The 55,404-nt window shown below is 69.5% G+C and carries 57 protein-coding genes and 2 riboswitches (1 of these 59 only partly in view); of the genes, 26 read left to right on the forward strand and 31 right to left on the reverse strand.

Annotation, left to right across the window (positions count from 1 at the left end; genetic code table 11):
- Positions 1-277 precede the first annotated feature (277 nt).
- Positions 278-1,234 carry a 2,3,4,5-tetrahydropyridine-2,6-dicarboxylate N-succinyltransferase gene (gene dapD / locus WYM_RS12340; protein ID WP_019181151.1) on the forward strand — a complete coding sequence of 319 codons (957 nt, stop codon included), beginning with the start codon at positions 278-280 and terminating at the stop codon, positions 1,232-1,234.
- 64 nt (positions 1,235-1,298) lie between these two features.
- Here the strand turns inward: dapD and WYM_RS12345 are convergent, their stop codons facing one another.
- The 8 genes from WYM_RS12345 to WYM_RS12380 form a co-directional block, all read right to left on the reverse strand.
- Entirely contained in the window at positions 1,299-2,597 is a 1,299-nt protein-coding gene (locus WYM_RS12345) for a citrate synthase (RefSeq protein WP_019181152.1), read from the reverse strand.
- A 185-nt stretch (positions 2,598-2,782) separates the two neighbouring features.
- Complete coding sequence (gene dapC, locus WYM_RS12350; RefSeq protein WP_019181153.1) at positions 2,783-3,904, reverse strand: succinyldiaminopimelate transaminase; 1,122 nt, start codon at positions 3,902-3,904, stop codon at positions 2,783-2,785.
- 1 nt (position 3,905) lies between these two features.
- On the reverse strand, positions 3,906-4,226 hold the full coding sequence (gene fdxA, locus WYM_RS12355) for a ferredoxin (RefSeq protein ID WP_019181154.1): 321 nt from the start codon (positions 4,224-4,226) through the stop codon (positions 3,906-3,908).
- Between the two features lie 81 nt (positions 4,227-4,307).
- Positions 4,308-4,673 carry a DUF6113 family protein gene (locus WYM_RS12360; RefSeq protein WP_019181155.1) on the reverse strand — a complete coding sequence of 122 codons (366 nt, stop codon included), beginning with the start codon at positions 4,671-4,673 and terminating at the stop codon, positions 4,308-4,310.
- A 43-nt stretch (positions 4,674-4,716) separates the two neighbouring features.
- Positions 4,717-5,031 (reverse strand): AzlD domain-containing protein, encoded by a 315-nt coding sequence (locus tag WYM_RS12365; RefSeq protein WP_019181156.1) that lies wholly within the window; start codon positions 5,029-5,031, stop codon positions 4,717-4,719.
- Positions 5,028-5,801 carry an AzlC family ABC transporter permease gene (locus WYM_RS12370; protein WP_083866225.1) on the reverse strand — a complete coding sequence of 258 codons (774 nt, stop codon included), beginning with the start codon at positions 5,799-5,801 and terminating at the stop codon, positions 5,028-5,030. Before WYM_RS12370 ends, WYM_RS12365 begins: the two co-directional genes overlap by 4 nt.
- A 249-nt stretch (positions 5,802-6,050) precedes the next feature.
- Positions 6,051-7,964, reverse strand: coding sequence for a translational GTPase TypA (gene typA / locus WYM_RS12375; RefSeq protein ID WP_019181158.1), 1,914 nt, complete (start codon positions 7,962-7,964; stop codon positions 6,051-6,053).
- A 71-nt stretch (positions 7,965-8,035) separates the two neighbouring features.
- Positions 8,036-9,838 carry a dipeptide ABC transporter ATP-binding protein gene (locus WYM_RS12380; protein WP_019181159.1) on the reverse strand — a complete coding sequence of 601 codons (1,803 nt, stop codon included), beginning with the start codon at positions 9,836-9,838 and terminating at the stop codon, positions 8,036-8,038.
- Between the two features lie 31 nt (positions 9,839-9,869).
- On the opposite strand from WYM_RS12380, the gene WYM_RS12385 reads away from it, so the two are divergent.
- Entirely contained in the window at positions 9,870-10,478 is a 609-nt protein-coding gene (locus WYM_RS12385) for a PH domain-containing protein (protein ID WP_019181160.1), read from the forward strand.
- A 10-nt stretch (positions 10,479-10,488) separates the two neighbouring features.
- On the opposite strand, the gene WYM_RS12390 is transcribed toward WYM_RS12385, so the two are convergent.
- From WYM_RS12390 to WYM_RS12400, 3 genes are all read right to left on the reverse strand, one after another.
- A complete protein-coding gene (locus WYM_RS12390) occupies positions 10,489-11,679 on the reverse strand; it encodes an ABC transporter permease (RefSeq protein WP_019181161.1) in 1,191 nt (396 codons plus the stop codon).
- 1 nt (position 11,680) lies between these two features.
- A complete protein-coding gene (locus WYM_RS12395; protein WP_019181162.1) occupies positions 11,681-13,198 on the reverse strand; it encodes an ABC transporter permease in 1,518 nt (505 codons plus the stop codon).
- Positions 13,199-13,365: 167 nt separating this feature from the next.
- Positions 13,366-15,201, reverse strand: a complete 1,836-nt coding sequence (locus WYM_RS12400; protein WP_019181163.1) for an ABC transporter family substrate-binding protein — start codon at positions 15,199-15,201, stop codon at positions 13,366-13,368.
- 164 nt (positions 15,202-15,365) lie between these two features.
- Between WYM_RS12400 and WYM_RS12405 the strand changes: the two genes are divergently transcribed.
- Entirely contained in the window at positions 15,366-16,217 is an 852-nt protein-coding gene (locus WYM_RS12405; RefSeq protein ID WP_083866226.1) for a CPBP family intramembrane glutamic endopeptidase, read from the forward strand.
- Between the two features lie 40 nt (positions 16,218-16,257).
- Here WYM_RS12405 and gcvP read toward each other — a convergent pair whose 3' ends face one another.
- The 4 genes from gcvP to WYM_RS12425 form a co-directional block, all read right to left on the reverse strand.
- Entirely contained in the window at positions 16,258-19,110 is a 2,853-nt protein-coding gene (gene gcvP, locus WYM_RS12410) for an aminomethyl-transferring glycine dehydrogenase (RefSeq protein WP_237739412.1), read from the reverse strand.
- Between the two features lie 53 nt (positions 19,111-19,163).
- On the reverse strand, positions 19,164-19,547 hold the full coding sequence (gene gcvH, locus WYM_RS12415; RefSeq protein ID WP_019181166.1) for a glycine cleavage system protein GcvH: 384 nt from the start codon (positions 19,545-19,547) through the stop codon (positions 19,164-19,166).
- Complete coding sequence (gene gcvT, locus WYM_RS12420; protein WP_019181167.1) at positions 19,544-20,680, reverse strand: glycine cleavage system aminomethyltransferase GcvT; 1,137 nt, start codon at positions 20,678-20,680, stop codon at positions 19,544-19,546. Before gcvT ends, gcvH begins: the two co-directional genes overlap by 4 nt.
- A 44-nt stretch (positions 20,681-20,724) precedes the next feature.
- A riboswitch (glycine riboswitch) is annotated at positions 20,725-20,823 on the reverse strand.
- Position 20,824: 1 nt separating this feature from the next.
- Positions 20,825-20,921, reverse strand: a riboswitch (glycine riboswitch).
- Between the two features lie 43 nt (positions 20,922-20,964).
- Positions 20,965-22,137 carry a MarP family serine protease gene (locus WYM_RS12425; protein ID WP_019181168.1) on the reverse strand — a complete coding sequence of 391 codons (1,173 nt, stop codon included), beginning with the start codon at positions 22,135-22,137 and terminating at the stop codon, positions 20,965-20,967.
- Positions 22,138-22,265: 128 nt separating this feature from the next.
- Here WYM_RS12425 and WYM_RS12430 point away from each other — a divergent pair, with 128 nt between their 5' ends.
- From WYM_RS12430 to WYM_RS12455, 6 genes are read left to right on the forward strand one after another with little or no spacing between them, the layout of a single operon-like run.
- Positions 22,266-22,976 carry an NUDIX hydrolase gene (locus WYM_RS12430; protein ID WP_051008126.1) on the forward strand — a complete coding sequence of 237 codons (711 nt, stop codon included), beginning with the start codon at positions 22,266-22,268 and terminating at the stop codon, positions 22,974-22,976.
- A 21-nt stretch (positions 22,977-22,997) separates the two neighbouring features.
- The gene (gene nadA / locus WYM_RS12435) at positions 22,998-24,380 is read left to right on the forward strand and encodes a quinolinate synthase NadA (protein ID WP_019181170.1); all 1,383 of its coding nucleotides are present in this window, start codon (positions 22,998-23,000) and stop codon (positions 24,378-24,380) included.
- Entirely contained in the window at positions 24,377-26,068 is a 1,692-nt protein-coding gene (nadB, locus tag WYM_RS12440; RefSeq protein WP_019181171.1) for an L-aspartate oxidase, read from the forward strand. The genes nadA and nadB overlap by 4 nt, the downstream gene beginning before the upstream one ends.
- Positions 26,062-26,928: a carboxylating nicotinate-nucleotide diphosphorylase gene (gene nadC / locus WYM_RS12445; protein WP_019181172.1), complete on the forward strand. Its 867-nt coding sequence runs from the start codon at positions 26,062-26,064 to the stop codon at positions 26,926-26,928. Before nadB ends, nadC begins: the two co-directional genes overlap by 7 nt.
- A gap of 21 nt (positions 26,929-26,949) precedes the next feature.
- Positions 26,950-28,095, forward strand: coding sequence for a cysteine desulfurase family protein (locus tag WYM_RS12450; RefSeq protein ID WP_026059782.1), 1,146 nt, complete (start codon positions 26,950-26,952; stop codon positions 28,093-28,095).
- Positions 28,092-29,096: a glycosyltransferase family 2 protein gene (locus WYM_RS12455; protein WP_051008127.1), complete on the forward strand. Its 1,005-nt coding sequence runs from the start codon at positions 28,092-28,094 to the stop codon at positions 29,094-29,096. The genes WYM_RS12450 and WYM_RS12455 overlap by 4 nt, the downstream gene beginning before the upstream one ends.
- Positions 29,097-29,121: 25 nt before the next feature.
- On the opposite strand, the gene WYM_RS12460 is transcribed toward WYM_RS12455, so the two are convergent.
- Positions 29,122-31,131 carry an ABC transporter ATP-binding protein gene (locus WYM_RS12460; RefSeq protein ID WP_157525181.1) on the reverse strand — a complete coding sequence of 670 codons (2,010 nt, stop codon included), beginning with the start codon at positions 31,129-31,131 and terminating at the stop codon, positions 29,122-29,124.
- 42 nt (positions 31,132-31,173) lie between these two features.
- On the opposite strand from WYM_RS12460, the gene WYM_RS12465 reads away from it, so the two are divergent.
- Both WYM_RS12465 and WYM_RS12470 read left to right on the forward strand, forming a co-directional pair.
- Positions 31,174-31,401, forward strand: coding sequence for a hypothetical protein (locus tag WYM_RS12465; protein WP_019181176.1), 228 nt, complete (start codon positions 31,174-31,176; stop codon positions 31,399-31,401).
- A 124-nt stretch (positions 31,402-31,525) separates the two neighbouring features.
- Positions 31,526-33,055 carry a DHA2 family efflux MFS transporter permease subunit gene (locus tag WYM_RS12470; protein ID WP_019181177.1) on the forward strand — a complete coding sequence of 510 codons (1,530 nt, stop codon included), beginning with the start codon at positions 31,526-31,528 and terminating at the stop codon, positions 33,053-33,055.
- A 95-nt stretch (positions 33,056-33,150) separates the two neighbouring features.
- On the opposite strand, the gene WYM_RS12475 is transcribed toward WYM_RS12470, so the two are convergent.
- From WYM_RS12475 to WYM_RS12495, 5 genes are read right to left on the reverse strand one after another with little or no spacing between them, the layout of a single operon-like run.
- Positions 33,151-33,660, reverse strand: a complete 510-nt coding sequence (locus WYM_RS12475) for a hypothetical protein (RefSeq protein WP_019181178.1) — start codon at positions 33,658-33,660, stop codon at positions 33,151-33,153.
- A gap of 34 nt (positions 33,661-33,694) precedes the next feature.
- Positions 33,695-33,817: a hypothetical protein gene (locus tag WYM_RS22380; protein ID WP_272943145.1), complete on the reverse strand. Its 123-nt coding sequence runs from the start codon at positions 33,815-33,817 to the stop codon at positions 33,695-33,697.
- A gap of 47 nt (positions 33,818-33,864) precedes the next feature.
- On the reverse strand, positions 33,865-34,713 hold the full coding sequence (locus tag WYM_RS12485) for an Fpg/Nei family DNA glycosylase (RefSeq protein ID WP_019181180.1): 849 nt from the start codon (positions 34,711-34,713) through the stop codon (positions 33,865-33,867).
- A 45-nt stretch (positions 34,714-34,758) separates the two neighbouring features.
- A complete protein-coding gene (locus WYM_RS12490) occupies positions 34,759-35,049 on the reverse strand; it encodes a hypothetical protein (protein ID WP_019181181.1) in 291 nt (96 codons plus the stop codon).
- 20 nt (positions 35,050-35,069) lie between these two features.
- Complete coding sequence (locus WYM_RS12495; protein WP_019181182.1) at positions 35,070-35,252, reverse strand: hypothetical protein; 183 nt, start codon at positions 35,250-35,252, stop codon at positions 35,070-35,072.
- A 225-nt stretch (positions 35,253-35,477) separates the two neighbouring features.
- Between WYM_RS12495 and WYM_RS12500 the strand changes: the two genes are divergently transcribed.
- Entirely contained in the window at positions 35,478-35,894 is a 417-nt protein-coding gene (locus WYM_RS12500) for a CBS domain-containing protein (RefSeq protein WP_019181183.1), read from the forward strand.
- Positions 35,895-35,969: 75 nt separating this feature from the next.
- Here WYM_RS12500 and WYM_RS12505 read toward each other — a convergent pair whose 3' ends face one another.
- Positions 35,970-36,950 (reverse strand): TIGR03557 family F420-dependent LLM class oxidoreductase, encoded by a 981-nt coding sequence (locus tag WYM_RS12505; protein ID WP_019181184.1) that lies wholly within the window; start codon positions 36,948-36,950, stop codon positions 35,970-35,972.
- A gap of 159 nt (positions 36,951-37,109) precedes the next feature.
- On the opposite strand from WYM_RS12505, the gene WYM_RS20175 reads away from it, so the two are divergent.
- From WYM_RS20175 to WYM_RS12535, 6 genes are all read left to right on the forward strand, one after another.
- On the forward strand, positions 37,110-37,817 hold the full coding sequence (locus tag WYM_RS20175; RefSeq protein WP_019181185.1) for a GAF and ANTAR domain-containing protein: 708 nt from the start codon (positions 37,110-37,112) through the stop codon (positions 37,815-37,817).
- Positions 37,814-38,542, forward strand: coding sequence for a GAF and ANTAR domain-containing protein (locus tag WYM_RS12515; protein ID WP_019181186.1), 729 nt, complete (start codon positions 37,814-37,816; stop codon positions 38,540-38,542). Before WYM_RS20175 ends, WYM_RS12515 begins: the two co-directional genes overlap by 4 nt.
- 113 nt (positions 38,543-38,655) lie before the next feature.
- A complete protein-coding gene (locus WYM_RS12520) occupies positions 38,656-38,988 on the forward strand; it encodes a hypothetical protein (RefSeq protein ID WP_019181187.1) in 333 nt (110 codons plus the stop codon).
- Positions 38,989-39,103: 115 nt separating this feature from the next.
- Positions 39,104-40,312, forward strand: a complete 1,209-nt coding sequence (locus tag WYM_RS12525) for an aminotransferase class I/II-fold pyridoxal phosphate-dependent enzyme (RefSeq protein ID WP_202802639.1) — start codon at positions 39,104-39,106, stop codon at positions 40,310-40,312.
- 54 nt (positions 40,313-40,366) lie between these two features.
- The gene (locus WYM_RS12530; protein WP_019181189.1) at positions 40,367-40,717 is read left to right on the forward strand and encodes a LysR family transcriptional regulator; all 351 of its coding nucleotides are present in this window, start codon (positions 40,367-40,369) and stop codon (positions 40,715-40,717) included.
- A 112-nt stretch (positions 40,718-40,829) separates the two neighbouring features.
- Positions 40,830-41,213, forward strand: a complete 384-nt coding sequence (locus WYM_RS12535; protein WP_157525183.1) for a hypothetical protein — start codon at positions 40,830-40,832, stop codon at positions 41,211-41,213.
- Positions 41,214-41,229: 16 nt separating this feature from the next.
- Here the strand turns inward: WYM_RS12535 and WYM_RS12540 are convergent, their stop codons facing one another.
- The 5 genes from WYM_RS12540 to WYM_RS12560 form a co-directional block, all read right to left on the reverse strand.
- Positions 41,230-41,811: an alpha/beta fold hydrolase gene (locus tag WYM_RS12540; protein WP_019181191.1), complete on the reverse strand. Its 582-nt coding sequence runs from the start codon at positions 41,809-41,811 to the stop codon at positions 41,230-41,232.
- A gap of 136 nt (positions 41,812-41,947) precedes the next feature.
- On the reverse strand, positions 41,948-42,280 hold the full coding sequence (locus tag WYM_RS12545) for a DUF3140 domain-containing protein (protein WP_019181192.1): 333 nt from the start codon (positions 42,278-42,280) through the stop codon (positions 41,948-41,950).
- A 62-nt stretch (positions 42,281-42,342) separates the two neighbouring features.
- Positions 42,343-43,260 (reverse strand): PfkB family carbohydrate kinase, encoded by a 918-nt coding sequence (locus tag WYM_RS12550; RefSeq protein WP_019181193.1) that lies wholly within the window; start codon positions 43,258-43,260, stop codon positions 42,343-42,345.
- A gap of 80 nt (positions 43,261-43,340) precedes the next feature.
- A complete protein-coding gene (gene ychF / locus WYM_RS12555; protein WP_026059783.1) occupies positions 43,341-44,414 on the reverse strand; it encodes a redox-regulated ATPase YchF in 1,074 nt (357 codons plus the stop codon).
- A gap of 56 nt (positions 44,415-44,470) precedes the next feature.
- Positions 44,471-45,229, reverse strand: a complete 759-nt coding sequence (locus WYM_RS12560; protein WP_019181195.1) for a class I SAM-dependent methyltransferase — start codon at positions 45,227-45,229, stop codon at positions 44,471-44,473.
- Positions 45,230-45,350: 121 nt separating this feature from the next.
- On the opposite strand from WYM_RS12560, the gene WYM_RS12565 reads away from it, so the two are divergent.
- Both WYM_RS12565 and WYM_RS20180 read left to right on the forward strand, forming a co-directional pair.
- Positions 45,351-45,953, forward strand: a complete 603-nt coding sequence (locus WYM_RS12565; protein WP_026059784.1) for an exonuclease domain-containing protein — start codon at positions 45,351-45,353, stop codon at positions 45,951-45,953.
- A 114-nt stretch (positions 45,954-46,067) separates the two neighbouring features.
- Entirely contained in the window at positions 46,068-47,414 is a 1,347-nt protein-coding gene (locus tag WYM_RS20180; protein ID WP_019181197.1) for a DNA recombination protein RmuC, read from the forward strand.
- 26 nt (positions 47,415-47,440) lie between these two features.
- On the opposite strand, the gene WYM_RS12575 is transcribed toward WYM_RS20180, so the two are convergent.
- The gene (locus tag WYM_RS12575; RefSeq protein WP_019181198.1) at positions 47,441-47,650 is read right to left on the reverse strand and encodes a hypothetical protein; all 210 of its coding nucleotides are present in this window, start codon (positions 47,648-47,650) and stop codon (positions 47,441-47,443) included.
- A 170-nt stretch (positions 47,651-47,820) separates the two neighbouring features.
- On the reverse strand, positions 47,821-48,810 hold the full coding sequence (gene glpX / locus WYM_RS12580; protein WP_019181199.1) for a class II fructose-bisphosphatase: 990 nt from the start codon (positions 48,808-48,810) through the stop codon (positions 47,821-47,823).
- A gap of 230 nt (positions 48,811-49,040) precedes the next feature.
- Between glpX and fbaA the strand changes: the two genes are divergently transcribed.
- On the forward strand, positions 49,041-50,072 hold the full coding sequence (fbaA, locus tag WYM_RS12585; protein WP_019181200.1) for a class II fructose-bisphosphate aldolase: 1,032 nt from the start codon (positions 49,041-49,043) through the stop codon (positions 50,070-50,072).
- Between the two features lie 70 nt (positions 50,073-50,142).
- Here the strand turns inward: fbaA and WYM_RS12590 are convergent, their stop codons facing one another.
- Together WYM_RS12590 and WYM_RS12595 are read right to left on the reverse strand one after the other, a co-directional pair.
- Complete coding sequence (locus WYM_RS12590; protein WP_019181201.1) at positions 50,143-50,769, reverse strand: DUF6264 family protein; 627 nt, start codon at positions 50,767-50,769, stop codon at positions 50,143-50,145.
- Positions 50,766-51,806 carry a 4-hydroxy-3-methylbut-2-enyl diphosphate reductase gene (locus tag WYM_RS12595; protein WP_019181202.1) on the reverse strand — a complete coding sequence of 347 codons (1,041 nt, stop codon included), beginning with the start codon at positions 51,804-51,806 and terminating at the stop codon, positions 50,766-50,768. The genes WYM_RS12590 and WYM_RS12595 overlap by 4 nt, the downstream gene beginning before the upstream one ends.
- 113 nt (positions 51,807-51,919) lie before the next feature.
- On the opposite strand from WYM_RS12595, the gene xseA reads away from it, so the two are divergent.
- The 5 genes in view from xseA to WYM_RS12620 are tightly spaced (at most 32 nt apart) and all read left to right on the forward strand, a layout consistent with a single transcriptional unit that may run on beyond the window.
- Positions 51,920-53,281 (forward strand): exodeoxyribonuclease VII large subunit, encoded by a 1,362-nt coding sequence (xseA, locus tag WYM_RS12600; protein WP_019181203.1) that lies wholly within the window; start codon positions 51,920-51,922, stop codon positions 53,279-53,281.
- The gene (locus WYM_RS12605) at positions 53,278-53,526 is read left to right on the forward strand and encodes an exodeoxyribonuclease VII small subunit (protein ID WP_019181204.1); all 249 of its coding nucleotides are present in this window, start codon (positions 53,278-53,280) and stop codon (positions 53,524-53,526) included. Before xseA ends, WYM_RS12605 begins: the two co-directional genes overlap by 4 nt.
- Positions 53,526-54,173 carry a DUF4245 family protein gene (locus WYM_RS12610; protein WP_019181205.1) on the forward strand — a complete coding sequence of 216 codons (648 nt, stop codon included), beginning with the start codon at positions 53,526-53,528 and terminating at the stop codon, positions 54,171-54,173. The genes WYM_RS12605 and WYM_RS12610 overlap by 1 nt, the downstream gene beginning before the upstream one ends.
- A gap of 5 nt (positions 54,174-54,178) precedes the next feature.
- Positions 54,179-54,844, forward strand: coding sequence for a carbonic anhydrase (locus WYM_RS12615; RefSeq protein ID WP_026059786.1), 666 nt, complete (start codon positions 54,179-54,181; stop codon positions 54,842-54,844).
- 32 nt (positions 54,845-54,876) lie between these two features.
- Positions 54,877-55,404: the beginning of an aspartate ammonia-lyase gene (locus tag WYM_RS12620; RefSeq protein ID WP_019181207.1), read on the forward strand. 882 nt of this gene lie beyond the right edge of the window; only the first 528 of its 1,410 coding nucleotides appear in the window; it begins with the start codon at positions 54,877-54,879; its stop codon lies beyond the right edge, outside the window.

The following is a 55,404-nucleotide window of genomic DNA, read 5'->3' on the forward strand; positions in this document are numbered from 1 at the left end:
TCTCTCTTCGCTCAGTCCGTCAAATCGACGTATTGGCTCCGGGAGATCCCGCTCGCGGCTCGAGGGCCGTTCGAATCGCTGGTGAGCGACTCGGTGAGGGGCTGTTCTCCGCTTGAGGGGGCGGGGCCTTCCGGCCTCTCCGCTCTTCCCTGTGGGGCGAACAAGAGATACTTTACGACGGATTTCGCGTGCCTGGCCAATCCGGCGTGACGCCCGGGCGTGTCGCGCCGGGATTCCGCGGAATCCCGCGGGCGCACTCCGCGCTAGCGTGGATGGCATGAGCGAAGAACGATGGGCATGGGGCGTCGGCCTCGCCACTCTTGCCGAAGACGGAACCGTGCTCGACACATGGTTCCCCTCCCCGGCCGCAGGTCGGGTCCCCGCGGGGTTCGACCGTCAGCTGCCGCCCGACGAACTCGACCGTCTGGCCGTCGCCGACCCACGGCGTGCCGTCACCGTGGATGTGGTCACCGTCGAGATCGATCTCGACGCGGCCCCCGTCTCGACGTCGGACGCGTACCTCCGACTCCACGCTCTGTCGCACCGTCTCGTCCGCCCCAACGAGGTGAACCTCGACGGGATCTTCGGACACCTGCCCAACGTCGCGTGGACGAACGCCGGGCCGATGCATCCCGACGCGCTCACGAGACTCCGCCCGTTCCTCGCTCGCGACGGCGTGCAGGTACAGGGGCTGGACAAGTTTCCGAGGCTGCTGGACTACGTCACTCCCCCGGGTGTCCGAATCGCGGACGCGTCACGCGTCCGGCTCGGCGCCTACCTGTCGCCGGGAACCACCGTGATGCACGAGGGATTCGTGAACTTCAATGCCGGCACGCTCGGCCAGAGCATGGTCGAGGGCCGGGTGTCGCAGGGCGTCGTGATCGGCGACGGCAGCGACATCGGGGGCGGCGCGTCCATCATGGGCACTCTGTCCGGAGGCGGTACCCACAAGGTCTCGGTGGGCGCCCGGACGCTGCTCGGCGCGAACGCCGGCATCGGCATCTCACTGGGCGATGACTGCGTGGTCGAGGCCGGACTCTATGTCACGGCGGGGACCAAGGTCGTGCTGGTCGACGAGCCGGCGCGGGCCGACGGATCGCGTCCGACGGTGAAGGGCGGAGAGCTGTCCGGCGTCAGCGGGATCCTTCTTCGCCGCAACTCGGTCAGCGGCGCGGTCGAAGCGGTCCGTCGCGCGGGCATCGGCGTGACGCTCAACGAGGCCCTCCACGCCTGACGCACCGACAGCGAAGGCCCGGATCGCGATCGATCCGGGCCTTTCCGGTGCCACCGGCGTCGGTTCAGCCGACGCCGGGGTAGTTGCGCTCGCGGGCGCCGACGTAGAGCTGCTGCGGACGCCCGATCTTGCCCTGCGGATCGGTCGCCGCCTCGCGCCACTGCGCGAGCCAGCCCGGAAGCCGCCCGATCGCGAACAGCACCGTGAACATGCGCGTGGGGAACCCCATCGCCTTGTAGATCACACCGGTGTAGAAATCGACGTTCGGGTAGAGGCGACGCTCCTTGAAGTAGTCGTCGTTGAGTGCGATCTCTTCCAGCTGCTTCGCGAGATCCAGCAGTGGGTCGCTCACTCCGAGAGCCTCCAGCACCTCGTCGGCCGACTCCTTCACCAGCTTCGCGCGCGGGTCGTAGTTCTTGTACACCCGGTGGCCGAAGCCCATCAGCTTGACGCCGTCTTCCTTGTTCTTCACGCGCTCCACGAAGCGCTGCACGCTCTCGCCCGAGTCGCGGATCTGAGCGAGCATGTTCAGCACCGCTTCGTTCGCGCCGCCGTGGAGGGGGCCGTAGAGCGCGTTGATGCCCGCTGAGATCGACGAGAACTGGTTCGCCCCGGTCGAGCCGACGAGGCGGACGGTCGACGTGGAGGCGTTCTGCTCGTGATCCTCGTGCAGGATGAGCAGCCGCTCGAGAGCCCGCGACATCACCGGGTCGACCTCGTAGATCTCGCTGAGGACGCCGAAGTTGAGCTTGAGGAAGTTGTCGACGAAGCCGAGCGAGTTGTCGGGGTACAGGAACGCCTGCCCGATGCTCTTCTTGTGCGCGTACGCGGCGATGACCGGGAGCTTGGCGAGCATCCGGATCGTGTTCAGCTCGACATGCTCCGGGTTGTTCGGGTCGGACTCGTTCTCGTAATACGTGGACAGCGCCGCCGTGGCCGCCGACAGCACCGACATCGGATGCGCGTTGTGCGGCAGCGCGGAGAAGAAGCGCTTGAGGTCCTCGTGGAGCAGTGTGTGGCGGCGGATCCGGTTGTCGAACTCCGCCAGCTGGTCGGCGGTGGGCAGCTCACCGTAGATGAGGAGCCAGGCCACCTCGAGATAGGTGCTGTTCTTCGCGAGCTGCTCGATGGGATACCCGCGGTAGCGCAGGATGCCCTCGTCGCCGTCGATGTAGGTGATGGCCGACTTCGTCGCCGCGGTGTTGACGAACCCGTAGTCGAGCGCCGTGTATCCGGTCTGGCGGGTGAACGTCGACAGATCCACGCTCGGCGTTCCGTCGCTGCCCTGCAGCAACGGGAACTCGGCGGTCCGCTCCCCGATCGAGAGGGTGGCCTTCTCCTGCTGGGTGCCCGCGTCGCTCACGGCGCCTCCTCGCGATTTCTGGTCGTGCCGGGGGTGTCGTCCCATTCGCGCGTGCCGCCGGGACGGCGTCTGCGGGAATGGGGAGCGGGGACGGGGATGCCGCACCGCCGCGTCCTACAGCCTAGTCCGCCACTGCGCCTACTGCTGACACAGCCAAAGGGACGCGGCATCCGATGGAGGAATCCTCAGGATGAGGATCCGCCGGCCGCACGCAGGCGTTCGGCGGCCGCGGCGATGCGCTCGTCCGTGGCGGTCAGGGAAAGCCTCACGTGCTGCGGGTAGTGCGTGCCGTAGAAGTGACCGGGCCCGGCCAGGATCCCGAGGTCGGCGAGGCGTGCGAGGCTCTCCCACGCATCGCGCCCCTCGGTCGCCCACAGGTAGAGTCCCGCCTCGCTGCGGTCGATGCGGAATCCCGCCGCCTCCACGGCGGGCCGCAGCACCTGGCGACGACGGCGATAGCGCTCCTTCTGGCCGGCGACATGTTCGTCGTCGGTGAGCGCTGCGAGCATCGCGGTCTGCACGGGCAGCGGCAGCATGAGCCCCAGGTGCTTCCGCGCCGTGAGCAGGCGGGAGACGAGCGCGGGGTCCCCCGCGAGGAAGGCGGCACGGTAGCCCGCGAGGTTCGACTGCTTGCTGAGCGAATACACGGAGAGGATGCCGCGCAGGTCGCTCCCCGTCACACGGGGGTCGAGAGCAGAAGGCACCGGCTCGGCATCCCAGGGGGCGTCCCATCCCAGTTCCGCGTAGCACTCGTCCGATGCCAGCACGGCCCCCAGCTCACGGGCGCGCTCGACGGCGGCGCACAGCGCCTCGACACCGAGCACGCGTCCGTCGGGATTGCCCGGGGAGTTCACCCACACCAGCCTCGTCTGGGCGGGCCAGTCGGCCGGGTCGTCCGCGGCGACCGGAGTGGCTCCGACCAGCCGCGCGCCCACTTCGTACGTCGGGTACGCCGCGCGGGGGTGAACGACGACATCGCCGGGACCGAGGTCGAGCAGCAGCGGCAGGAGCGCGACGAGCTCCTTCGAGCCGACCGTGGGGAGCACGTGATCGGGCGTGAGCCCCGGCACATCACGGCGGCGCGCGTACCAGTCGGCGATCGTCTGGCGAAGCGCCGGGGTGCCGACCGTCTGCGGATACGCGTGGGCATCGGTCGCGGTGCGCAGCGCCGCCCCGATCACCTCGGGCGTCGGGTCCACCGGCGAGCCGACCGACAGATCGACGATGCCGTCCGGGTGTGCGCGGGCGCGCTCGGCGTACGGCGCTACGGCGTCCCAGGGATAGTCGGCGAGGTCGGCGACCCCCACGTCAGTGTTCCTGAGGCGGCAGCTCGGCGATGACGGGGTGATCCTTATGGATCACGCCGACCTTCGCGGCCCCACCGGGCGAGCCGACGTCATCGAAGAACTCGACGTTCGCCTTGTAGTAGTCCTGCCACTCGTCGGGAAGGTCGTCTTCGTAGTAGATGGCCTCGACGGGGCAGACCGGCTCGCATGCGCCGCAGTCGACGCACTCGTCCGGGTGGATGTACAGCGACCGGTCGCCCTCGTAGATGCAGTCCACCGGGCACTCGTCGATGCAGGCGCGGTCTTTGACGTCCACGCAGGGAAGGGCGATCACGTACGTCACGCGACCAGTCTAGTTGCGCCATCCCGTCGGGAGTCCCACGCCGCCGCTCCCACGTCGCCGCGTTCCGTCCCGGGCGTGCGATCAGGTCGTGGCGCGCGTCCGATCGGGCCAGGCGACGAGGACCGCCACCAGGATGGGCACGGCGAAGGTCCAGGCGGTCGCGAGGCCGGTCTGGGGCACGATCACCGACCCGCCGGGGCCGCTGCCCGAGAAGACGAGGGTCGCGAGCATCATGCCGAGGCCGGTCGACAGCGTTGCCCAGCGATCGCCCGTCAGCAGCCGGACCGCGAGAAGCAGCGCGGCGCAGCCCACGGCGGCGAGGAGCAGGCCCAGCGGGAACCAGCCCAGCGTGAACGCATGGGCGATCGTGCCCGCCAGACCGTAGAAGGCTCCGACGACGAGAGCGACGATCCAGGTGCCGAGGCGGGCGGGAAGAGTCGAACGCACTCCTCGACTCTACGCGGGCGCGGCGGTGGCAGGCCGCCCGGCGTCAGGCCGCCCACCCCCACAGTCGCAGCAGCGCGGCGACGAGCGCGGCGGCGACGACGACCACGAGGAACGGTGCGCGCAGCAGGAGCAGCCCGGCCGCCGCAAGCAGTGCCGGCACGCGGGCATCCACGACGATCGCCTGCCCTTCGCCGAGCGTCTGAACCGCGACGAGAGCGGCGAGCAGAGCGACGGTGAGCAGATCGGCGATCCGCATCGGCCGAGGCGTCTGCACCCACTTCGGCGGGATCAGGTAGCCCACCGTCTTCAGCGCGACGCAGGCGATGGCGGCAACGAGCACCGCGTTCCACATGGTCATGGCAGCCCCTCCCGCTCGGGCACGTCATCGGGCTCGGCATCATCCGCGTCGGGGCGATCCGACCCCGTCGCCTGCTTCCGGCCGAGCCAGTTCGTCCATCCGACGAAGATCGCGACCGCCGCCGCGATGATGACCGGCAGGCCAGGCATCATTACGGGCGTGAGGATCGTGGCGATGACCGCGGCGGCGATGCCGACCACGATCGGCTGGCGTGCTCGCAGGCGCGGCCAGAGCAGGGCGAGGAACGCGGCTGCCGCTGCCGCGTCGAGCCCATACGTCCGCGGATCGCCCAGGACGTCGCCGAGCAGGGCGCCCGCGAGGGTCGAGAGGTTCCAGCCGACGTAGATCCCGATGCCGGTCACCCAGAATCCGAGCGTCCGTGCCCGCGCGCTGGTCTGCGCGAGGGACACCGCGGTCGATTCGTCGATCGTGAAATGCGCCGCCGCCGCCCGGCGCCAGAATCCCGGCCCGATCACCGGCGACATCCGGATGCCGTACGCGATGTTGCGCACGCCCAGCAGAGCCGCCGACGCGATCGCCGACGGAGCGGCAGCGAGGCCCCCCGCACCGATGATCCCGACGAACGCGAACTGCGAGCCGCCCGTGAACATCAGCAGGCTGAGGACGCACGTCTGCCAGACATCGAGCCCTGAGGCGACGGCGAGCGCGCCGAAGGAGATGCCATAGGCGCTTGTCGCGAGGGCCACTCCGAGCGCCTCCCGCACGGCGCGTCGCGCCTCGCCCGCCTCGTGCGCGTCATCGAAGTGCAATCCTTCGGCGTCGGAGAGCGGTGCCACAGCGTCATGCTAGCGAGACCGTCCGACCTCGCCGCCGGGCCGCAGAACGATCCCTGGCCTGGTCCGCCGGAACGCGGGGCACCGCCGCCGCATCCGCGGCACGGAGTCCCACGAGCCGTCGCGATCGATCCGCACCGCGACACCAGATCCCGCAGCGCTGAATACGCGAAAGGGCATGTCGTCCCGGCAACGCGGTGGTGACATGCCCTTTCGGAAGCCGTGTCAGGCGTTGGCGTCCTGGCGCTTGAGGCGTGCGGTCGTGCGTCCCCGCTCGGTCGCGTTCAGCACGACCTTGCGGATGCGCACGATCTCGGGTGTCACCTCGACGCATTCGTCGTCGCGCGCGAACTCGAGGCTCTCTTCCAGCGACAGCTGACGCGGCGGCGTCATCGACTCGAACGAGTCCGCGGTCGAAGAGCGCATGTTCGTGAGCTTCTTCTCCTTGGTGATGTTGACGTCCATGTCGTCGGCACGGGCGTTCTCGCCGATGACCATGCCCTCGTAGACCTCCTGCGTGGGCTGGACGAAGAACGACATGCGCTCCTGCAGCGCGATGATCGCGAAGGGGGTGACGACGCCGGCGCGGTCGGCGACGATGGAGCCGTTCTGTCGCGTGACGATGTGGCCCGCCCAGTCGTCGTAGCCGTGCGAGATCGCATTGGCGATGCCGGTGCCGCGCGTCGTGGACAGGAACTCGGTGCGGAAGCCGATGAGTCCGCGCGAGGGGACGATGAACTCCATGCGCACCCAGCCGGTGCCGTGGTTGGTCATGTTGTCCATGCGGCCCTTGCGCGCCGCCATCAGCTGCGTGATCGCACCGAGATACTCCTCGGGGGCGTCGATCGTGAGGTGCTCGTACGGCTCCTTGACCTTGCCGTCCTCACCCTTGCGCGTGACGACCTGCGGCTTGCCGACGGTGAGCTCGAAGCCCTCGCGCCGCATGTTCTCGACGAGGATCGCCAGCGCCAGTTCACCGCGACCCTGCACCTCCCACGCGTCCGGGCGGCCGATGTCGACCACCTTGAGCGAGACGTTGCCGACGAGCTCGCGGTCGAGGCGGTCCTTCACCATGCGAGCGGTGAGCTTGTGGCCCTTGACCTTGCCGACCAGCGGCGAGGTGTTCGTGCCGATGGTCATCGAGATCGCGGGGTCGTCGACGTGGATCGGGGGCAGCGGACGGACGTCGTCCGGGTCGGCGATGGTCTCGCCGATGGTGATGTCTTCGAAGCCCGCGATGGCGACGATGTCGCCGGGACCGGCCGAGTCGGCCGGGTAGCGCTCCAGCGCGCGGGTCTTCAGCAGCTCGGTGATCCTGGCGTTGCTGGTGGAGCCGTCGGCGCGCACCCACGCCACCGTCTGGCCCTTGCGCAGCGTGCCGTTGAAGACGCGCAGGAGCGCGAGCCGACCGAGGAACGGGCTGGAGTCGAGGTTCGTGACCCAGGCCTGCAGGGGCGCCTCGTCGTCATACGCCGGAGCGGGGACGTGCTCGAGGATGGCGCCGAAGAGCGGCTCGAGATCGCCGTTGTCGGGCAGCTCGCCGTTCGCGGGACGGTTGCGGGATGCCGCGCCGGCACGTCCACTCGCGTAGACCACCGGGACGTCGAGGAGAGCGTCGACGTCGAGGTCGGGCACATCCTCGTGCAGGTCGGACGCGAGTCCGAGCAGCAGGTCGTGGGCCTCTTCCTCGACCTCGGCGATGCGGGCGTCGGGGCGGTCGGTCTTGTTGACCAGGAGGATGACCGGGAGCTTCGCCTCGAGGGCCTTGCGCAGCACGAAGCGGGTCTGCGGCAGCGGGCCCTCGCTCGCGTCGACGAGCAGGACGACTCCATCGACCATCGACAGGCCGCGCTCGACCTCGCCGCCGAAGTCGGCGTGGCCGGGGGTGTCGATCACGTTGATCGTCACGGGCACATCGGAGTGCACGCCGTTGTAGGTGATCGCGGTGTTCTTCGCGAGAATGGTGATGCCCTTCTCGCGCTCGAGGTCGTTCGAGTCCATCGCGCGCTCTTCCACGTGCGCGTGCTCGCCGAAGGAGCCGGTCTGACGGAGCATCGCGTCGACGAGAGTCGTCTTGCCGTGGTCGACGTGGGCGACGATGGCGACGTTGCGGAGGTCCGGACGGAGGGCGCGGGCCATGAGGGAATCCTTGCAAGAGTGGGGAATGCCGGAAGTCGGCATCCCCCACTCTATCGGTCGCTACCTGCGCGTCAGCTCTCAGCCCGTGCGCCGCTGCTCTGCAGGAGCGCGGCGCGTGCCTCACGGCGCACCCGCTGCTCCTCCGGATTGGGCACCGGGACGGCCGCGATGAGGCGCTGGGTGTACGGGTCCTGCGCCCCGCGGAGGATCTCGTCACGCGTGCCGGTCTCCACCAGCTTGCCGTGGTGCATCACCGCGATCCGGTGGGCGAGGATGTCGACGACAGCGAGGTCGTGGCTGATGAACAGACATGCGAACTGCAGCTGCTGCTGCAGCTCCTGCAGCAGGTCCAGGAAGCGGGCCTGCACCGAGACATCCAGCGCCGACGTCGGCTCGTCGGCGACGAGGAGCTCGGGAGCGAGCGCGAGCGCACGGGCGATGCCCACGCGCTGGCGCTGACCGCCCGACAGCTCGTGCGGGAAGCGGTTGCGGTACGACGCCGGCAGCTCCACCTGGGACAGCAGCTCCTCGACGCGCTTGTCGAGGTCCTTGCCCTTCGCGATGTCGGCCAGCAGGATCGGCTCGCCGATCGACTGCCCGATCGGCATGCGGGGGTTCAGCGATGACGCCGGGTCCTGGAACACGATGCCGGTGCGGCGGCGGATCGCGAAGAGGTCCTTCTGCGACGCGTTCGAGATGTCGGTCCCGACGGCGGTGAGCTTGCCCTCGGCGATCGGAAGCAGGCCGATGGCCGCACGTCCGAGTGTCGTCTTGCCCGATCCCGACTCGCCCACCAGACCCACGATCTCGCCCGGGTAGATCGCCAGGTCGATGTGCTCGGCGGCCCGGAACGCGGGAATGCGCCCGCGCTTGGGGTAGTCGATCGCGACATCCTCGAAGTGCAGGACCGGCGTGCGGGTCTCGATGACCGACGCAGCCTCGGACGCGTGCTCACGGATGGCGGACACGCTCGGAACGGTCGAGGTCGCGGTGGAGACCTCGGTGACCGTCGGCTCGGCATCCTCCAGCACGCCCAGTCCCAGGTGGGGCACCGCCGCCAGCAGCTGCTGCGTGTACGGGTGCTCGGGGCTGTGGAAGATCTTCTCGACCGAGCCGGACTCGACCACGATGCCGTTCTTCATCACCATGATGCGGTCCGCGAGGTCGGCGACCACGCCCATGTCGTGGGTGATGAGGATGATGGCCGAATCGAGCCGCTTGTGCAGGTTGCGCAGCAGATCGAGCACCTCCGCCTGCACCGTGACGTCGAGAGCCGTCGTCGGCTCGTCGGCGATGAGCAGCAGCGGATCGCACGAGATCGACTGCGCGATCATCGCACGCTGACGCTGGCCGCCGGAGAGCTGGTGCGGGTACTTCAGGAACGACTGCTCCGGGTTGGGCATCTCGACCATCCGCAGCAGTTCGATGGCGCGCTCCTTGGCCTCGCTGGGCGCGAGGGTGCGGTCGTGCGAACGCAGCGACTCCATGATCTGGAAGCCGATCGTGTACACCGGGTTCAGGGCCGTCATCGGCTCCTGGAAGATGACGGCGATCTCGTTGCCGCGCAGCGACCGGAGGGTCGCGTCGTCGGCGCCGCGCAGCTCGCGGCCGAGCAGCTTGATCGACCCGGTGACCCGCGCGTTCTCGGGGAGCAGACCCAGCAGAGCCATGGAGCTCGTGCTCTTGCCCGAGCCGGACTCGCCCACGATCGCCAGGACCTCGCCGCGGCGGACCTGGTAGTTCATGTCGATCGCTGCGGGATAGAACTCCCCCTCGACCCAGAAGTCGACGCCGAGCTTGTCGACCTCGAGGATCGTCTCGGGAAGGGCGTCGTGCGACGCGATGATGGCGTCGGTGCCCGTCGTGTCAGTCATTCGTCATGTCCCATCTGCGAAGCTTGAAGTCATGTCGTTCCAGGAGGTCCACTACCGGCCGGTCTTCGGCCGCATCCTCGCTGTCGTGACCGTTGTGGTGTGCGCCCTCGGCGTCGTCGCCCTGTTCTGGTCCGACCCCGTCTCGGCGCTGCGCTACGTGTGGCCGATCCTGCTCGTCGCCGTGCTGGCGTGGGCGCTGTTCTGGCGCCCCAGCCTCCATGTCGAACAGCACGGCGTCACCGTCGAGAACGTGCTGCGCACGCAGTTCGTGCCGTGGCCCGCGATCGATGCGATCGACACCCGCTACTCGCTCACGCTGCACACCGCGAACGGCCGCATCCCGGTGTGGGCGGCGCCCGCTCCGAGCCGGCACCGGACACTCGGGCTTGCACCGAAGGACTTCGACGGCATCGGCAGCACGGCGCGCGGCAGCAACGGCGAGCTGCGGCCCGCCGATGCCGTCACGGTGCCCACCGGCAACCTGGCTCAGCTGATCCGCGGACACTGGGAGCGGCTCCGGGATGCTGGAGCATTCGCGAGCGGAGTCGATCCGGAGGCGTCGACCACGACGTGGCATGTGGCGACGATCGCCGTAGTCGCGGCGCTGGCCGCGGCCACGGTGATCGGTCTGCTGGTCTAGCAGCGCCACGTCATCGCTCCGGGTCGAGCGGCTTGTGCCGGGCGTCGCCAGGCTCCTCCGGACGCGGGTCGTGATAGTTGGTCACGTCGCCGGTGTACGCCGTCTCGATACCCACGTCGACCATGTGGCCGCTCGCCGTGGCGGGCGTGGTGTCGGTGACGCCGCCGGTGGGCCGCGGTCCCTTCGCACGGCCGGCACGGGCCATCGCGCGCTCGCTCGGCATCTTCTTCTGACGCGGGTCGAACGCGTCGCGCAGACCGTCGCCGATGAAGTTGACGCACAGCGCGATCGCGATGATGAAGATGCCGGGCCACCAGAAGATCCATGGCCGCGTCGAGAACGCCGCCTGGTTCTCCGAGATGATCTTGCCGAGCGACGTGTCGGGAGACTGCACGCCGAAGCCGAGGAAGCTCAGCGCCGACTCGAGCAGGATCGCGCCGGCCATCAGCAGCGTCGCATTCACGACGATGACGCCGACGGCGTTGGGCAGGATGTGCCGGAAGATGATGCGGCGGTCGCGCGCACCCGACACCCGGGCCGCATCGACGAACTCGCGCTCACGCAGCGACAGGAACTCGCCGCGCACCAGGCGCGACATCGTGGTCCACGCGAAGAGGCCGATGACGACGCCGAGCACGGCCGCGCCGAGGCTTCCGAATGCGTTGCCGAGCACCGAGCCGATGACGATCAGCGGGATCGTGATGATGATGTCGGTGAAGCGCATCAGCACCGAGTCGGTCCACTTGCCGTAGTAGCCGGCGACCGCACCGATGACGACGCCGATGATCGTCGCCACGACACCGGCGATCACCATCACCATGATCGACTGCTGCGTGCCGCGCATGACGACCGCGAAGATGTCGCGGCCGACCTCGTCCTGTCCGAAGGGGTGCTCGCCGAACTGCAGCGGCCACAGGCTCAGCGTCGGAATGCCGTTGTTCACCTTCGGCGGGATCTCGTTCCACGAGTACAGCCACCAGCCCGGGATGCGCACACCCCAGAGGTCGACTCCGACCGAGGTGAAGGCGAGGACGATGATGAACGCGAGGACGATCATCGAGACCAGCGCCGCGCGGTGCCGGAAGAAGCGCCGGCGGACGATCTGCCCCTGGCTGAGGCCCTCGGTCTCCTTCTGCTCGATCGTGATCTCGGCCAGGGCCTGAGTCTCGACGCCGGGCTCTTGTGAAGTCGTGCTGTTCATGTCAGCCCACCTTGATTCTCGGGTCGAGGGCCGCGTAGACGAGGTCCGCGATGAGGTTGAAGACGACGGCGAGGGTGCCGGTCACCACGAAGAACGCCATCACCGGGTTCGGGTCGTGGGCGTCCAGGGCGGTGACGAACAGGCGCCCCATGCCCGTCCAGCCGAAGACCGTCTCGGTGATCACCGCGCCGCCGATGAGCGCGCCGATATCGAAGGCGATGATGGTCGTGATCGGGATCAGCGCGTTGCGGAACGCGTGGCGCACGACGACCGTGCGCTGCGTCAGGCCCTTCGCCCGTGCCGTGCGGATGTAGTCCTGGTTCATGACCTCCAGCAGGCTCGCCCGCGAATACCGGGTGTAGCTGGCGAAGGAGATCAGGATGATGGCGATCGTCGGCAGCAGCAGGTGGGTGTACAGATCGATGCCCTGCACCCAGAAGTTGCCGCCGAGGCCGGGCGTCGATGCGCCGACGGTGGCGATCGGGCGGCCGCGCACGCGGCTGGAGTTGGAGTACGCCTGCCAGTACGACATGTACTTGTCGAGCGCGATGAACGAGGCCACGAGGAACCCGACGATGGCGGTCGTGCGCAGGACCGGCCCTCGGTCGGGCGCGCCCATGAACCAGCCGATCGCACCGCTGACGACCACCGACAGCGCCGCGAGCAGCACGAAGAACCACAGCGTCATCCCGTTGAGGATGTAGTTCATCATCGGGAAGTACAGCGCGATGCCGATGACCGCCACGATGAGAGAGGCGTACAGCGCCTTGCGGTTGCGCAGACCCGTCGAGATCGCGGTCACGCCGACCGCGATGCCGAGGGCCAGTGCCGAGTACACGACGATGCCGATGCTCGGGTCGGCGAACCACTTCGTCGCCGACAGGAACGTCAGCACCGCCGCCGTCGCCAGCGCCGAGGCACCGAAGACGATCAGGCGCCGCTTCCACTTGCCGCCGATGATCGACATCCACAGCAGGCCGGTCACGAGGGAGATGCCGGCGATCGCGGGTATCGAGATCGTCGGGTCGCCGAGCCAGTTGTTGATCTGGATCGCGCCGTACTGCTTCAGCAGCACCGCGACCCAGAAGATCGGAAGAGAGAAGAAGAGGAACGCCAGCAGCGTGACCGAGTAGTCGAAGCCGGTGTACTGACGCAGCGCCGAGACGATGCCGACCGTGATGCCGAGGACGATCGCGACAATGGTGGCGGTGGTGACCAGCGTCAGCGTCGACGTGATCGCATTCCCCAGCAGCGCGTTGACCGGCTGATTCTGGATGCTGATTCCGAAGTCGCCGCGGAACAGGCCGCCGAGCCACAGGAAGTAGCGCAGCGGGGGCGGGACGTCGAGATTGAGAAGCTTGGTGCGAGCTTCGATGAGCTCGGCCTTGTTGGGCGCGTTGCCCTGCCTGAGGTCCTCGAGGGGATCGCCCGAGAGCGCCGTCAGGATGTACATCAGGAACGTGGCGGCGAAGAGCACGAAGATCGACGCGATCAGTCGCCGGATGATGAATGAAGCCATGGTGTGGCCGCCTGCCAATCGATCGGAGAGCGCGAGCAGGCGATCGGATCGTGTCCGGTCGCAGGCCCAGCCACTCTGAGGAGTCTAACGCGGGCGGGGTGCAGGCCCCAGGAGGACCTGCACCCCACCCGGTGCGCGCTCAGACGAGCGCGCACCGCGCTATCGGATTACTCCTCCGAGCCGCCGTCGGTGACTGCCCAGTCCCATGCGTTCCAGAAGATCGTGGGAGCGATGATCGACGGGTCGATGTTCTCCACTCGATCGCTGTACGCGGTGACGCTCGGGAACTGGAAGATCGTCACGCCGTAGAAGTCCTCCCACAGCAGGCGATCCATCTCGACCTGGAGCTCGATCTGCTTCTCCTCGTCGAACGTGCCGTTCAGCTCGGTGATGATCTCGTCAACACGCTCGTTCGAGTAGAAGTTCATGTTGTTGATACCACCGGTGACGAACGTCGGCAGCGAGTTGGTCACACCGAGGCTGGTCGACTGCCATCCGAAGAGCGACGCGTCGTAGGCGCCGGGCGTGCCGAGCAGGCCGCCCCACTCCTCCGAGCCGCAGTCGGTCACGTTGAAGCCGGCCTGAGCGGCCGACGCCTGGATGAGAGCGAACTCGTTCACACGACGCGGGTTGTTCGACGCGTAGAGGATGCAGACCGAGGTGTCGGTGATGCCCGACTCGGCCAGCAGCGCCTTCGCGCCCTCGATGTCGACCTCGGCGAAGTCCGCCGACGTGTTGTCGGCAGCGGCCTCGTCGTAGCCCGCTGCACCCGGGACGAACAGCTGCGAGTCGCGCAGGATGGCGTCGTCGCCGATGATCGGCTTGATCAGCGTGTCGACGATCTCCTGGCGCGGGATGACCTTCATGAAGGCCTCGCGAGCCTGAGCGTTGGAGAAGATGTTCTGCGAGTTCTTGCCCTGATCGAACTGCAGGTCGACGTGCTCGTACGTGCCCTCGAGGCCCGTCAGGACCGTGATGCCGTCGATGCCGTCGAGCGCCGTCTTGATGTCGGCGGTCGCCTGCGGGGAGATGATGTCGACCTCGCCGTTCTCCAGCGCCTGAACCGCAGCGAGCGGGTCGGGGATGAAGCGGATCGTGATCTCCTCGATGTTGGCGGCGTTCTCACCCTTGTACTCGGGGTTCGCCACGAGGGTGATGTACTGGTCGGCGACGAAGTCGCTGATCATGTACGGGCCGGTCGCAAGGTAGCGCTCCGGGTCGTCGGGGAGCTCGGTGAAGTTGAAGCCCGAGTTCCAGAAGGACGAGATCGGCGCGAGGGCCGCGGCGTCTTCGCTCTCGATGGCGTCGAGGAGAGCCTGCTTGGCCTCCTCGTTGTCCTCGATGCCGAGGGCGTTCTTGGCCACCACGTGCGCCGGAAGGGGCGACGTGAAGACGAGGTCCCAGTCGACGAAGGGCTGGTCGAAGGTCATCGTGATCGAGCGGCCGTCGTCGCCGATCTCCGGCGTCTCCGACACGAGGCCCATGCCCGACTCCGGCGTGGCGCCCGAGTCGAAGTACACGACGTCCGTCGGGAACGACTCGGTGAACTCGCCCGTGTCGGGGTCGGTGAACTCGTTCGGGTCGAAGTCCGGGGTGTCCAGGGCGCGCGACAGTGCGGCCCAGTTGAGCATGAGGTCGGCTGCGTCGACGGGCGTGCCGTCCGACCAGGTGACGTCCTCAGCGAGCGTGTACGTGACGGTGAGCGGGTCTTCGCTGACGAGCTCGTAGGTTCCGAACGACTCGTTCATCACCAGCTCGGGCGTGTTGTTGTAGTAGTTGAACCCGTCGAGCGTCAGGTAGTTGATGTTGTTGTTGGCGGTGGCGTTACCGAACGACGTGTTGCCGTTCATGGAGTAGAACGCCTGGTTCCACGCTGCGGTGATCGACGAGCCTTCGACGAGACCGGAGTCGTCGCCGGTGTCCTCGCCACCGCCCGCGGCGCAGCCCGAGATCACCAGGGCGCCGGCTGCGGTGAGCGCCACCGCGGCCGAGATGCGCTTCATTCTCACTGTTCCTCCTGTGCAGGGTAATGCGCACACGTCGAGCGAAGGCCGGACGGGGCGCGGATGGGAAAACCATAAGCACCGCATGTGAGATGGTCAAAACGATGGACGAAAACGTTACAGAGCCTTAACTCAAGCGACCCGAAGTGTGGCAATCTGACAAGATGACCGCGCCGGAGGAGCTGGGAGAGCGCTCGGGGCGTACCCTCGTTGCACCGTCCGCGCGCTACGAGCGCCGGCGCCTGACCTGGGAAATCTGGATCGTCCTCGCCGTCACCGTCGGGCAGTCGGCGCTCTACTCGGTCGTCGCCCTCGTCCGGCGTCTGCTGGCCCCGGTCCCGCTGGGCTCTCAGCAGACGCAGGTGAACCCGCCGCGCGATGACCAGGCGCTGTGGGACATCCTCTATCAGCTTCTCTCGGTGTTCTTCGGACTCGCGCTGGTGGCGCTCGTCGTCTACCTGCTGTGGGAACCCGGGGGCAGCGCGCTGCGGCGGATCGGGCTGGATTTCACCCGATTCGGCGGCGATGCGGGTCGCGGCATCCTTCTCGCCGCTGTCATCGGCGTGCCGGGCCTCGCGCTCTACGCGGCGGGGCGGGCTCTCGGAGTGACGGTGGCCGTCGTCGCCTCTCCTCTGGATGCCGCGTGGTGGACGGTTCCCCTGCTCGTGCTGGCGGCGCTGCGCGCCGGCCTCACCGAAGAGGTCATCTTCATCGGCTATCTGTTCGACCGTCTCCGCCGGTTCGGGTGGAACTGGTGGGCGATCATCCTCTCGACCGCCGCGCTGCGTGGCGCGTACCACGCCTATCAGGGCATCGGTGCGATCATCGGGAACTTCGCGATGGGGGTCGTGTTCGGCTGGTGCTACAAGCGGTGGGGGCGCGTCATGCCGCTGGTCATCGCCCACACCGTCCTCGACATCGTCGCGTTCGTCGGGTATCCGCTGGCCGCGGCCCTGTGGCCCGGCGTCTTCGCGCCGCTTCCCACCCCGACCCCCTCGCCGGCCTCGACGGAGTGAGGGGATGCCGGCGTTCCGGCATCCCCTCACCCCGGTCCGGTCAGGCGAACGCCTCGATCGGCGGGCAGGCGCACACCAGGTTGCGGTCGCCGTACGCCTGGTCGATGCGTCGGACCGGCGGCCAGTACTTCGTACGGACGAGGGTGTGGACCGGGTAGACGGCTGTCTCGCGCGAGTACGGGTGCTCCCACTCTCCGGACACCACCGTCTCGGCGGTGTGCGGAGCATGTACGAGCGGGTTGTCGGCGGCCGGCCACTCCCCCGAGGCGACACGGTCGGCTTCGGCCTTGATCGCGATCATCGCTTCGATGAAGCGCTCGATCTCGGCGAGATCCTCGGACTCGGTCGGCTCGACCATGAGCGTGCCCGCGACCGGGAACGACATCGTCGGCGCGTGAAAGCCGTAGTCGATCAGGCGCTTGGCGACGTCGTCCACGGTCACGCCCGTGGCTTCGCGCAGCGGCCGCAGGTCGAGGATGCACTCGTGGGCGACGAGCCCGTCCTCGCCGGTGTACAGCACCGGGTAGTGCTCGCGCAGTCGAGCGGCGATGTAGTTCGCCGAGAGGACTGCCGCCGCCGTCGCCTCGCGCAGGCCTTCGGCGCCCATCATCCGCACGTACGCCCACGAGATCGGGAGGATGCCGGCGGAGCCGTGCGGCGCCGCCGAGACGGGTCCCCCATCGAAGACTCCCCCGGCGTGGTCGGCGCGCTGCGAGAACGGATGCGAGGGAAGATACGGGGCCAGATGAGCCTTGGCCGCGACCGGCCCCACTCCCGGACCGCCGCCGCCGTGCGGGATGGCGAAGGTCTTGTGCAGGTTCAGGTGCGACACGTCGCCCCCCAGGTCGCCGAAGCGGGCATAGCCGAGCAGCGCGTTGAGGTTCGCTCCGTCGATGTACACCTGCCCGCCGGCGTCGTGCACGGCCTGGGTGATCTCGAGCACGTCGTGCTCGTACACGCCGTGGGTCGACGGATAGGTGATCATGAGGGCGGCGAGGGCGGTGGCGTGGACCCGGATCTTGGCGCGCAGGTCGTCGAGGTCGACGTTCCCGGCCTCGTCGCAGGCCACGACGACCACGCTCATCCCGGCCAGCACCGCCGACGCGGCGTTGGTTCCGTGGGCGGAGGAGGGGATCAGGCACACCGTCCGCTCCAGCTCTCCGTTGGCCCGGTGGTAGCCGCGGATCGCCATGAGGCCGGCGAGCTCGCCCTGCGAGCCGGCGTTCGGCTGCAGCGACACGGCGTCGTACCCGGTGACATCGGCGAGCCACACCTCGAGCTGCTCGATGAGCGCGAGATAGCCGTGCACGTCGGCCTCGGGCGCGAAGGGGTGCACGCGCGCGAACTCCGGCCACGACACCGCCGCCATCTCGGTCGCGGCGTTGAGCTTCATGGTGCAGGACCCGAGCGGGATCATGCCGCGATCGAGCGCGTAGTCGCGGTCCGACAGCTGCTTGAGATACCGCATCATCGCCGTCTCCGAGCGATGGGTGTTGAACACGGGGTGGGTGAGGAACTCCTCGGAGCGCCGAAGGGAGGCGGATACCCCCGCGAGCGGCTCCGCCTCGGCGAAGCCGAGCGTGCGCTCGCCCTGCTCGCCCGCGCCCAGGAACTCGCCCTCGGGGAGACCGAACGCCCACGCGACGGCGGCCAGGTCGTCGGCCGTTGTTGTCTCGTCGACCGAGACCCCGACCGTCGCGTCGTCGGCCCAGAAGAGCTGGTAGCCCCGCTCCCGGGCACGCTCGATCACGCGACGCGACGGACCGGGGGTGGTGACCCGGATGGTGTCGAAGAACGAGTCCGTCGCCAGCGAGAGACCATACGAGCGCAGGCGGGCCGCGAGCGCCTCGGCCTTGCGGGCCACTCCCGTCGCGATCTCGCGCAGTCCGTCAGGTCCGTGGTACACCGCGTACATCGAGGCCATGACAGCCAGCAGCACCTGCGAGGTGCAGATGTTCGAGGTCGCCTTCTCGCGACGGATGTGCTGCTCGCGCGTCTGGAGCGCAAGGCGGTATGCCGGGTGGCCCGCCGCATCCTGCGAGACGCCGACCAGACGGCCGGGCAGCTGTCGTTCGAGACCCTGGCGCACCGCCATGTACCCCGCGTGCGGTCCGCCGAAGCCCAGCGGCACGCCGAAGCGCTGCGTGGTGCCGACCGCGACGTCGGCGCCGAACGATCCCGGGGACCGCAGCAGCGTGAGCGCGAGCAGGTCGGCGGCGACGACGACGAGAGCTCCCGCGACGTGCGCCGCATCCACGACGCCCGCCGGGTCCCACACGCGTCCCGAGGCGCCCGGGTACTGGACGAGCACCCCGAAGGGGTCGACGGGGTCACCGGCTGCGTCGACGAAGGGCGCGCCGTTCGCGAGGTCGAGCTCGACGACCTCGATCCCGACGGCGGCTGCGCGATGCGCGAGCAGCGCCTTCGTCTGCGGCAGCGCGTCGGCGTCGACCGCGAACACGTTCGAGCCCGCCTTCGAGGCCCGACGTGCCACCAGCATGCCTTCGACCACCGCGGTCGACTCGTCGAGCATCGACGCGTTCGCGGTGCTGAGCCCGGTCAGATCGGTGACCATCGTCTGGAAGTTGATGAGCGCCTCGAGGCGGCCCTGCGAGATCTCCGGCTGGTACGGCGTGTAGGCGGTGTACCAGGAGGGATTCTCGAGGACGTTGCGTGCGATGACGGACGGCGTCACGGTGTCGTAGTAGCCGAGCCCGATCATCGGCCGGGCGACGCGATTCTGCGAGGCCAGCACCCGCAGCTCCGCGAGCGCCTCGGCCTCGGTCGCAGCGGGAGGGATGTGCCCCGTCGCTCCCGCGGCGGACTGGATGGATGCCGGCACCGCCGCCCGCACGAGGGCGTCGACCGAGTCGTAGCCCAGCGTGTGCAGCATCGTGCGCTGGGCTGCGGCATCCGTCCCGATGTGGCGGTCCGCGAAACGGCCCGTCACTGCCCACCGCCGGTGAGGGCGAGGTAGGCGTCGCGGTCGAGGAGGTCGCCCAGAGCCGACGTGTCGACGCGCAGCTTCACGAGCCAGCCGTCGCCGAACGGATCGGCGTTCACGAGCGACGGGTCGTCGACGACGGCGTCGTTGGCCTCGAGGACCTCGCCGGTCAGCGGGGCGTAGAGCTCGCCCACCGACTTCGTCGACTCGATCTCTCCCACGACGGCGGCCGCGGTGACGGTGCTGCCCACGCTGGGCAGCTCCACGAAGACGACGTCGCCCAGCTTGTCGGCGGCGTAGTCGGTGATCCCCACCGTCGCGATGTCGCCCTCGAAGGCGATCCACTCGTGCTCGGCGGTGTACTTGAGGCTGCTGAGGTCGGTCACTTTTTCCTCCTGTAGAAGGGCAGGGTCGTCACGGTGGCGGGAATGCGGGTGCCGCGGACATCGATGAACAGCGGCGAGCCGGCGGCGACCGCAGCGGGCGAGACCATGCCCATCGCGATCGGATGCCCGAGCGTCGGGCTGAGTGCGCCGCTGGTGATCTCGCCGACCGGGGTACCCCCGTCGGCGGCGTCGAAGACGGCGTAGCCGGCACGGCCGGCACGCCGGCCCTCCGAGACCAGGCCGACGAGCACGGGGGCGTCGTCGGCGGCGGCGGCGAGGCCGGCTCTGCCGACGAAGTCGTCCTTGTCGGTGGCGACGACGCGATCGAGCCCGGCCTGGGCGGGCACGACATCCAAGGTCAGCTCGTGACCGTACAGCGGCATCCCCGCTTCGAGGCGCAGGGTGTCGCGCGCGGCCAGGCCTGCCGGGACCAGTCCGTGCGGAGCGCCTGCGGACAGCAGTGCGTCCCACAGTGCCGTCGCCTTCTGGTTCGGCACGAGCAGCTCGAAGCCGTCCTCTCCGGTGTACCCGGTGCGGGCGATGAGCAGCGGCTCCCCCTCGTACAGCGCGGATGCCCAGGCGTAGTACCCCAGGTCGGCGAGCGACGGCGAGACGTCGGAGAGGCCGGGGGTCGCCTCGACGACCGCCTGCGCGGACGGTCCCTGCACGGCGACGAGCGCGAAGTCGTCGGTCAGGTCTTCGACGGTCGCCGAGAATCGCGAGGAGCGCTGCGAGAGCGCTCGAGCCACGGCGTCCCGGTTTCCGGCGTTCGCGATCACGAGGAAGCGCTCGTCCGCGAGGCGGTACACGATGACATCGTCGATGATGCCTCCGGATTCGGCGAGCACGAGCGAGTACTTCGCCTTGCCCGCGCGCATCGTCGAGATCCGGCCCGCGAGGGCGTGATCGAGAAAGGCCGGCGCGTCGTGACCGGTCACCTGGAGCTCCGCCATGTGCGAGATGTCGAACAGGCCTGCCGCGGAGCGGACCGCGTGGTGCTCGGCGAGATCCGAGGTGTAGCGGACCGGCATCAGCCATCCGCCGAAGTCGGTGAACGAGGCGCCGAGCGCCTCATGCCGGTCGTGCAGCACGGTCGTGCGCGGAGCGGAGAGCGGATCGGCGGATGCTGTCATGAGTTCTCCCGTGGGCGGGCAGGCGTCGGTCGGCGCCTGTGAACTCCCCCTCTGTACATGGGCCTGAGAGTTTCGCCGGGTGCGAGCACCCGGGTTTCACCGTCGGCGGATTCCCGCTGCGCGTGAATCGCTTTCCAGAGTCGGCCGTCCCGAACGGTACGCGTACCTGAGAGATTGGCGGGGAGGCTTGCTCCTTCGGTGCTCGGCGATGGTGCTGCCGAGGCTCTCCCGCCCGGGTCGTTGGCCGGTATTGACTTGCGCAGTCAGCATACCGGTCGGGCCCGTCATCCGATGCAGCGGCCCGATGACACGGCGGTGTTCAGCGCAGGAGCCCGCGCCACGACAGGCTCCAGCTCCACCGTCATCATCGCGTAGCCCAGTTCGGGGTCGCTCTCACCGCGCGCGAAAACCACCCCCGCGACTTCTCCGTCGCCGGTCAGCAGCGGTCCTCCGGAGTTGCCAGGGCGCACGGGTGACTGGAGGGAGTAGATGGCGCGCGGGGTCCAGTTCTCGTCGTAGATGTCAGGCACGGGCGGGGTTCCCGACGAGAGCACCGTCGCCGGCTCCGCCCTGAATGGGCCGCCGAGGGGGTAGCCCTGCACGACGGCGGCAGCGCCCGGCTCCAGTTCGGGCACGGTGGGCAGGGCCGCCACGCCGAGGCCGTCGACCGCGATCACGGCGAGGTCGTCCACGGGATCGAAGTACACGATGCGCCCCTCGCGTGCCCCGACACCCGGCAGCTCGACGACGGGCGTCTCCACTCCTGCCACGACGTGGGCGTTGGTGACGACACGGTCGGGCGCGATGACGAACCCGCTGCCGGTCGCGCTGCGCCCGCACGCGTAGGCCGTGCCCGAGACGCGGGCGACGGATGCGGCTGCCTGAGCCAGCTCGGGATCGTCGAGTGCCACCGGAGCGGCCGGCTCGGCGGGCTCCGGCGTCAGCAGCTCGCCGAGCTGCGGCAATCCATCGTCGACGACGACGCCGCCGAGCTCGGCGAGCGCCCTCTCGACCGGATCGGGGGTGATGGCCCTGAGCCCGGACAGCACCTGCGACGAGGCGACCGCGGAAGAGATGCCGGGGAGCCCGGCAGTGGCGATCGGCGGAGTGACGAGCACGAGGGCGAGCGCGGCGACGACCACCGAGGCGACGCCGCCGAGGAGGCGCTCGACCCAGCGCAGCTTCAGCCGGTCGGCACCGGAGCGCAGTGCCGCGCCGATCGCCGAGCCGAGGAAAGCGCCGAGCACGAGCAGACCGAGCACCGTGGCGATGACGGCCAGCACGCGGTACTGCCGTGACGGGACGGCGTCGTTGACGATCGGGGCGAGCCAGTGCGCGGCGAGCGCACCGGCAACCAGACCGGCCAGCGTTCCGATGCTCGCGAAGAACCCCCGGCGAATGCCCGAGACGAGGGCGAGGGCCAGAAGAAGGATGATGAGCACGTCGACGACGATCATGCGCTCTCCTTCCCGCTCCCCCGGCAAGGCTACGCATTCCGGCTGAGAACCGACCGCGACGTGCCGCGAACGCCGGTTTGGCTTCTGGTCACTATGACACTATGATCGGAGTGAGAGTTAGAGTCATCATGACAAGAACAACATCCCCATCCCCGCAGCCCGCCACCGCAGACGCCACCCGCGTGGCCGTGTCGACGGTCATCTTCACGCTCGGACGCCTTCCCGACAGTGACGAGATCGGCGTCGTCCTGCCGCTCGTCCTTCGCACCCGTGATCCGCACGAAGGTCAGTGGGCGCTCCCCGGCGGGTGGCTCGACGTCACCGAGAGCCTCGAGGCGACCGCCTCGCGCACCCTCGCCGAGACGAGCGGACTGGCGCCGAGCTATCTTGAGCAGCTCTACGCCTTCGGCGCGGTGGACCGCTCCCCCACCCGAGTCGTCTCGATCGTGTACTGGGCGCTGATCCGCGGGGACGAGATCCCCGACCACAGCGTCGAGAACGTCCGGTGGTTCGACGCCGCCGCCCTGCCGCAGCTCGCGTTCGACCACAACGAGATCGTCGAATACGCACTCTGGCGACTGCGAAACAAGGTCGGCTACAGCCGCATCGCGCACGGACTCCTTCCCGGCGAGTTCACGCTCGCCGAGCTCCGCGAGGTGTACGAGGCGATCCTCTCCCGCCGCCTCGACCCTGCGAACTTTCGCCGCCAGGTCGAGAACTCGGGAACCCTCATCCCCACCGACCGCTTCCGCACCGGAAGCCACCGCCCCGCGCGGCTCTACCGCTACAACCAGGACGTCGAGCTCTCGGACCGCGGTCCGCTCGGCGCCCGCACCTGACACCCGAACGGAGCGCCCGACATGCCCGCCGTCAACATCACCCTCCAGCCTCAGCCCGGCCCCGCGCAGCGGACTCGCGGCGACGCCTCGGTCGACCACGCCATCCAGGCGATCGTCGCCGGAGCATCGATCGCCGAGACCTGCAACACCGACCTGGCCGCTGGCCCCTGGGACTTCGACGCCCGCCCCGGCTACGGTCCCGGGTCGTCCATGGGCGACGTCATCCCCACCGGCGCGCCCCGGCAGGGCGAGCTCCCGCGCGAGTACCGGGACGCGTCCGAGCCCGACCTCGACCGGCGCATCCGCGCCGCGAAAGCGACCCTGGGCGACCGTGTCGTGGTGCTCGGCCACTTCTATCAGCGCGAAGAGGTCGTGACCCACGCCGACTATGTCGGGGACTCCTTCCAGCTCGCCAACGCCGCCCTCGAGCACCCCGACGCCGAGGCGATCGTGTTCTGCGGCGTGCACTTCATGGCCGAGACCGCCGACCTGCTCTCACGCCCCGAGCAGGCGGTCATCCTGCCCAATCTCGCCGCCGGCTGCTCGATGGCCGACATGGCCGACATCGACCAGGTCGAGGAGTGCTGGGAGCAGCTCGCCGAGGTGTACGGCGACATGGATGAGAAGGATGCCGACGGCCGTGTTCCGGTGATCCCCGTCACGTACATGAACTCGTCCGCTGCGATCAAGGGCTTCGTCGGCCGCCACGGCGGAATCGTCTGCACGTCGTCGAACGCGCGCACGGTGCTCGAGTGGGCCTTCGAGCGCGGCCGCCGCGTGCTCTTCTTCCCCGACCAGCACCTGGGCCGCAACACCGCCAAGGCGATGGGTGTGCCTCTCGGGCAGATGCCGATGTGGAATCCGCGCAAGCCGCTGGGCGGGGCATCCGTCGCGCAGCTCGACGACGCGCGCGTGATCCTGTGGCATGGCTTCTGTTCGGTGCACCGCCGCTTCACCGTCGACCAGATCGAGAAGGCGCGCGCCGAGCACCCCGGTGTGCGCGTGATCGTGCACCCCGAGTGCCCCATGGAGGTCGTGGACGCGGCCGACGAGGCCGGGTCGACCGACTACATCCGCAAGGCCATCGCCGGCGCCGCCGAGCCGACGACGTTCGCGATCGGAACCGAGGTGAACCTCGTGCAGCGCCTCGCGGCGCAGTACCCCCAGCACGAGATCTTCTGCCTCGACCCGGTCGTGTGCCCGTGCTCGACGATGTACCGCATCCACCCCGGGTACCTCGCGTGGGTGCTCGAGGGTCTCGTCGCCGGCCAGGTGCTCAACCGCATCACGGTGCCGCAGGACGTCGCCGAACCCGCACGCGTCGCCCTCGAGCGGATGCTGGCGGCCAAGCCCCCGGCGGCGGTCCCGTCGAACGCGATGCCCGTCGTCGCGGATGCGTCATGACCCGCGCCATCGTCGTCGGCAGCGGCATCGCCGGGCTCACCGTCGCTCTGCATGCCGTGGAGCTCGGCTGCCGCGTCACCCTGGTGACCAAGGACGTGCTCGAGCACGCGAACACCCGCTACGCCCAAGGCGGGATCGCGGGCGTCATGTTCGACGACGACCGCGCCGAGGATCACATCAGCGACACGCTCGTCGCCGGGGCCGGGCTGAGCGATCCGCGGGCGGTGCGGGTTCTCGTGGAAGAGGGCCCCGCCCGCATCCGGGAGCTGATCGCGCTCGGCGTCGCGTTCGACCTCGACGTCGAGGGTGCTTTCGTCAAGGGCCTCGAGGCTGCGCACTCCTACCCGCGCATCCTCCACGCCGGCGGAGACGCCACCGGAACAGCGATCGAGAAGGCGCTCGTGGCCCGTCTGCGCGGGAGCGACGTCGATGTGATCGAGCACGCGTTCCTCGTCGACCTCATCGTCGGTGACGGTCGCGTGAAGGGTGTGCAGCTCCTCGTCGGCGAGACGGCGGACCAGGCTGGGGATCGGCTCGTGGTCGAGGCCGACGCCGTCGTGCTCGCCACCGGAGGAGCGGGCGAGCTGTACGCGCACTCGACGAATCCTGTCGTCGCGACCGGCGACGGCATCGCGGCCGCGCTGCGCGCCGGCGCCGCGGTAACAGACCTCGAGTTCTTCCAATTCCACCCCACGGTCCTCCCCGGCACGGCTGACGCCGCCGGCGCGTCCGTGGGTGAGGCGTTCCTGGTCTCGGAGGCGGTGCGCGGCGAAGGGGCGACGCTCGTCGACGAGCACGGCCGCCGGTTCGCATTCGATGCGCACCCCGACGGCGAACTCGCCCCGCGGGACGTCGTCGCGCGCGCCATCGCCCGCCAGATGCAGGCGCAGGACGGACGCCCGGTGCTGCTCGATGCCACGAGCCTGCCGGGAACGGATGCCGCAGCCCGGGCCGCGTTCCTGGCACGGCGCTTCCCGACCATCGACCGCGCGGTGCGCGAGCGCGGCCTCGACTTGGCGCGCGAGCCCATCCCCGTCACTCCGGCGGCGCACTACCTGATGGGAGGGGTGTCGACCGATCTGCACGGCCGCACCTCGCTCCCCGGCCTGTACGCGGTCGGCGAGGTGGCCCGAACCGGCGTCCACGGTGCCAATCGGCTCGCCTCGAACTCGCTGCTGGAGGGGGCCGTCTTCGGGGCGCGCGCGGGCGACGCCATCCCAGCGGACGCGGCATCCGGAAGCTGGCCCGCCGCCGTCGAACCGCGACCTGAGGGAAGCGTTCTTCGCGAAGCTCCGCGTCCGTCCGTCGGCGCCTCGCGCGACGCTCCACCGTTCACGCGTCGCGCGCTGCAACAGCTCATGTGGGAGCACGCGGGTCTCGTGCGCGACGCCGACGGCCTCGGGCACGCGGCATCCGTCCTCGCCGGCTGGGGTGCGCGATCCCGGACTCCGGTCAGCGAGCACGAGCACGAGAACGAGAACCTGCTGCTGGTCGCGCAGCGCCTGGTGGCCTCAGCGCTCGAGCGTCGAGAGTCGGTCGGCGCCCACTACCGCAGCGACGCATCAACGTACGCAACTCCTGAACAAGCGGCCACAAGGGTGCTGCAGCCGGACGGGCCCGGCCTCCCGGCGGCGGATCTCAGGAGTTGTGCACAGCCATCCGCGGAGAGGGAGGCCGTCGCATGCTGAACCGCGCCACGATCGACCGCGTCGTCGCGGCGGCGCTCGAAGAGGACGCGCCGTGGGGCGACCTCACGAGCGAATACCTCATCCCGGAGAACGCGGTGGCACGAGCCGACCTCGTCGCCCGCGAGCGGGGGGTGTTCAGCGGAGGCGAGGTGTTCGCCGCGGCGTTCCGGCTGACCGACCCGCGCATCGAGGTCGAGCTGGTCGTCGAGGACGGCGAATGGTTCGAGCCTGGAGCCGTGCTCGCCGTCGTGAGCGGGCCGGCGCGCGGCGTGCTCACGGCCGAACGGATCGGCCTGAACTTCGCGCAGCGCATGTCGGGCATCGCGACGCTGACCGGCGCCTACGTCGCCGAGGTCGCGCATACGCGCGCCCGCATCGCCGACACCCGGAAGACGACGCCCGGTCTGCGGGCGTTCGAGCGCAAGGCCGTGAGGGACGGCGGCGGTCGCAACCACCGGCATTCGCTGTCGGACGCCGTCATGGCCAAGGACAACCACCTCGCAGTCCTCACGCAGAAGGGCGCGTCGGTCACCGCCGCGCTCCTGGCCGCCAAGGATCGTCTTCCCCACACCGCCCATCTCGAGGTCGAGGTCGACCGACTGGACCAGATCGAGCCGGTGCTCGCCGCGGGAATCGGCACCATCATGCTCGACAACTTCTCGCTCGACGACCTCCGCACCGGTGTCGCGCAGGTCGCCGGTCGTGCGACGGTCGAGGCATCCGGCGGCGTGTCGCTCGAGACGGTGGGCGCGATCGCCGAGACCGGCGTCGACGTCGTCTCGGTCGGGGCCCTCACCCATTCGGCGCGCGCCCTGGATCTCGGCCTCGACCTCCGCATCGACGTGGGCGATCACAGCTGACGACGGATCGACGACATGAGCATGCTGTACCTCGACAACGCAGCCACCACGCCCGTGCGCCCGGAGGTGCTCGAGGCGATGACCCCGTACCTCACCCGATGGTTCGGCAACCCGTCGAGCCACCACACCGTCGGCGAGGCGGCGGCGGACGCGCTCGATGACGTGCGGGCGCGGGTCGCGCGGGCGCTCGGCATGCGTGCGGGCGACATCGTCTTCACGTCCGGCGGGACGGAGGCGAACAACCTCGCCGTCAAGGGCATCGCGCTGGCGGCCCTGCAGCAGCGCGGTGCCCGTCACATCGTGACGACCCCGATCGAGCACGAATCCGTGCTCGAGTCGGCGGACTACCTCGCCCGACTGCACGGCTTCGAGGTGACGCGGGTTCCGGTCGACGAGCACGGGCGGGTCTCCGCGGACGCGGTCGCCGCCGCCCTACGGGACGACACCGCGCTGGTGAGCGTCGGGTATGCGAACAACGAGGTCGGGACGGTGCAGGATGCCGCGGCCCTCGCCGCCTCCGCCCACGAGCAGCGCGTTCCGCTGCACCTCGACGGCGTGCAGGCCGCCGGGTGGCTACCGCTCTCGTCGCGTGATCTCGGCTTCGACGCCGTCTCGCTCGCCGGCCACAAGCTCGGGGCCCCGAAGGGCACCGGCGTGCTCGCCGTGCGCGGGCGCGTGCCGCTCGAGCCTCTGATGCACGGTGGCGGACAGGAGCGGGGGCGCCGCAGCGGCACGGAGGACGTCGCGGGAGCGGTGGGCTTCGCGGTCGCGCTCGAACTGGCCGAGGCCGAACGGGCCGCGTCGTCGGTTCGCGTGTCGGCGCTGCGCGACAGCTTCATCGCCCGTGTGCTGGCGACGGTGCCGGCGGCGACGCTCACCGGCCATCCTGTGCATCGGCTTCCCGGAACGGCGAGCTTCACCTTCGCCGGCACCAGCGGTGAGGCGGTGCTCCTCGAACTGGAGCGACGCGGGATCGTGTCGTCGAGCGGGTCGGCGTGCGCTGCCGGCAGCGACGAGCCGTCGCACGTGCTGACGGCCATGGGCATCTCGCGCGAGGTCGCGCAGACCGCCGTGCGCTTCACCTTCTCGCACGGGATGAGCGGACCGCTGGACGCCGTCGCCGACGCGGTCGCCGCATCCGTCGCCGCCGTACAATCGGGCGGGTGACCTCGCCGAACGCGCCCGATCCTGACTCGTCCCGGGCGACGCCCGGAGAACCACCCGTGGTGACGGTCATCGTTCCGGGGTTCGACGTCGCGGCCTATGCCGTCGAGGCACTGGACTCGCTTCGCGCGCAGACGCTGCCGCGGTGGACGGCCGTGCTCGTCGATGACGCCTCGACCGATGCCACCGGCGAGATCTTCGACGCCGCGGCCGCCGCCGACCGGCGATTCCACGTCGTCCGCCACCCGGAGCGGCTCGGCCTGGGGGCGGCCCGCAACACCGGACTCGACCTGGTGCGCACGCCTTTCGTCGCCTTCCTGGACGCCGACGACCGCTACACCCCTCGCGCCCTCGAGCGTCTGGTCGGGACGGTCGCCGCGAGCGGCAGCGACGTGGCCCTCGGCGCCTACGTGCGCCTGCGGCCCGATACCGCCGGCGGCTACACCGCGGGCGAGGTGCAGCCCTGGGTCGCCGCCGCCACCGCACCGGCACGGACCGGGACGACCCTTGCTCACCACCCCGAGGCATCCGGCAACATCGTCGCCTGGTCGAAGGTCAGCCGCATGGATCTGTGGCGGCGGGCCGGCCTGCGCTTCCCCGTCGGCAAGGCGTACGAGGACCAGATCGTCGCGCAGCAGCTGTACACCCGCGCCCGGTCGTTCGACGTGATCCCCGATGTGGTGGTGGAGTGGCGCGAGCGCGCCGACGGTTCGTCCATCACTCAGCACAGGAGCGAGCTGCCCGTGCTCCGCGACTATCTCGAGGCCCTCGGCGGCGGAATCGCGGTGCTCGATGCGGCGGGCGAGGCGCGGGCCGCGGCATCCCGCGTCCGTCTCATCCTCGCGATGGACCTTCCGCCGCTGATCGACCTCGCGAAGAATCACCCCGACGACGCCTACCGGCGCGCGCTCGGAGTCTTCGTGCGGGACGTGTCTTCCCGGGTCAACGGCGACGGACCGACGGGCCCCGCCGCGACGGCGCTGGCGGCCGCCCGCCTCTGGTGAGCGCCGCCCGGCGCGCCACAGGCACTCACTCGCCCTCGGCGGGCGGAGCCTCCACCAGCGCGATGCCGGCGGTCCGCGGCTGCAGCGCCTGGTCCGGAGCGGCGTCCGCCCGGCGCTCGGGGTGATCGGCCGCGGGCTCGGACTCCTCGACCTCGAGGATGCGCGTCGTGGCCAGCTGCTGGGCGGCGAGCTCGGCGTACAGGCCGCCTTCCGCCAGAAGGGATCCGTGCGTCCCGGACTCGACGATGCGACCCGCCTCGACGACGTGGATCACGTCGGCGGCGATCACCGTCGACAGCCGATGTGCGATCGACAGCGTGGTGCGCCCGCGTGCGGCGGCGTCCAGCGCCTCCTGCACGACCCGCTCCGACACGGTGTCGAGGGCCGACGTGGCCTCGTCGAGCAGCAGGACGGGCGGATCCTTCAGCAGCACGCGGGCGATGGCGATGCGCTGCTTCTCGCCGCCCGACAGCCGGTAGCCGCGCTCGCCGACGACGGTGTCGTACCCCTCCTCGAACCCTTCGATCACGTGGTGGATGTTCGCCGAGCGGCAGGCGGCTTCGAGCTCGGCATCCGTGGCCTCCGGCTTCGCGTACCGCAGGTTCTCGCGGATCGTGGCATGGAAGAGATAGGTCTCCTGCGAGACGATCCCCACGTGGTCGATGATCGACTCCTGGGTCAGCCGTCGCACATCCTCGCCGGCGAAGAGCACGGCGCCGTCGGATGCCTCGTAGAAGCGCGGCGTCAGGTAGAGCACCGTGGTCTTCCCGGCCCCGGAGGGTCCGACGAAGGCCACATGCTGACCCGGCTCCGCTACGAACGAGACCCCGTCGAGGGTGGCTCGGGCGTCGGGAGCGGCATCCGGATAGCGGAAGACCACGTCGCGGAACTCGATTCGGCCGAGCGGACCCGGAGCCTGCTCGACCGACACCGCGTCGCGCGCGTCGCCGATCGCCGGCACGAGATCGAGGTACTCGAAGATGCGGGCGAACAGCGCGGCCGAGGTCTGCAGATCGAGCGACACGCGCATGAGGCCCATGAGCGGCATGAGCAGCCGGGCCTGCACCGTGGTGAACGCGACCACCGTGCCGGCGGTGATGGCGTCGGTGCCGCCGACGATGAAGTACCCCGAGACGAGGTAGATCACGGCCGGCACGCTCGACATCAGCACCTGGACGACGGCGAAGAAGCCCTGCCCGCTCATCGCCCGCCGCACCTGCAGACGCACCTGGTTGCGGTTCTCGTCCGCGTAGCGGGCCGACTCGGTGCGCTGCCGGTTGAACGACTTCGACAGCAGGATCCCCGACACGCTGAGCGTCTCCTGCGTGATCGAGGTCAGCTCCGAGAGCGACTCCTGGGTCTCGCCGGCGATCCGTGCCCGCACCTGCCCCACCCGCCGCTGCACGATGACGAGGATCGGCATCAGGATCACGGCGATGATCGTCAGCCGCCAGTCGATCAGGATCATCGCCACCAGTGACGCGACCACGGTCACGGTGTTGCCCAGGATGCTCGTGACGGTGTTCGTGAGCACGCCGGAGACTCCGCCGACGTCGTTCTGGAGCCGGGACTGGATGACGCCGGTCTTGGTCCGCGTGAAGAAGCCCAGCTCCATCGCCTGCAGGTGGTCGAACAGCGTCACCCGCAGGTCGCCGGTGACACGGTTGCCGACCGTCGAGGTGAGCCACGTCTGGAGGACGCCGAGCGCGGCCGACAGCAGGAACAACCCGATCATGAGCCCCACCAGGCGCCACAGCAAGGGGATGTCGGGCGAGGACCCGTCGACCGGGAAGAGTGCGTCGTCGAAGATGCGCTGAACGAGCAGCGGCGGGATCACCGCGATGCCGGCGCCGACGACCACGAGCACGCCGGTGATCGCGATCGACCATCGGTAGGGGCGGAACAGCGCGACGACGCGGCGCCCGAGGTCCGGGATCTTCGGCGCCTCGGCGTTCAGCCGCCGCTGGGCCTCGTTGTCGACCGGACGAAAACCGGGGTGACCGCCGCCTCCGCCGCCTCCCCCGCGCATGCTCATATCCGCCAGCCTAACGACCGGCGCCGACGCTAGGCTGACCGCATGACCGCCACCTCCGACTCACCCGAACATGTGACTCCGGCCCACGACGGCAGCGATCTCGCCGCCCTGCGCGAGGAGATCGACGCCCTTCAGGCGATCCCGCACGAGGAGCTCATGAACCCGCTGCCGAAGAACGTCGAGGATCGCGAGCCCGCACCGCACTCCACCGACGCCATCGGCTCGGAGAAGTGGGACGAGCCGGCCGATCAGGAGACCCTGGAGGACTGACCCGGCCTTTTCACGCCGTGTTCCCCTGATTCGGGAATGCGACGTCGGACGGGGTGGTTATCGTGGAGGCTTGCCATCCTCGGGTGGCCCTTTGCTGTCCATCCGAGCCTCGAGGAGACGCCCTATGGCCGCCATCGACACCACCCCCGGCACCGGCAGCATCCCCGCCGTCTCAGCGCGGAGTACGGGGTCTCCGCTCACACTCGGGGCGAAAGAGAGCCGCGTCATCTGGCTGCTGCTCGCCGCCGCGTTCGTGGCCATCCTCAACGAGACCACGATGGGCGTCGCGATCCCCGACCTCATCGACGATCTCGGCATCACCGCGCTGGCGGCACAGTGGCTCACGACCGCGTTCATGCTGACGATGGCGGTCGTCATCCCGATCACGGGCTTCCTGCTGCGCCGATTCACCACGCGGACCATGTTCGTCGCCGCGATGGGCCTGTTCTCGACCGGCACGCTCATCGCCTTCCTCGCTCCAGGCTTCCCCGTTCTCCTCGTCGCGCGCGTCGTCCAGGCTTCCGGCACCGCGATCATGATGCCGCTGCTCATGACGACGATCATGACGGTCGTCCCCGCCGCGATCCGCGGCCGCATGATGGGCCGTGTCAGCATCGTCATCTCGCTCGCCCCGGCGATCGGGCCGACCTTGGCCGGTGCGCTGCTGAACGCGTTCGAGTGGCGCTGGATCTTCGGCGTCGTACTGCCGATCGCCCTCGTCGCGCTCTTCGTCGGCGCCCGGTGGATCCACAACCTCGGCGAGACGACGCACGCTCCGATCGACATCCCCTCCGTGATCCTGTCGGCCCTCGGATTCGGTGGCCTGGTGTTCGGCCTGAGCCAGCTCGGTGCCGGCGGTCACGGCGGTGGCGCCGAAGCGGCTGCTGCCAGCGCGACCTCGACCACGACGCTGGTCGTCTCGCTCGCGATCGGCGTCGTCGCGCTGGGCCTGTTCGGGTGGCGTCAGGTGCGGCTGCAGCGCAACGACGATGCGCTGCTCGACCTGCGCGTGTTCCGATCGTCGAACTTCTCGCTGTCGATCGCCCAGATGGCGATCATGTCGATGGCGTTCTTCGGCGCCATCACCGTGGTGCCGCTGTACCTGCAGCGCGTGCTCGAGGTGGACCCGCTGCAGACCGGTCTCGTGGTGCTGCCCGGCGCGCTCGTGATGGGACTTCTCGGCCCGGTCATCGGCCGGATCTACGACCGCTGGGGCACCACCGTGCTGCTGGTGCCGGGTGCCTTCATCACGAGCGGCACGCTGTGGTTCTTCACCACCTTCGGTTCCCAGACGCCGGTTCTCACGATCGCCATCGCGCAGACGGTCCTCTCGATCGGCCTCGCGCTGTCGTTCACGCCGCTGTTCACCGCGTCGCTCGGCTCGCTGCAGCCCAAGTTCTACTCGTACGGGTCGGCGATCGTCGGCACGATCCAGCAGGTCGCCGGCGCGGCAGGCATCGCGCTGATGTTCGGCGTCATGGCCGCGGCCTCGGCCACGGCCGCCGAATCCGGGGCGGACGCGATCGCCGCCGAGGCGGCGGGCACGCACGCGGCGTTCCTCATCGCAGCGATCCTGTCGCTGCCGCTGCTGGTCGGAGCCTTCCTCATCCGCAAGCCGGTCGACCAGCCGATGGGCGCGCCGATGGCGCACTGACGTCGCCTCAGCTCATCGCTGATGCCCCATCCTGTTCAGGGTGGGGCATCAGCATGTCCGGATGCCGGGATCGAGAAGGTGATTCCGTGCGGATGTCAGTGGTGGATGACGGCCTTCAGCGCGACCAGCACGGCGCCGAAGCCGGCCGTGACGACGGCACTGAGCAGACGCGGAATCCAATGCGTGCTCCAGCGGGCGACGGCGATCCACCCGAGGACGCCGAGGATGACCGTGTCGACGATCAGCGCCGTCCAGATGGACGTCGTGTCGTCGATCACCTCGGTGGTGCCCAGCAGGAGGATGACCAGCGGCGGGACGGCTGCCACCAGCATCCCTGCGAAATGCCGCGCGGATGCGCCGATGCTCGCTCGCAGCCCCGCGTGCCCGTCGGTCATCGCCAGACGCGCCAGCACTCCCGCATAGACGTGGGCGAGGTAGAAGACGATGACGGTGACGACGACGGTCACCAGGGCGTTGATGGATGTTCCGACGATCGAGCCGCTGACGACGATCATCCCCGAGACGAGGATGAGGCCGTAGACGGCTTCCTCGGTCATGAGGATCCGCGCCACCGAGGGCGAGGCGATCGGCTGGCCGTCGCTCATGAGAGGATCGACGGCCCGGTGACGCGGCGACTCGTCAGTCAACGCCGCAGCTGGAGCCGCCGCAGCAGGATCCCGCCGACTCGACCACCGTGAGGAGGTTCTTCTCGTCCGAGACGGGCTGAAGGGCGGCGGGGGTCGGAAGCTGCTGCGTCGTCATGCTGACCATGCTACGCGCGGACGCGGCTGCGGGCGTCGACCGCAGCCTCAGAGCGCTTCTCCGTCGGTCTGGCAGGTCGGGCAGTACTGCGCAGAAGCTCCCGAGAAGGTGACGTCGCGGATCGTGCCACCGCATACGGGGCAGGCCTCGCCGGCTCGCCCGTGCACGCGCATCGCCGCCACCTTGGCCGCCTTGAGCTCATCGATCGGGACGCCCTGGCAGGCGGCGATCGCATCCCGCACGGTCGACACCGTCGCGTCGTAGAGTCGTGCTCGCTCATCCTCTGTCAGAGTCGCGGCATGCGCGACCGGCGAGATCCGGGCGAGATGCAGGATCTCGTCCGAGTACGCGTTGCCGATGCCCGCGATCGACTCCTGCTCCTGCAGGATCGCCTTGATCTGCTTGCGCCGACCCCCGACCGCGGCCTCGAACACGTCCCGCGTGAACGATGGGTCAGCGGGGTCGGGCCCGAGCCTCGCGATCGCGGGCACCTCACGCGCGTCGTCGACCACGAAGAGTCCCAGCGAGACCCAGGTTCCGGCGTCGGTCACCGCCATCGTCGCGTCGCCCGACAACTCGAATTCCGCAAGCGCCGGCGGCTGCTCGGGATTCGACTCGACCGCCGCATCGCCCGCGTCCGTGCCGATCGCCGCATCCCACCGCATCCAGCCGTGACGGCCGAGTGAGACGACGAGGCTGCGGCCGTCGAGAGTCAGCTCGATGTGCTTGCCGTGACGTCTGGCGCCGGTGAACGACGCTCCCACAAGCGAGGACGGCGGTGCGGCGCGGGTCTTGATCACGCGGAACTCGAGGACGTCGACGCTCCGGGCCTCCCGCCCGGACACCTCTCCGTCGAGGAACCGGGCGAGAGCTTCGACCTCGGGGGACTCTGGCATGCGGCCATCATTCCACCCGGCGGGGACAGGCCGACAGAGCGAGGGTCAGGCGTGGGCGGGCGGGCGGTGCGGGATCGGCTCGGGCTTGAATGCGCCGCCGGTTCGGGAGCGCTTCAGCATGCGGGAGGCGGCACGGAACACGGTTTCGAGCGACGGATAGCGGGCGGTTCCGAAGCCGATCGAAACCCAGACCACTTCGTACATCCCGGAGTCGAGCAGCTCGACGTAGGCGATGAGGCTGGCGGCGTCGGTGCGCGCGACGCTGCGGTCGCAGAGGCGCCACGATTTGTCTGCCAGTGGTATGAGGGCGAGTCGGTTGCTGTCGGTGCGGTACATGTCTGCCTCCTGTGCAGGGGTCACTCGTGCCGGTCGGCGGGCATCGGCAGGGCGCGTTCGAAACGGCGGCGGTCAGCCGTCTTCTTCGCACCCGGGTGGCCGTCGTGCTCGTCGGTTCCTCGGCGGGGGTCGGGGGTGCGCGATGCGTCGTCGCCGTGATCGGTCGGCGCGACGGTGTGTCGTCCCGATCCGGTGGCACTCATCGAACGAACCTCCTCTGTCGAGGATGGCCTACTGACGGATCGGGGCCGCGGGGGTTGACACCCTGCAGATCCGCAGTTACGCGGGTCCGTGTGGGCCCGGCGTCGAGGCCGGTCCTGCGTCAGGACTACGCCCGCCATCGCACAGTGTCAACCCCCTGCGCGGCGTGCGCAGCGCCTCCTTAGCGTCGGGAGCGCAACCACGGAACCTCACGGAAGGAGCGACCCATGACCGTCGCGAGGGAGATCATGACACCCGACCCGCAGTGCGTCGGCGAGAACGAGACGCTGGTGGACGCCGCCAGGATGATGGCATCGCTGGATGTCGGCGCGCTGCCGATCTGCGGGGAGGACAAGCGGCTGAAGGGCATGATCACCGACCGAGACATCGTCGTGAAGTGCCTGGCGCAGGGCGGCGACCCGTCGACGACGACGGCGGGATCCCTCGGCCAGGGCAAGCCCGTCACGATCGGTGCCGACGACAGTGCCGAAGAAGCCCTCGAGACGATGAAGCGCCATCAGGTGCGTCGCCTTCCCGTCATCGACGGCCACGATCTCGTCGGCATCATCAGCCAAGCCGACGTGGCGCTCTCCCTGACCGAAGCCGAGACCGGGCGGACCGTCGCCGAGATCTCTGAGGAGTGAGCGACGAGCCCACTCCCGCCGGGTGACTGGCGGGTCGCCCCCGCGCGGCGCCGGCTCTGGAAACCGGCGCCGCACTCACCTCCGGTCGTCGACCCGCTTTCTGATGCCGTCGAGCAGGCCGTTCCTCGCTCGGGCCAGGAAGGTGCTCTGGTCCTTCCCGATGTGATGCAGGAAGATCTCGTCGGCGCCGGTCACCGACGCGAGTTCGGCGAGACGTTCGGCCGCGTCGTCGTCGTCCGTCACGATCATCGCGCCGCGCTCGAGGGCCGCACGGTCGGAGGTGTCCGCCAGCCGGTCGAACTCCTCCGGCTGCTCCACCTCCCACATCACGTCGGCGGGAGCGGTGGCGTGTCGCCACTGGTCCTTCACGATCTCCAGGGCCTCGTTCTCGGTCTCTGCGACGCAGACGTGAACCTGCACCGCGCAGGGGCCGGTGCCCCCGGCATCCCGGTACGCATCCAGCACGCCGCGGACGGTCTGCGGATCGTGCCCCACCGTGATCAGTCCCTGCGCCCAATCCGCAGCCCAGGCGGCGGTCGGCGCCGAGGCGGCGGCCGCGCGGAACGGGGGCGGGTTCTGCGGCAGGCTCCACAATCGCGCGTCGTGGACGCGGAAGTGGCCGTCGTGGTCGACCCGCTCCCCTGCGATCAGCCGGCGCATGACCGCGACCGCCTGCAGGAGGCGTTCCATGCGCTCTTCCTTCGGCGGCCACGGATCGCCGGTGACATGCTCGTTGAGCGCCTCGCCGCTGCCGAGCGCGGGCCAGAAGCGGTCCGGGAACATCTCGCCGAGCGTCGCGATCGCCTGCGCGGCGATCACCGGATGGTAGCGCTGCCCGGGAGCGGTCACGGTGCCGAACGGGAACGACGTGGTCGCAAGCGCCGCACCCAGCCAGCTCCAGGAGTATCCGGACTCGCCCTGGGCCATCCCCCACGGTGCGAGGTGGTCCGAGCACATGGCGGCGTCGAAGCCGGACCGCTCCGCCTCCTGCACATCTGCCAGAAGCTGGGAGGGCGGGAGCTGCTCGTGCGAAGCATGGAAGCCGAGGATCACCATGATCCCAGCCTGCGGACAATGGGCCGGTTCTCACACCGCGTTGCTCAGGCCGCCCGATCGTGGTACTCGGACACCGAGCTGTTCCCGATTACCCGCGCGCCGCGGCACTTCTCCGGCGCGGTCCGGTGATGTTCGGAGTAGCGTGGAGCACGATCTGCCATGACGGAAGCATTCATCACCACGCTCGAAGAGCTCGAGCGATCGGCCGACCGCCCCGATCGCTTCAGTTCGTCGTTCGTTCGAGTCCTCCCGATCACCGGCGCCGCCGTCTCCACGGTGGGACGCGTGCTGGGTAGCGAGACGGTGTCGGCGACCGACGATGTCGCCGCGCATCTGGACGAGCTGCAGTTCGATCTCGGCGAAGGTCCGTGCTGGGACGTCGTCGGAGGAGCCGCGTTCGTCGCGGAGCCTGATTTCCGGACCAACGGTGCACGGCGCTGGCCGAGCCTCGTGGCCGCGACCGACAGGGATGACGTCACGTCGATGTTCGCCCTCCCGCTCGCCGTCGGCGATCTTCGATTCGGCGCCGTCGACCTCTACTCGCGGCGCCGCATGCTCCTCGATGACCGTCACATCCAGCAGGCGACGGCGATGGCCGAGGTCATCGGACGCCACGTCCTCCGCGATGCGCTGACGAACATCGACATCGACGGCGACAGTCAGGTGAAGCCCTACTCCCGGCGCGTCGTGCATCAGGCGACCGGCGTCGTGCTCGCCCAGCTGGACCTGACCCCGGACGACGCACTGCTCGTGATCCAGGCCCACGCCTTCGCGAGCGGCCACAGCATGATGCAGGTCGCGAAGGACGTGGTCGAGGGACGACTCCGCTTCGTCCGTCAGTCCACGGGGATCGAGGCGACGCGATGACCGCTTCCACCCGCGAGGCTCGACTTCTCGAGACGTTCGCGGTGCTGGCCGACACCCTCGTGGACGACTACGACGTCGTGGATCTGCTGCAGACGCTGGTCGACGCTTGCCGCGATCTTCTCGACACGACGGATGCCGGCATCCTGCTCGCCGATCCGGAAGGCTCGCTCGAACTCATCAGCTCCACCAGCGAGGCCGCCGATCTCGTTGAGGTCATGCAGGTCGGCGCGGAGTCCGGACCCTGCATCGAGTCCTTCCGCAGCGGGAAGCATGTATCGCTGCCTGATGTCGCGCACGCTCCTCCGGAGTGGAGCGACTTTCGGCGTACCGCCCTGGAGAACGGATTCGCCGCCGTCGAGGCGATTCCCATGCGCCTGCGCGACGTCACGATCGGCACGCTCAACCTGCTGCGGTCGGACCCGGGATCGCCGCCGGCCGACGACTTGGCCGCAGCGCGGGCCTTCGCGGATGTCGCCACGATCGGCATCCTCCATGAGCGGACGGTGCGCGAATCGGAGGTCCTGTCGGCGCAGCTGCAGCTCGCGCTCAACAGTCGTGTGGTCATCGAGCAGGCGAAGGGTGTGGTCTCGTTCACCGCGGGTGTCCCCATCGATGCCGCGTTCAGCCTCATCCGCAGCTATGCGCGGCAGCATGGACTGCGCCTCAGCGATGTCGCCGCGCGTGTGGTGCGGCGCGAACTGCGACTCGCTCCCGAACCGTCCTGACCGGCCGAATTCAGCGATCTCCCGGGTGCGGAGTCGGCGACCGTCGACTACCCTGGGTTTCCTACCCCAGACCCCGGTAGCCGCCGATCAGTCGCACACGTTTGGGGTTTTCCGTGAAGATGTTGATCACCGAGGTCGGGTCGTACCTCACCGGCGACGCCATCGCCGATGCTGTCTTCGACTACTGGCTGGCTTTGACCCGAGAGCACCGGGCCGACGTCGTGCGGGTGCCGATCATGACGATCGACGGGGAACGGTCCTACGTCTCCCTCACCATCGGATGGATGACCTCGCTTGCGGCGGTCGACCGCGATGACATGGCCGACCTCGAAGACGACGAGGCCGTCCGCGTGCTCGCCGCCAAGACCCGCGGTCTCCACCCGAGTGGCGACCGCTCGATGCAGCCGTCCGACGTGGCAGACATGTCGCTGGGCCTCCTGATGTAGCGCGAATCCTGTCGAGCGATCCTCGAACGTCGTGCTCGCGGGGTCATTGACGGCTCTGCCCGCAGTTGGGATGCTGACCAGGTCACGTCCGGCCCCGGGGATGAAGGTGATCACTGTGACGATCTCGACTCGTGCTGCTCAGGCGAAGGCCGCCGTCGACGTGGTGACGACGTTCTTCGGCCGCATCCAGGCACTGGCGAGTGACCCTCGCGCCCTCGATCTCACATTCGGCAACCCGCACGAGATGGCCCTCCCCGGGCTGTCGGGGGCGATCCGCGCTCAGGTCGAGCCGCAGTCGGTCGACTGGTTCGCGTACAAGACGAGCGAGCGCCGCGCGCAGGAAGCGGTCGCTGCGGGGCTCACCGCCGAGCTCGGGCTGCCGTTCGAGCCCGAAGACGTCGCGATGACGCAGGGTGCGTTCGGGGCGATCCAGCTTGCGCTGGCGCTCCTGACGGATGCCGGCGACGAGGTCGTCCTCCCGGTTCCGGGCTGGTTCTGCTACGAGCCGATGCTGCATGCCACGGATCTCGTTCCGGTGCGCGCGTTCCTCGAGCCTGTCACCTTCGACCTGGACGTCGGGGCGATCGCGCAGGCGATCACACCCCGCACGAGGATCGTGATCGTCAACTCCCCAGCCAACCCGACCGGTCGGGTCTATTCGAAGGAGAAGTGGGACGCGCTCGGCGAGGTGCTCGACCAGGCCTCGCGCACCCACGGGCGCCGCATCTGGCTCCTCTCCGACGAGCCGTACCGGCGCATCCGCTTCGACGATGTGGCCTTCGCCAGCCCGGCTGAGTCGTACCCGTGGACGGTGATCGACTACAGCTTCGGAAAGGTGCTGCTGGCGCCCGGACAGCGGCTGGGCTATCTCGCGCTCTCCCCCGCCATCCCCGCCGCCGAGCGAGACGAGCTGCGAGCGGCCCTCATGCCGCTCGGGCTCGCGATCGGCTGGGGCTTCCCGGATGCGGTCATGCAGTACTCGGTCCCCGAGCTGGAGACGCTGACGATCGACATGGCGGAGCTGACACGGAAGCGGGATCGGCTCTACGGCGCGCTGGCGGACGCAGGGCTGGAAGTCACCCGCCCCGAGGGGACCTTCTACCTGTGGGGTCGCGCGCCCGGGGGCGATGCGATCGCGTTCTGCGACGCGCTCGCGCGACGCGGCGTCTATGTGATGCCGGGCACCCTCTTCGACCAGCCCCACCACTTCCGCATCTCGCTGACCGCGACGATGCCGATGATCGACGAGGCGCTCCCCCACCTCCTCCAGGTAGCCGACGAACTCACGGCAAGGGCGACGTCCGCTCCTCCAGCGGGATCCTGAGATCTCGCGCAGACGGAAGCGCGGTACGTTCGATTCACCGAACGAAAGGCTTCCGTGGACCTCACTCTGCTCGAGCGCTTCGTCGCCGTCGTCGACGCCGGCGTGCACGTCCCGCGTGCCGCAGACGCCCTCGGCGTTCCGCTCGCCTCCCTGCACACCTCCCTCGACAAGCTCGAGAGCGAGGTGGGTCACCCCCTCTTCACCCGCGCGAAGGCGGGATGGACACTCACTCCTGCGGGCGTCCTCCTCCTGACGGAGGCCAGGCGACGGATCGCCGCCGCGCCGGCCTCGGCGCCGAAGCCCAAGGTTCCGGCGGGCGGCAAGGCGAAGGCGTCCAAGGGCAAGGGTCGCGCGCCGGTGGTCAAGGGTCAGCCGAAGCCCTTCAAGAAGCGGCAGGGCCGATAGCAGTCGACGCTCGGTGCCGGCGCCGCCCAGAGAGGCTGACGCGCCCGGCTGTCAACCCCCGCGGTTCCCGCTTGCGGCTAGGGGATCCTGGGACGGACGCCGAGGAGGAATGATGTCCGACCCGAACCGAGATGCGCACGGGCCCATGAAGCTTCCCGACGAGCAGCCGACTCCGGACCCGACCGACCTGAGCAACCAGGCAGCGCTGCAGACGGGAGCCACCTCCCGGTGGCTCGTACCGGCGGGCGTGCTCGCTGCCGTCGCCGTCGTGCTCTACTGCTTCGCGTTCCAGATCCAGATCGTGCTGCCGGTCGTCGGCATCGTCTACGTCGTCGTGATGTGGGTCGTGATGCTCCTGGCGTCCCGTCGAGCGGGCAGCGACCGGGTGGCGGTCAACCGCCGGCTGGCGTGGCTCATGGGGGCCATGGCCGCAGGTGCGCTCGTGGTGGCCATCGGGATCTACATCGTCGAGTCGATGCGCCTGCCCTGGACCTGAGCCGCGGTCGCGCGAGTCAATCCCAGTCGAGGTACTCCTCGATGAGAACCGCGGTCTCGATCGGGTGTGTCAGGGGGAACAGGTGACCCGCGTCGCGGAGGGTCGTCACACTCGCGCGCTCGGGGGCGGTCGACTGCAGGAGGTCTCCCTGGACCGGCGGTGTGACCTCATCTTCGGCGCCCTGGATGATCAGCACGGGGATCGCCGGCGGAAGGGGGATCTCCTGCTCCTGCACACCGAGCAGCAGCAGACCGTTCAGCCGGCCGGCGTGCTCCGCCCCGAATGCGCGGGCCACGGTTCCGCCGAGGCCATGACCGCCGATCCAGGTGCCGCTGAGACCCAGGTGGTCGAGAACATCGGCGACGTCGCCCACACGGTCATCGAGGGTCACTTCGCCCGACGACGCCCCGGCCGCATCCCGGGATCCGATCCGCACGACGCGGAAGCCCGCCTCCTCGGCGAGATAGTGCCCGACCACCGCCAGGGCATCGCGCTCGAGACCAGGCTCCGGGATCAACACGAGGGTGACGGGACCCTCACCCTCATCGACGTAGGCGATCGCACGGCGATCCGGCTCGAAGATCTGGGTTTCGGTCACTCTCTCGAGTCCTCTCGCCTGCGTGTGTCTCGGTGTCCCCGCGTCCGCCGGCCATGCCTGAACCGACTCGACGACTTTCCATCCTCGCCGTCATCGGTTCCGAACTCAAATCTCTCCACCCGGCGCGGGGTCGGCGCTATTTCAGCGGATCATGGCCCCAGTTCATGAGCGAATAGCGCCAGGGGGTCTCTTTCACGTCGCCGTCCGGACGTTGAGCGCTATGACGCGCGACGTAGCCGTTCACCTTCTTCATGTGGCCGTAGTCAGCCTCCGTGAGGTCGGCCTTCTTCGTTCGCAGCAGCTTCACGATGCGGCGTCCCGATTCGTGGCCGACGGACTCACCGCCGCCGTCCTTCTGCCCGACCGACCGGGATTCGTCGGTGTCGAGCCACTCCTCGAGTTCGCCAGCCGTCATGTTCACAGCGCGGTCGAAGTCCTTCGCGATCTCTTCCTGGTCGTCATCAGCCATCCGACGAGCCTCATGGACCGGAACCGATACGAACAGGGGGTTGCGAGAAGAGGGCGGACGCGTCAGGGAGCACGCGAGGTGAGGAGCGGCTGCAGGTGCGACAGCGACGGTCGGCCACCGAGGCGCGTCACGGTCGAGGCGGCTGCTGCCGCCGCGAAGTCGCCGGCGCGCTGGGCACTCCAGCTTCGTGCGAGCGCCCGCACCAGGCCGACGAAGAAGGCGTCGCCGGCGCCCGTGCGGTCGACGACATCGCCCCCATGCGGCAGGAAGCGCATGCCGGACCGGGATCCGATGAGATCCCCCTGGCCCGGTACCTCCAGGGCGACCACCGACGGTCCGCGGTTCAGCAGGTCGGCGCACGCCGCCCGGGCACGATGCTCGTCGGCGATCGGGAATCCGACGAGCGCCTCGGCCTCGGTGGCATCCGCGCGAAGGGTGTCAGCGAGGGCGACGAGCCTCTCAGCCAGTTCCGGTTCCGGAGCACCGTCGAGTGCGACCCGTGCCCCGTGCGCGCGTGCCGCCTCTGCCGCGTGCAACAGCACCCGAGCCGGCTGCTGAGCCTGCAGACACACCGTTCCGGCGCGCCGCACATGATCTTCGGCGGCGTCGGCATCGTGCTGCGTCACCAGCGAGGATGGCGGCACATGCTCGAGCAGCAGACGCTCTCCGGACCGATCGACGACATCCACCAGGACCGCAGAGGCCCCTCGCCGAGCGACTCCGCACACATCGATCCCGTCGTCGATCGCGGCATCCCGCAGCATCCCGCCGATCGAATCGGCGCCCACTGCGCCCACCAGCGCCACCTGGGCTCCGAGCTGCCGAAGCCCGACGGCCTGATTCGCGCCCTTGCCGCCGAGCAGCCATCTGCTGTCGGTCACCCGGAACGAGGAGCCGATGACCGGAGTGCGATCGAGCCGCATCGCGAGATCCTGACCGATCTGACCGAAGACGACGAAGCGGTCTTCTCTCTCGCTCATCCGACCTCCGGGCTCGAGCCGCTCTCCAGCGCTACGGTACTCGCCTCGACTCCCGACGAATCACCGGGCGATAGGCCGCGTCAGACGTTGAAGCGGAACTCGACGACGTCGCCGTCCTGCATGACGTAGTCCTTGCCCTCGAGGCGGGCCTTCCCCTTCGCGCGGGCCTCGACGACCGAGCCGGTCGCGACGAGGTCGTCGAACGAGATGACCTCGGCCTTGATGAAGCCCTTCTCGAAGTCGGTGTGGATGACACCCGCGGCCTGCGGTGCCTTCCAGCCCTTGCCGATCGTCCAGGCACGGGCCTCCTTGGGCCCGGCGGTCAGGTACGTCTGCAGACCCAGCGTGTCGAAGCCGATGCGGGCCAGCTGGTCCAGGCCCGACTCGTCCTGCCCGGTCGACGCCAGCAGCTCGGCGGCATCCTCCGGGTCGAGGTCGATCAGCTCCGACTCGATCTTGGCGTCGAGGAACACGGCCTGCGCCGGTGCCACCAGAGCGGCGAGCGCGGCTTTGCGGTCGGCATCCGTCAGGACCGCCTCGTCTACGTTGAAAACGAAGATGAAAGGCTTCGCCGTCAGCAGGCCGAGTTCGCGGATCGGGGCGAGATCGATGCCCGACGCCGACAGCAGCTCCCCGCGCTGCAGTGCATCCTGCGCGGCCTGCGCGGTCGCCAGCACGTTCGGGTCGAGCTTCCTGCCCTTGACCTCTTTCTCATAGCGCGTGATCGCCTTCTCGAGGGTCTGGAGGTCGGCGAGCTGCAGCTCGGCGTTGATCGTCTCCATGTCGCTCTGCGGATTCACCGCGCCCTCGACGTGCACGACGTCGTCGTCGTCGAAACCGCGCACGACCTGGGCGATGGCGTCGGCTTCACGGATGTTCGCGAGGAACTGGTTGCCCAGCCCCTCCCCTTCGCTCGCACCGCGCACGATGCCGGCGATGTCGACGAACGACACCGCCGCCGGCAGGATGCGCTCCGAGTGGAAGATCTCGGCGAGCGTCGCGAGTCGCGGGTCCGGCAGGTTGACCACCCCGACGTTGGGCTCGATCGTCGCGAACGGGTAGTTCGCCGCGAGCACCTGGTTCTTGGTCAGGGCATTGAAGAGGGTCGACTTGCCGACGTTCGGGAGACCGACGATTCCGATGGTGAGAGCCACGGGCATCGAGTCTACGTGCCGACGGGGTCGCGCCTTTCTCGGGCCCCGCCTCGCCGCTACGGACGGATGCCGCGGAACGCGTGCGTCAGATACGGAAGGTCGACCACCTCGGCCCCGCTCTCGTCCACCCGCCGATTCGCGTCGAACAGGTCGCCCACGGCCCCCAGCACGCGGGCGCGATCCTCGCTCGAAGCCGTGATCACATAGCTGCGGGACGAGACCATCTGCACCAGCCCCTCGCGGTCGAGGGTGCGGGTCCACGACCACGTGCGGTTCTCGAGTGGCCCCAGCGGCGCCTCGACCGTGGGTCCGTCCTCGGCGATCATCTGCTCGGCGTGACTGCCGTGCATCGCCGCGGTGAGCTGCGCGACCCAGGGTTCGGCGTCGTCCCGGATGTTCCACACGAGTCCGAGCACGCCGCCCGAGCGCAGCACACGGCCCACCTCCGCCGATGCCACCGCCGGATCGACCCAGTGCCAGGCCTGGCCGAGCAGCACGGCGTCGAGCGAGGCGTCCGGCAGCGGCATCCGCTCGGCCGTTCCGGCGAAGGTGGGCACTCCGTGCACGCTCGCCCGCAGGGCCACGAGCATCTCGGCGTCGGGGTCGATCGCCACGACCTCTGCACCGGCCTCGACGATGGTGCGCGTGAGCTTGCCGGTTCCGGCTCCCACGTCGGCGACCCGGAGCGCGCGGCCGGGGTGCTGGACGGGCGCGAGCATCCAATCGACGGCCTCTCGTGGGTAGTCCGGCCGACCCGCCTCGTACGCGGCGGCGACGGATCCGAACGACCTCGACATCTCTTCGCGGCTGGCCATGCCCCGAGCCTATGACGACGTCCGCCGGGGGCGGCACGCACCGGATGCCGTCGGGTGTCGATGGAGCGGCTTCGCGGCGCGCCTCGGGCGACACGCCGAGGCGCCGGGCGAGTCTGTGGACGTGCCTCTGGACTTCACCGCGATCGACTTCGAGACGGCGAACTCCAGCAGCGCCTCGGCGTGCGCTGTGGGGCTGGTCCGGGTGCGAGGCGGCGAAGTTGTCGACAAGACCGGATGGCTCATCCGGCCGCCCGCCGGGCACGATGTCTTCTTCGAGCTGAACACCCGCATCCACGGCATCCGCGCGGAAGACGTCAGGCACGCGGCCACGTGGACCCGGCAGCTCGTCGATCTCGCCGCCTTCGCCGGCGACGACGTCCTGGTCGCACACAACGCGGGCTTCGACATGGCCGTCCTCAAGCGCGCGTGCGAAGCGACAGGCGACGACTGCCCGCCCTACCGCTACGCGTGCAGCCTGCAGGTGGCCCGCAAGGTCTACTCGCTCGAGTCGTACCGCCTTCCCTTCGTGGCGGCAGAGGCGGGCTTCCCCGACTTCCCGCACCACAACGCCACCGCCGACGCCCTGGCGTGCGCGCACGTGATGGTCGATGCCGCCCGCCGCCTCGGTGTCGACGACATCGACGCCTTGGCCGGGGCCGCCGGGGTGCGGGTGTCGCAGATCACCGTCACGGAGCCACCGGTGGTCACGTTCGCCGTGGCGTGATTCGGATGCCGCGGATGGCGGGCGGGCGCGGGACGCAGGTCGGCCGGAACGATCCACGACCGAGGGGCGGGCGCGGTGCCGGCGGATGTCGGTAGCCTCGGGCACGCTGGAGCCATGGACGCACTCCTCCTCCCGGTGATCGCCATCGCGACGCTCCTCCTCGGAGCGCTGGCGGGCTGGACCGCCGGCGTGGCGCGAGGTACGTCGCGCGCCGCCCGCGAGCTCTCCGGCCTGCACAGCCGGCTGGCCGCATCGGAGGCGGCCGGCCAGGCGGTCCAGGCACAGCTGGACCATCAGCACGCGCTGTACCGCGAGTTCGTCGCGCAGGCTCGCAGCGACCAGGCGGCACGCGAAGAGCGCGAGCGCCGTGAGCAGTCCGTCCTCCGCGCCCTCGCGCCCGTGCAGGAGACTCTCGCGGCGATGCACGCCAAGGTCGACGATCTCGAGCGCGACCGCCATACCCAGTTCGGCACGCTCGCCGAGCAGCTCCGTCGAGCCCACGAGTCCGACGAGGCGCTGCGAGCGACGACCGAGTCCCTCGCCGGTGCGCTCCGCTCGGGCGCGACGCGCGGCGTCTGGGGTGAGACACAGCTCCGACGCGTTGTCGAGGCGGCCGGACTGACCCAGCACGTCGACTTCGACCTGCAGGCATCGGTGCGTTCGGACGCCGGTGCCGGTCGCCCCGACATGGTGATCCGCCTTCCCGGCGACAAGGCGATCGCGGTGGACGCGAAGGTGCCGCTCGACGCCTACCTCGAGGCCAGCGCCATCCCCTTCACCGCCCAGGGAGCCGAGGCGGGGCGCCGCAGTGCGCTGCTCGACAAGCACGTCAAGGCGGTGCGGTCGCACGTCGACGCGCTCGCCCGCAAGACCTATTGGGCGGGGCTCTCGTCGAGCCCCGAGTTCGTGGTGTGCTTCGTGCCGAGCGAGTCGCTGCTGGCCGCGGCTCTCGAACAGGACCCCTCGCTGCTGGACTACGCCTTCGGCAAGAGGGTGGCGCTGGCCTCCCCCGTGAACCTCTGGGCCGTACTCAAGACGGTCGCCTACACGTGGACCCAGCAGGACGTCTCACAGGAGGCGCGCACGCTGTTCGAGCTGGGCAATCAGCTGTACGAGCGCCTCGGCTCGCTCGCCGCGCACGCGGACGATCTGCGCCGGGCGATCGAGCGCACCGTCGACAGCTACAACCGTTTCGCCGGATCGCTCGAGAGCCGAGTGCTGGTGAGCGCACGGAAGTTTCCCGGAATCGACGCCACGAAGCTCGACGCTCTCGGCCAGCCGGCACCGATCGAGAAGACTCCCCGCCGTCTCACCGCGCCCGAGCTCCTGGAGGAGACACTCGACCTGCTCGACGATCCGGACGCTGTCGAGGTGACGGCGGTCGCCGAACTCGGCGACGTCCGCGAGCGCATCTCGAGCGAAGAGATCACCGCACGGCTCGCTGCGCGACCGGAGGACTGAGGCTGGGAATCAGCCCGACGTGCCGGTCACGCGCCGCCCGGAACGAAGCTGAGAAGAAGGATCACGGCGGCGGAGACACCGACGAATGCGCCGATCATCCACCACGGGCTGAGTTCGTGACCCTCATCGCGGCGGACGCGCAGCAGCACGTCGGGCCGGCGGGCGGGGTCGACAGCGTTCTGCACGACCGCGATGGCGCCGGTCTGAGGTGAGGACTTGCCCACGGTGGCGGACATGCGACGAACCTCCTGGGGACGGGAAACAGCAGCTGTGTCTCCCTCGACACGCCTTCAAGTGTGCCAGAGATCCCGGCGAGGCCCCGTCACGAAACGGTCACACCTGTCTCAGCACTCGCAGCGGTCACAGCTGTCCCGGATCCGCGGCGATCCCCCTCACAACGCGGTGATCAGAGCCACTTCGAGACGAGGTGCTCCGACGAGATGCGGCGGAGGGTGCCCGAGGCTCCGCGGAGCACGACGCTCTCGGTGTAGACGTACCCGCCCTCTCGGCGCACGCCGGCGACGAGCTGCCCGTCCGTGACGCCGGTCGCAACGAAGATCGTGTTGCTGCCCGTGACGAGGTCGTCGGCCTCGTAGACGTGACCGTCGAGCTTGAGGCCGGCGTCGATCCCCTTCTGCTTCTCGTCGTCCTCACGGGGCCAGAGCCGTCCTTGGATGTGGCCGCCGAGCGCCTTGATGGCGCACGCCGTCACGATGCCCTCGGGGCTCCCCCCGATGCCGACGCACATGTCGGTGCGGGCGTTGTGGCGAGCGGCGTTGATGCCACCGGCGACGTCGCCATCGCTCATCAGGCGCGTCCCGGCGCCCGCCTCGCGGATCTCGGCGATGAGCTTCTCGTGGCGGGGACGGTGCAGCACCGACACCACGATCTCGTCGACAGGCTTGCCCAGCGCCTTGGCGAGCAGGCGGATGTTCTCGCCGATCGGCAGGCGGATGTCGACCACGCCTACACCGGCGGGACCGGTCACGAGTTTGTCCATGTAGAAGACGGTCGATGCGTCGAGCATCGTTCCGTGGTCCGACACCGCGATCACCGAGAGCGCATTGTTGCGACCTGCGGCGGTCAACGACGTCCCGTCGATCGGATCCACGGCGACGTCGGCCCGGGGGCCGCGGCCGTTGCCGACACGTTCGCCGTTGAAGAGCATCGGCGCTTCGTCCTTCTCGCCCTCGCCGATGACGATGGTGCCGTCGAAGTTGACCGTGGTGAAGAACGCCCGCATCGCGTCCACCGCCGCGCCGTCCGCCGCCTCTTTGTCGCCCCGGCCGATGAACGGCACCGCGCGAATCGCTGCGGCCTCCGTGGCACGGACCAGTTCGAGTGCGAGGTTGCGGTCGGGTTGAAGGGGACTCATGTCCGCGGTCAGGCTCACCATGGCGTCAGCCTAGCCAGCCTGCCCTGTCTCGAAGCCGACTTTCACCCACCGAGCCGTGAAGGAATCGCAATTCTTTCACCCACGTCAGAACCCCCTCGCTGACCCTGGAACCGACCCGCTGTCCGGTTCGTCCCGGCGTCACTCGTCCGGTCGAGGAATCGAGCCTTCGCTAGGCTCTTCCTGAAGACTTCGCACGACCCCACCCCGAGACCACGAATGAGGGAGCACTCATGCCCGTCGCCACTCCGGAGCAGTACGCCGACATGCTGGACCGCGCGAAGTCCGGTGGCTTCGCGTATCCCGCCATCAACGTCTCGAGCTCGCAGACGATCAATTCCGTCCTGCAGGGACTCACCGAGGCCGGTTCCGACGGGATCCTCCAGGTCACCACCGGCGGTGCCGACTACTTCGCCGGGCACACGGTCAAGGCGCGTGCCGCAGGTGCCCTCGCGTTCGCCCGCTTCGCCACCGAGGTGGCCAAGAACTACCCGATCACCGTGGCCCTTCACACCGACCACTGCCCGAAGGATGCCCTCCCCGGCTTCGTCCTCCCCCTCGTGGAGGCGTCGGAGGAAGAGGTGCGGGCCGGCCGCAACCCCATCTTCCAGTCGCACATGTGGGACGGCTCGGCGGTTCCCCTCGACGAGAACATCCAGATCGCCCAGGATCTCCTGCCCCGCATGAAAAACATCAACGCGATCCTCGAGGTGGAGATCGGCGTCGTCGGCGGCGAGGAGGACGGCGTCCAGCACGAGGGCTCGAACGAGGCGCTGTACACGACCGTCGCCGACGTCACGAAGGCGGTCGAAGCGCTCGGACTCGGCGAGAACGGCCGCTACATCTCGGCTCTCACCTTCGGCAACGTCCACGGCGTCTACAAGCCCGGCAACGTGAAGCTGCGTCCTGAGCTCCTCGGCGAGATCCAGGAGGGCATCGCCGCCGCGTTCGGCACCGGGCCCAAGCCCCTCGATCTCGTCTTCCACGGCGGAAGCGGCTCGACCGACGACGAGATCGCCCTCGCCGTCGCCAACGGCGTCGTGAAGATGAACATCGACACCGACACGCAGTACGCCTTCACACGGTCGATCGCCGGGTACATGTTCTCGAACTACGAGGGCGTGCTGAAGGTCGACGGCGAGGTCGGCAACAAGAAGCAGTACGACCCGCGCGCCTGGGGCAAGGTCGCCGAGTCGGCGATGGCCGCGCGCGTCGTCGAGGCCACGCAGCAGCTCGGCTCACAGGGCAAGAGTCTGGGCGCCTGAGGAGAGGCGGGCACGATACAGCTCGCAAGAACGAGGGCTTCCCACGCTGCGCGTGGGGAGCCCTCGGCCGTCAGCGCATCGTGTCGAGCAGAGAGTCCCAGACCGCGGGGTCGTTCATCAGGGGGATGAACATGAGCGTTCCGGCGACGACGGTGAACACGATGCCTCCGACGAGCGGGATCCACCACGACAGCCGCCCGCGGCGCACGTTCCACCACGACACGGCCGCGACGAGGAACCACCCGACGGCGAGCACGATCGCAGCGGCGATCCCCCACGGCCGCCCGGCCGCCGGATCGGAGAGCTCGGCGTCGGCTCCGAGGAGCGAGAACAGCGTGTCGGCGTAGGAGCCGTAGTCCAGGAACGCGGGGAACGACGCTATGACGTTCACCAGTCCGTAGGCCAGCAGCGCGAACGTCACGATGCGGTCGACCGCCCTGGACCTGGTGGGTGCGGCCGGCTCGGCGGCGCGGGCGACGGCAGCCGGGGCGACAGGCGCCTCTTCGATCGGAGCACGGCCGGTGTCGAGCGCCGCGGTCACGTCGGGCTGGCGGATGCGCGCGCGCTGCTCCTCGGGCGTCGCGTACTCCCCGTACTGCGGTCGGGGCCGCGGCGGCTCGGAGCTGTGGGGCCGCGGTCCGGATGATTCGGCGCCGTGCGGGTGGGACCGCTGCTCCGGGACTGCGGCATCGGTCATGCGCGCGTCCGTCCACCGAGGGCGCGGTCGTCGCGCTTGCCCGCGGCATCCGTCCGCAGCTCCTTCGGGAGCGAGAACTGAAGGTCCTCCTCGGCGGTGCGCACCTCTTCGACGTCGCGGAAGCCGGCGTTCGAGAGGTCTCGCAGCACCTCCTGCACGAGGACATCGGGCACCGACGCGCCGCTGGTGATGCCGACGGTCTCGACGCCGTCGAGCCAGGCCTGCTCGATCTCGTCGGCGTAGTCGACACGGTAGGCGGCCTTCGCCCCGTACTCGAGCGCAACCTCGACGAGTCGCACGCTGTTGGACGAGTTCGCCGATCCCACGACGATCACCAGATCGGCATCCTTGGCGACCTTCTTGATGGCGACCTGGCGGTTCTGCGTGGCGTAGCAGATGTCGTCCGACGGCGGATCCTGCAGCTGCGGGAATCGCTCGCGCAGGCGGCGGACCGTCTCCATGGTCTCGTCCACCGAGAGCGTGGTCTGCGACAGCCACACGACCTTCGACGGATCGCGCACCTCGATGGTGGCCGCCTCGTCGGGAGAGTTCACGACGGTGACGTGATCGGGCGCCTCGCCTGCCGTGCCCTCGACCTCTTCGTGACCCTCGTGGCCGATGAGCAGGATCTCGAAGTCGTCGCGCGCGAAGCGCACCGCTTCGCGATGCACCTTGGTCACCAGAGGGCACGTCGCATCGATCGCGAGAAGGCCCCGATCGGATGCCGCGTTCACGACGGCGGGCGACACCCCGTGCGCGCTGAATACGACGTGGGCGCCCTCGGGAACCTCGTCGACCTCCTCGACGAAGATCGCGCCCTTGGCCTCGAGCTCGGTGACGACGTGGATATTGTGCACGATCTGCTTGCGCACGTACACCGGTGCGCCGAAGCGCTCGAGTGCCTTCTCTACGGCGATCACTGCGCGGTCCACACCGGCGCAGTAGCCGCGCGGCGAGGCGAGGAGCACCCGCTTGTGTCCGGAGACGGCGTTATCCTGGAGCGGTTCGCGCCGCCGCGGGATGCGCGGGACGGGCATGCTCACAGATCTCGTACCCAGGGTGCCGGTGCTCACCCCACGAGTCTACGGGCGGCCCCTGAACGCAGGCTCCGCGCGTCACGTACCCGCCGTCGACGGGATGAAAGGACCGCATGACGACCTTCCAGCCCGAGGTGCTCCCCGGAGAGCCGCCGCCCGCCGACTCGGTGAAGCCCCGCGACTCCACGCCCCAGGCGCCGACGTCGGTGGCTCGCCTGAACGACACCATCCGCGGCTTCATCCAGAACTGGGGCTCGGTTTGGGTCGAGGGTGAGATCACGGGATGGAACCAGCGCGGCGGAAACGTCTTCGGCCGTCTCAAAGACCTGGTCACCGATGCCACGATCTCGTTCCGCATCTGGTCGTCGACCCGCGACCGCCTGCCCGGTGACCTCAAGGTCGGCGACCACGTCATCGCCTGCGTCAAGGCCGACTACTTCAGCAAGACCGGCGACTTCAGCTTCGGAGTCTCGGCCATGCGCCACGTCGGCCTCGGTGACCAGCTGGAGCGCCTCGAGCGGCTGCGCGTGCAGCTGAGGTCTGAAGGCCTCTTCGACCCGGCGCGCAAGAAGCCGCTGCCGTTCCTCCCCCACGTCATCGGCCTCATCACCGGCGAGAACTCGGATGCCGAGAAAGACGTCCACCGCAACGCCGAGCTGCGCTGGCCACAGGTGCGGTTCCGCACCAAGTACGCGGCAGTGCAGGGCGACCGCTGCGTGCCGGAGACCATCGCGGCGCTGAAGGCGCTGGACGCCGCACCCGAGGTCGATGTCATCGTCATCGCCCGCGGCGGCGGCGACCCGCAGACCCTGCTCGGCTTCAGCGACGAGCGGCTGCTGCGGGCGGTGGCCGCGGCATCCACTCCCGTCGTCAGCGCCATCGGCCATGAGAACGATCACCCTCTCCTCGACCATGTGGCCGATCTCCGCGCCTCGACGCCGACCGATGCGGCCAAGCGCGTCGTTCCGGATGTCGCCGAGCAGCGTGCGGTCGTCGCGCAGCTCCGTTCACGCCTGACTTCGCGCCTCACCCACCGCGTCACCCATGACATCGCGCAGCTCGAGCAGCTCCGCTCACGCCCGGTACTGCGCACTCCCGAGACGCTGCTCACCTCCCGGGCGCACGAGATCGAGCTGCTGGTGGCGCGCGGGCGCGACCGGGTCGGCCGTGCGCTCGACGTGCAGGGTCGTCGCGCCGCCGAGCTGCGCGCCACCCTGCGCGCCCTCTCCCCCGCATCGACACTCGCCCGCGGCTACGCCATCGCGCACCTGGCCGACGGCGTCATCGTGCGGGACGCGGCGCAGGCTCCGGCATCCACCGCGGTCGTGGTGACGGTCGGCGAAGGCTCCTTCGCCGCCCGCTCCGAAGGCCCCATCGCCGAGGACGGCGCGGCCGGTTCGCATCGCACGAACCGGCAGGAGGACGAGGGCGGGACGCAGGGCCGGTCCCGCTCAGAAGTAGACTGGGAGCTATGACCGAGTCCAGCGGCGCCGTGACCGACGTCGCGTCGCTGTCATTCGAGCAGGCCCGCGACGAGCTCGTGCGCGTCGTCGCCGAACTCGAGCAGGGCGCACCGACCCTCGAGCACTCGCTCGCCCTCTGGGAGCGCGGCGAAGCCCTCGCGGCACGCTGCGAGGAGTGGCTGCTCGGCGCCAAGCGGCGTCTCGATGCCGCCCGCGGCACGTCGACCATGGACGCCGGCGAAGGCGGCGCGGCCTGATGGCGCGCGATCAGCGCGTCGTCGCCGAGCTCGGCCGCCCCGAGACACCGGACGAGACGGCGGCCCGGAAGGCGGAGTCGTCTCGCATCTACCGCTCGAGCCAGAACACCCGCAATCTCATCGCGGCGCTGCTGGCGACGCTGGCGGTGGTCATCGTGGTCATCTTCGCTGTGCCGCGCGGCACGCCGCCCGAGCGGGAGCCCATCGACGTCGCGGCCACCGCGGAGCGCATCTCCGCTTCGGAGGGCCGCACGGTCATCGCGCCGGCCATGTCGGATGACTGGACGGTCAATCGCGCGACGATCGAGGGCGACGGCTCGGTTCGGGCCTGGACCATCGTGTACGCCCCCTCGGACGAGGATGAGCGCGGGTTCCTGCGCATCGCGCAGGGCTTCGACGCCGATGAGTCATGGGCGACGCGTGTGCTGTCGGGCTCGGCGCCGGAAGACACCGTCACCATCGACGGCATCCAGTGGGACCGCTATCAGCTGGACCCGGCCCGGACCGGCAACATCTCGGTCGCGCTCGCCGCGCCGGCCGGTCCCGACACGATCCTGATCTACGGCTTGGCCGACGAGGCGAAGCTCGAGGCCGCCGCGACCTCCGTGTCGGACGACATCGCGGCGCTGCGGGAGGAGACCGAGTGACCACCATGTCAGCGTCCGAAGCCGAGTCCACGAGCACGCCCGCGAAGGTGTGGCACGAGATGCAGCGAGGCAATGCCCGATTCGTCGCCGGCGAGCCGCGCCACCCCCGGCAGGATGTGGACCGCCGCAACGAGCTCGCCGGCGGACAGCGCCCGCGCGCAGCTCTCTTCGGCTGCTCCGACTCGCGGCTGGCCGCCGAGATCATCTTCGACAAAGGACTGGGCGATCTGTTCGTCGTCCGCAACGCCGGCCAGGTCATCTCGGACTCGGTGATCGGCAGCCTGGAGTACGCCGTCGCCGTCCTGGAGGTGCCGCTCATCGTGGTCCTCGGGCACGATGAGTGCGGCGCGGTGCGCGCCGCCATCGAGAGCACCGATGCCGACGCGGCGCCCCTTCCCCCGCACATCTGGCGCCTCATCTCGCCGATCGTCCCCGCGGTGCGCCGCGTCCAGCGCGCCGCCGCGGTCGACGGCACGACGTCGACGACGATCGACGCCGAAGAGGTCGGGCGCGAGCATCTGCGCGACACCGTCGGCGAGCTGCTCCACTCCTCCGAGCTGATCAGCGACGCCGTCGCCGACGGCCGCCTGGCCATCGTGGGCGCCAACTACCGGCTCGCCGAGGGCACGGCGGTCCCCGACGTGATCGTCGGGATCGCCGAACCCGCCTGACAAGATCCCAGAACCACCGCCCGTACCGAGACATGAGGAACAACGACGTGACCGACATCGAGTACCGCATCGAGCACGACACCATGGGAGAGGTGCGCGTTCCGAAGAACGCCCTCTATGCCGCCCAGACCCAGCGCGCGGTGGAGAACTTCCCCATCTCGGGTGACCCGCTCGAACCGGCGCAGATCGTCGCCCTCGCGCGCATCAAGAAGGCCGCGGCACTCGCCAACAAGGAGCTCGGCACGCTGGACGGCGCCATCGCCGACGCGATCGCGGGCGCCGCCGACCTCATCATCGCCGGCGAGCACGCCGATCAGTTCCCGATCGACGTCTATCAGACCGGCAGCGGCACATCCTCGAACATGAACATGAACGAGGTCCTCGCGACGCTCGCAACGCAGGCGCTCGGCTCGACGGTGCACCCGAACGACCACGTCAACGCCTCGCAGTCCTCGAACGACGTCTTCCCGACCTCGGTGCACATCGCCGTCACCCAGGAGATCATCGACGACCTCATCCCGGCACTGGACCATCTCGCCGTCGCGCTCGAAGCCAAGGCC

It is taken from the genome of Microbacterium yannicii PS01 (assembly GCF_000304335.1).
Taxonomy (GTDB): domain Bacteria; phylum Actinomycetota; class Actinomycetes; order Actinomycetales; family Microbacteriaceae; genus Microbacterium; species Microbacterium yannicii_A.

Excerpts from the sequence above, each read along its gene's own strand:
- WYM_RS12500 (WP_019181183.1), top strand. The coding sequence starts at position 35,478 with ATGACCGTCGCGAGGGAGATCATGACACCCGACCCGCAGTGCGTCGGC.
- WYM_RS12475 (WP_019181178.1), bottom strand. The coding sequence starts at position 33,660 with ATGAGCGACGGCCAGCCGATCGCCTCGCCCTCGGTGGCGCGGATCCTC.
- WYM_RS20175 (WP_019181185.1), top strand. The coding sequence starts at position 37,110 with ATGACGGAAGCATTCATCACCACGCTCGAAGAGCTCGAGCGATCGGCC.
- WYM_RS12495 (WP_019181182.1), bottom strand. The coding sequence starts at position 35,252 with ATGAGTGCCACCGGATCGGGACGACACACCGTCGCGCCGACCGATCAC.
- glpX (WP_019181199.1), bottom strand. The coding sequence starts at position 48,810 with ATGGTGAGCCTGACCGCGGACATGAGTCCCCTTCAACCCGACCGCAAC.
- WYM_RS12545 (WP_019181192.1), bottom strand. The coding sequence starts at position 42,280 with ATGGCTGATGACGACCAGGAAGAGATCGCGAAGGACTTCGACCGCGCT.
- WYM_RS22380 (WP_272943145.1), bottom strand. The coding sequence starts at position 33,817 with ATGACGACGCAGCAGCTTCCGACCCCCGCCGCCCTTCAGCCCGTCTCG.
- WYM_RS12430 (WP_051008126.1), top strand. The coding sequence starts at position 22,266 with ATGACAAGAACAACATCCCCATCCCCGCAGCCCGCCACCGCAGACGCC.
- WYM_RS12605 (WP_019181204.1), top strand. The coding sequence starts at position 53,278 with ATGACCGAGTCCAGCGGCGCCGTGACCGACGTCGCGTCGCTGTCATTC.
- WYM_RS12610 (WP_019181205.1), top strand. The coding sequence starts at position 53,526 with ATGGCGCGCGATCAGCGCGTCGTCGCCGAGCTCGGCCGCCCCGAGACA.
- WYM_RS12505 (WP_019181184.1), bottom strand. The coding sequence starts at position 36,950 with ATGGTGATCCTCGGCTTCCATGCTTCGCACGAGCAGCTCCCGCCCTCC.
- WYM_RS12485 (WP_019181180.1), bottom strand. The coding sequence starts at position 34,713 with ATGCCAGAGTCCCCCGAGGTCGAAGCTCTCGCCCGGTTCCTCGACGGA.
- xseA (WP_019181203.1), top strand. The coding sequence starts at position 51,920 with ATGACGACCTTCCAGCCCGAGGTGCTCCCCGGAGAGCCGCCGCCCGCC.
- WYM_RS12590 (WP_019181201.1), bottom strand. The coding sequence starts at position 50,769 with ATGACCGATGCCGCAGTCCCGGAGCAGCGGTCCCACCCGCACGGCGCC.
- WYM_RS12470 (WP_019181177.1), top strand. The coding sequence starts at position 31,526 with ATGGCCGCCATCGACACCACCCCCGGCACCGGCAGCATCCCCGCCGTC.
- WYM_RS12460 (WP_157525181.1), bottom strand. The coding sequence starts at position 31,131 with ATGAGCATGCGCGGGGGAGGCGGCGGAGGCGGCGGTCACCCCGGTTTT.
- WYM_RS12560 (WP_019181195.1), bottom strand. The coding sequence starts at position 45,229 with ATGGCCAGCCGCGAAGAGATGTCGAGGTCGTTCGGATCCGTCGCCGCC.
- WYM_RS12595 (WP_019181202.1), bottom strand. The coding sequence starts at position 51,806 with ATGCCCGTCCCGCGCATCCCGCGGCGGCGCGAACCGCTCCAGGATAAC.
- WYM_RS12425 (WP_019181168.1), bottom strand. The coding sequence starts at position 22,137 with ATGATCGTCGTCGACGTGCTCATCATCCTTCTTCTGGCCCTCGCCCTC.
- WYM_RS12395 (WP_019181162.1), bottom strand. The coding sequence starts at position 13,198 with ATGGCTTCATTCATCATCCGGCGACTGATCGCGTCGATCTTCGTGCTC.
- WYM_RS12550 (WP_019181193.1), bottom strand. The coding sequence starts at position 43,260 with ATGAGCGAGAGAGAAGACCGCTTCGTCGTCTTCGGTCAGATCGGTCAG.
- WYM_RS12490 (WP_019181181.1), bottom strand. The coding sequence starts at position 35,049 with ATGTACCGCACCGACAGCAACCGACTCGCCCTCATACCACTGGCAGAC.
- nadA (WP_019181170.1), top strand. The coding sequence starts at position 22,998 with ATGCCCGCCGTCAACATCACCCTCCAGCCTCAGCCCGGCCCCGCGCAG.
- WYM_RS12465 (WP_019181176.1), top strand. The coding sequence starts at position 31,174 with ATGACCGCCACCTCCGACTCACCCGAACATGTGACTCCGGCCCACGAC.
- WYM_RS12575 (WP_019181198.1), bottom strand. The coding sequence starts at position 47,650 with ATGTCCGCCACCGTGGGCAAGTCCTCACCTCAGACCGGCGCCATCGCG.
- WYM_RS12390 (WP_019181161.1), bottom strand. The coding sequence starts at position 11,679 with ATGAACAGCACGACTTCACAAGAGCCCGGCGTCGAGACTCAGGCCCTG.
- WYM_RS12535 (WP_157525183.1), top strand. The coding sequence starts at position 40,830 with ATGTCCGACCCGAACCGAGATGCGCACGGGCCCATGAAGCTTCCCGAC.
- typA (WP_019181158.1), bottom strand. The coding sequence starts at position 7,964 with ATGGCCCGCGCCCTCCGTCCGGACCTCCGCAACGTCGCCATCGTCGCC.
- WYM_RS12365 (WP_019181156.1), bottom strand. The coding sequence starts at position 5,031 with ATGACCATGTGGAACGCGGTGCTCGTTGCCGCCATCGCCTGCGTCGCG.
- WYM_RS20180 (WP_019181197.1), top strand. The coding sequence starts at position 46,068 with ATGGACGCACTCCTCCTCCCGGTGATCGCCATCGCGACGCTCCTCCTC.
- WYM_RS12400 (WP_019181163.1), bottom strand. The coding sequence starts at position 15,201 with ATGAAGCGCATCTCGGCCGCGGTGGCGCTCACCGCAGCCGGCGCCCTG.
- gcvP (WP_237739412.1), bottom strand. The coding sequence starts at position 19,110 with ATGCTGCACACGCTGGGCTACGACTCGGTCGACGCCCTCGTGCGGGCG.
- dapD (WP_019181151.1), top strand. The coding sequence starts at position 278 with ATGAGCGAAGAACGATGGGCATGGGGCGTCGGCCTCGCCACTCTTGCC.
- WYM_RS12450 (WP_026059782.1), top strand. The coding sequence starts at position 26,950 with ATGCTGTACCTCGACAACGCAGCCACCACGCCCGTGCGCCCGGAGGTG.
- nadC (WP_019181172.1), top strand. The coding sequence starts at position 26,062 with ATGCTGAACCGCGCCACGATCGACCGCGTCGTCGCGGCGGCGCTCGAA.
- gcvT (WP_019181167.1), bottom strand. The coding sequence starts at position 20,680 with ATGACAGCATCCGCCGATCCGCTCTCCGCTCCGCGCACGACCGTGCTG.
- nadB (WP_019181171.1), top strand. The coding sequence starts at position 24,377 with ATGACCCGCGCCATCGTCGTCGGCAGCGGCATCGCCGGGCTCACCGTC.
- WYM_RS12380 (WP_019181159.1), bottom strand. The coding sequence starts at position 9,838 with ATGACTGACACGACGGGCACCGACGCCATCATCGCGTCGCACGACGCC.
- fbaA (WP_019181200.1), top strand. The coding sequence starts at position 49,041 with ATGCCCGTCGCCACTCCGGAGCAGTACGCCGACATGCTGGACCGCGCG.
- WYM_RS12405 (WP_083866226.1), top strand. The coding sequence starts at position 15,366 with ATGACCGCGCCGGAGGAGCTGGGAGAGCGCTCGGGGCGTACCCTCGTT.
- WYM_RS12515 (WP_019181186.1), top strand. The coding sequence starts at position 37,814 with ATGACCGCTTCCACCCGCGAGGCTCGACTTCTCGAGACGTTCGCGGTG.
- WYM_RS12385 (WP_019181160.1), top strand. The coding sequence starts at position 9,870 with ATGTCGTTCCAGGAGGTCCACTACCGGCCGGTCTTCGGCCGCATCCTC.
- WYM_RS12615 (WP_026059786.1), top strand. The coding sequence starts at position 54,179 with ATGTCAGCGTCCGAAGCCGAGTCCACGAGCACGCCCGCGAAGGTGTGG.